The following is a 57,168-nucleotide window of genomic DNA, read 5'->3' as shown; positions in this document are numbered from 1 at the left end:
AGACACTCCTTGCAGACCGAGGAAGGAAGTTCCGGCAGCGGAAAATCTTCACTCTGCGGCCCCAGCATCTTGTGCTGACCTTTCAGACTCAGAAGCCCTGGCCCGTGAATATGAATCTCTCCCTGCGGCGAAAGCCGTATATACGCGCCGCCACAACCAATTGTGATACCGTTTTTCGCCGTAATCTGCAGGTGCCCCTGCGTTGACTGCACGGTAATGTCCTTCAGCGAGGTCAGCGATAAGGTGTCAGCGTGGGATTCAAGGGTCATCGGGCCCTTTCCAGAAACCAGCCGCATTCCCTCCTGCTGTGCCAGCATAGAAATCGCTTTTTCGGCGTTGACCGAATGACGTTGTGCTGATGCTATATTGACCTCACCCAGGCTCTGCAGGTAAAGACCTTTCCCGCTGTGCATGAGCGTGGTTTCAGGCGTAACGGCGGCTATACCATTCGGGGCAGACATCAGCAGCGCGGGATCTTTAAGCCCCTCAGCTCCGTTAACGAACTCTCTCAGTGAATCGGTATCAGGCGAAAAGTTGTGATGAGTCTGCGTGATGCTTCCCCATTCCGTGACCTGGTTCAGCGCCCCTTTCAGGAGGCTGATTGCAGGTGCCATATCCAGCACCTGCCCCTGCGCCTTCGTCTGCCCGTCAGCGCTGATAAATATCCCTTTCTGCGCCCGGATGGCGCCCCAGCTGTCCGTCCTGAGCTCAAAACCCTCGCCGCGCTGCTGTTTTTCGCCGTCGACCAGGTGGCCGAGATTAAGCTGGCTCTTGCCGCCGTACTCCGTGCTGACCTTGATATGCTCTTTCCCGCGCTCGTCGTCGAGGCGGATTTTGTTGTTCGCCGGGGTGCGCAGCACGTTGCGTTTGTAGTTCCGGATGGTGACGTGGTCGCCGTGGGCCGAGTCGTGCAGCACGCCGGCAATGTACGGACGGTCCGGGTTACCGTCCTCAAAGCCAATCGCCACTTCGGTGCCCGCCAGCAGCGGCAGGTGCAGACCGTAGGTGTCGCCTGCGTACGGGCGGGACTGGCGCACCCACAGGCTCTCGAACCCGTTCTCCCAGTTATCACGGTCAAACAGCATATTGACGCGGTAGCGGCCGTCCTTATCGATATGCCCGTAGGTGTCGTTTTCGGTGGTACTGGTGACGCGGGCCGGCAGGGTGCCCGCCATCACCGGGCGCGAGCCAGGCTCCGGGCGGAAGCCAAAATCGGTGCTGTCCGGGATGCCGTCGAAGTTGACGCCAAAGTCTTCATCACGGCGCGCATGGCTGTGCATCACCGTGATGACCACGCCCTGCGCAAACGCGTCGGCCACTTCGTATCCGCCGGTCACTTTCAGCACCTGACCCGGAGAGAGCGTCGGACAGCTGGTAATGCCCTGCGCCCGGGTCTGACCATTCAGGTAGCGTTCGTGACGAAGGCGGGCATAAAACGCCCCGGACTCCGGGGCCGGGTTGCGGTCTTGCGCGCTGCCCGGGATCAGGTAGTTATCCGCCCAGTGATAGGCGTCCCCGTACGTGGTGACATCCCCGCGGGTCGCATCCACCCGGGTGTTCATGTCCTGCGTGGCCTGACGGTAGTTGTAGTCCCGGGTGCTGACCTGCTTCTGCACCACGTTGTGATGGCATTCCATTCCCCAGACCGAATCCACGCCTTTTGAATGCTGGCCCGATGGCGGTACCGACGGCAGCGTCAGGCCTTTCTCGTACCCCTGCCGGCTGTCGTAAAACTCCACCACGTCAATGTTGAGGCGCGTGTCGGTGGTGAAGCGAAACCAGATGCCGACCTCGCCCAGCAGGCGGGTGATAAAGTGCAGGTCGTCCTCGCCGTACTGCATCACCTGCTCGCGGCGCGGGTACTCTCTGGTCAGCGAGAACAGAAAATCCTGGCCGCGCATGTTGTGACGCTCGCGCAGGATTTTTTCCACGATTTGCGGAACCGACATGTCCTGGTAAATGGCGTTCTGGTGCGAATGGTCGAGCAGCGCCAGGCGTGGCTGCAGCGTCAGTGCATAGCGGGTTTCATCTGCGGAGGTGCTGAGGCGTTCAAAGCCGGTCACCACGCCCTGAAGGGTGCGCACCTGCTGCTGCACTTTGATGCCGTACCCCTGGTCAACCGGAGCCTGCAGCGTCAGCGAGCCGGGCTTCATCAGCATCATCTCTTTGCTGATGGCGTGGTCACCGCTGGTGAATTCAATGCGGTAGCTGAACGGTTTACTTAAGGCCTCATCGCCCTCAAAGGCCAGTACGTCAAGTTCCGACGCACAGCCTTTTACCGACAGCAGATGGTGGTTATGGCTGAATCTTAATGGAGGATTATTACTCATGCGTTCACTCCCTGTTTCACATCAAATTCCAGCCCGATCCCCTCTTCCTCACTCCAGCTAAAGCGTAATGACTGTGGTTTCTGTTTTGCGGCCATATGGGTCAACAGTTGCTGACTGAGCACCGGCAGAATTTGTTGATTAAGCAGGCTATCGACGTTACGCGCACCGGTATCCGGCAGCAGGCAGGCTGAAGTCAGTGCGTTATAAAGGCTTTCATCAATATGTGTGCTCAGGCCGTAGTGTCGATGCAGCCGCTTGCTGACCTGTGAGAGTTTCATTTCCACGATGGTACGCATGGCCGCTTCGGCAAGCGGGCGGTAAATCACGGTCTGGAAGCGGGCAAGCAGCGCAGGCTGGAAGTGATCCCGTAAGATCGGGCGCAGCAGTTCGTGCAGGTCTGCTTCGGTAGATTCTGGCTGTTCGTCCAGCAGCTGCATCAGACGATCGCTGCCGAGATTGGAGGTCATCAGGATCACGGTATTGCGGAAGTCGATTTCTCGGCCTTCGCCATCGCGCATGAATCCGCGGTCAAATACCTGATAGAACAGGTTCATCACGTCGCGGTGAGCTTTCTCTACCTCATCCAGCAGCACTACGCTGTACGGACGCTTGCGCACCGCTTCAGTGAGGATGCCGCCCTGACCGTAACCCACGTAGCCCGGCGGAGAGCCTTTCAGCTGCGAAACGGTATGCGGCTCCTGGTACTCGGAGAGGTTGATGGTGATCAGCGACTTTTCGCCACCGTACATCACATCCGCCAGCGCCAGCGCGGTTTCGGTTTTGCCCACACCGCTGGGGCCAACCAGAAGGAACACGCCCTGCGGTCCGTTCTCTGACGTCAGTCCTGTTTTGGCTGCACGCAGACGCTGGGCGATGGCCTTGAGCGCCACATCCTGCCCGACCACGCGTTTACCGATTTCATCTTCAAGGGTCAGCAGTTCGGTCTGCTCATCTTTCATCAGCGATGACAGCGGCACGCCTGTCCAGTCCGCAATCACGTTGGCAACGGTGCGTACATCCACATCCACGGAGAGCAGCGGATTGCTGTGCTGCATGCTGTTCAGTTCCTGCTGCAGCGCGTGCGTCTCGCTCTGACGGGAGATGTCCTGACGGCTTTCCAGCAGTTGTTCGGTGAGTTTCAGTTCCAGCCCGTACTGCGTTTCAAGCTCGTCGAGAGCAACGATAAGATCGTTCTCTTCCTGCTCAATGACGGTCAGGCGTTGACCATGGTTCTGACTGCCGACAGCAATATCTTCCAGCAGCGCCTGCTTTTCCATTTCAAGAGAGGTAATCTGCGAGCGAATGCAGGTCAGCTGTTCCGGCAAGGTGTCGAGGCTCATGCTCATGCGCACGCGCGCTGCGGCGGTGTCGAGCAGGTCAACCGCCTTGTCCGGTAACTGGCGCCCCGTCAGATAGCGACGGGAAAGCGTAACGGCAGCGCGCACCGCATCGTCGGTAATATGCACATTGTGGTGCTCCGCGTAGCGGGATTTCAGGCCACGCAGCATCAGGCAGGCGGTATCGTCGTCAGGCTCGTCAACCTTCACCATCTGGAAACGGCGCTCCAGCGCCGCATCGCGCTCAAAATACTGTTTGTACTCGCTCCACGTCGTCGCGGCGATGGTGCGCAGTTCGCCCCGGGCGAGAGCCGGTTTCAGCAGGTTGGCTGCATCGGCTCCACCCGCCTGGTTGCCCGCGCCAATGATGGTATGCGCTTCATCAATAAACAGCAGAATCGGCACAGGCGACTGCTGCACCGCATCAATGACGTTTTTCAGCCGCTGTTCGAACTCCCCTTTCACGCCCGCACCGGCCTGCAGCAGGCCGAGGTCAAGGGTGCGCAGGATCACCAATTTGAGGGATTCAGGAACGTTGCCCTCGGCAATACGCAACGCCAGCCCCTCAACCAGTGCCGTTTTGCCGACACCCGGCTCGCCGACCAGAATCGGGTTATTTTTGCGGCGACGAGAGAGGATATCCACCATCTGGCGGATTTCGGTGTCACGGCCAAACACAGGATCGATCTTCCCTTCCTTCGCTTTGGCGGTGACATCAAGGGTGAATTTATCCAGCGCGTTCTGCAGCGCAGGGCTGAGTTCACCCTCTTTTACTTCTGTACCCACAGGACGCCCAACGAACTCCACTTCTCCACCATGGCTTTGCGCCAGTTCCGCTTCCTGCTGCACTTCCGGACGTTCATCTGACTGTGCATCGAGCAAAGGCCGCAAGCGCTCAAGCTGGCTCTGACCAAGCGTTAACAGCGGCCAAAGGCCATCACAACGTGCCAGTTTTGGCTTCTCCACCAGGGCCATCAGCAGGTGGACGCTGCGAATGTGCTCTTCGCCATTGAGTGAGGCAAGTAGCCAGGCCTGCTGCATCAGAGTCTGGATGTCCTCAGAGAGCTGGGGCCGTTGGCGCACCGAGCGCGGCTGTTTATCCAGCCAGGCCAGCAAATCCTGCCAGATGCCATCCATATCCCATTCATAGCGACGCGCCAGCACCGTCAGGTCACCTTCCCCCTGCTCCAAGAGCTTCAGCAGCCAGTGCTCAGGCAGAATTTCGGCATGGGCACGGGTCTGACAGAGCGAAGCTGCGCCTTCCATCGCTCGGGCACAGTAAGGGTTCAGACGACGTAACAGGATGGCTGGATTTTCCATGAGATTCTCTCTTTGTCGGTTCCTGGGCACGCTACCGCCCCTCGCTGTTCACCAAAGCGCATAAGGTCAGGCAGGCAGATTGTTTTTTTCTTTGCTGAGTACCCGCATCTCAGGCACTCAGCAAAAAACTGCGGACAGGAAAAACCTGCCCGCATGAGGATTACGCCGTGGCGCGTTCGTTCCAGGAATCGGAATGAATGATGTTGCCGTCTTTGTAGGTCCAGGTGATTTTTTCGTAACGCAGTTCAACGCGCTCGAGGTGGTTGTGCTTCTCTTTAGAAGGATCCTTGATGTCATACATTTCAGGATTCACCTTCACGACCTTCACGTTTTCCAGTTTGGTGTTGAAGTACTCCACTTCCTGACCCGCGTCGTTGATTTTGTACCACTTGAATTCAGCGGATTTCAGGGTCTGACCGGTGGTCACCGCCTTGTACAGGTAAGGGCTGGAGGAGTCGATCTCCTTGGTAAACAGGAACGGCGTGTGGATACGGGTGCCGGTCAGCTTGCCGGTGTTGTTATCGGTCGGGATGTACAGGTTATGCTCCTGAGCCACCACTTCGATGCTGCCTTCACGGTCCTGAACGTCTACAGACCCTTTAATGTCCGCACCGCCGTCGTCCTTCAGCCAAAGATAAACAGGAATTGCCATGGAATTACTCTCCATTTAATTGTGATGCGCCATCATCCTGCGATGGCGCCGGGTGTTTGCCGGGTATCTGACAGGCGTTCGCCTGCGGTACCAGACTGATTTCGACACGTCGGTTGAGCGCTCGCCCTTCCGGTGTGTCATTGGTTGCGACAGGACGGCTCTCGCCATAGCCCTGTACCGCAAAACAGCTTTCCGGCACGTCGCCGGTATCTCGCATCCAGTTGCGTACCGCTTCGGCACGTTTCAGAGACAGCGTCTGGTTTAATTGCGGATTGCCGGTGTTATCGGTGTGACCAGACACGACAATCAGCCAGCCCGGCTTGGCCTTAACCCCCACCAGGGAGTTGACCAGCATTTTGGTAGAACCGGCTTTCAGCAAGAACTTGCCGGAATCGAACAGCGACATGCTGTCGAGGCGTACAATTTTCGGTGCCGGCTTGGGTTTCAGCTGCGGTTTTGGAGGCTCCGGCACATAGGAGCGGATCGCTTCCAGTACCGGCATCCGCAGGCGTTCTCCCTGATAAAGCCCCAGGCCCAGCCGGGCCGGTACGCCATTACGCGCCAGGTCATCCAGCAGTGCCGCATCTTCGCGGAGGACCGCAACAGCGGCAGACTTCGGGCCGTAGTTATCCATGGCAATGCTGTCGTAACGGGCAATATCGAAGCTCACGCGATGAAGGAGTTGGCGATTGTTCCAGCCACTGCTGAGCAGTGCGGCGATAGCCGCGACGGTGAAAAGGCCAAGGGCACAGCGCCAGGTGCGGGCTCGGGGCGTGAGCCCGCATCCCTCCGGTAGCTGCGGCAGGATAAAATCCGGGAAGGGTGAAATCACCGTACTGTCCGTGCCCACTGGATGCCAGTCGGTCACCTGCTGAATGGCGGTATGACGCGACAACCACGCCGTCCAGGCCGATGACGCCAGGCTCCCGGCAAGAATCGGTCCCATTCCCCACAACACCGCTGCGGGTGCAATGGCGGGCATATCAGGATCCTCATCCATAAATACCGACTGGACGTGGTGATGGAACCAGTTCATCAAGCTATTCATCAGCACCTGCTGCTGCATCACAGGCGCACCGCCGGTGGTCACCCACGCGGAGATCGAACAAGGTGCGTTCGATTCACGCCAGACCCTCATCCCTTCGCCTGGTATAGCCGCCTGCCAGAGCATGTCATTCGTCATTGCGCTGCCAACCTGACCATTCAGAATCAAAGGCACAGAATGACCTGTCTCCTTACGCAGTTGGCCGATCTGCCAGCGCAGGGCCAGCAGACGGCTGGTAAGCCCCTCGCTATCAACATGCTTTTGCGGGCAAACACTGACCATCACCGACAGCTGACGGCCCCAGTCAGGTCGCAGCCACAGGATCTGCCGGACTACCTGATCGAGATCCTGATGATCCTCAACGCGGATCCAACACCCTTGCGTGACGGTGAGTACCGGTGACGACTGAGGCCAGGTTAGCGCCAGATCGCCGCAAACCAGCACCACGGGTTGACGGTAAGTTGCATCGGGAAGGTCGTCCAGATGTAAGAAGACGTCATGCTCCGCACGACGACTGGCGACATACCAGAACGCGACGATAAGCCCGAGCATCGCCAGCAGCGCGAACGCCGAAACCAGTCGGGATACCGGCAGAAACCCTAAGCAGACCACCGCACTTAACAGGGCAGCCCACAGCGCAATCCCGCGCTGTTGTGCAGGACTCATTTTACGACTCCCGGCAACAGGTTCTGCACCATCTGATCGAGCCAGCGATCCAGCCCCCACCAGAGCGCGGCAAGAATAATCACGCTTAGCCCAATGCGTACGGGCCATGATTCCAGCCACCCGCCCATTCCCCGTCCGGCACGGCTTTCGGCCAACACAGGCTGAGACGGCGGATAGCTGAACGGAGTGACCCGTTCACTCAGCGCCGTGACGAGCTTCTGACGCTCCGGATCGTTTAGCGAGCGGAAGTTCCCCATAAAACCCAGCATCATCACTCGCTGGAAGCAGGTCAGGACGGCAATATCTGGCGCTGGCTCACGCAGCACATCGCGCATCCGATCGCACAGCGTGTCACCGGCATCCATCGTGCCGAGAAAATGCCCCTGCAGCGGTATGTCGTACCACTGCACACAGGCGTCATCCTCCACACCGCGACCTTTGACCGCTTCATCAAGCAAGGCGCATTGTGCAGTGAGGATATGTTCACAGCTGGCCTCATCCAGTTCACTGGCTTTCAGCTCACGCTGAACGCGCTCCACATCAGCGATACAGCGCTCCCACAGGGCCCGACCTTCTCCTTCCTGAAACTGCGGGCCATGACGAAGGCTAATAACCTGAAGCCAGGTATCCTGCAGTAAAGCATCAATATCCACCGGCACCGCAGTGCCATGTTTACGTTCATTCATGTTCTCAGTACCGCAAAGAGTTCAAGTTCAGGCTCGCCAAGCATGCCCGGGACGTAAAACATGCATGTTCCGCTCTGGAGCATTTCTGTCGCCAATGGATGAGAGAGATCGAGACTGAAATACTGATTTTCCAGGCGCAGTGGAATGGCAGCAGGAACATGCCGCAGCGGCATTAACGGCACGCCCACACGGGACGAGTTGACGATCCCCCGCACATGGTCGGGACTGCCCACCTTACACTGGCGTGGAAACTGTTCCTGCAGTTGGGCAACAGGTATGGGTGAACGCACGGAAAGGTAGTAATCGGCCCCTTCACGCAGACGGGGGTCATGCAGACGCGCCTGCCAGAAGTGCAGCCGTGGGTCATAGTCAAGTGACAGCGCAACCACGCGGGACGGCAGGCTGGCTTCAAGCAGATCGCCAAGCAAATCAAACATCGGCGGAAACACCGCATTAAGTTGCTCATGATGCCAGGCCGGTATGGCACTCACCTGATGCTCCAGAGAGAAGGTCAGCAGGCTTCCGGCCAGGCGAGAAAGTTCCGGATACAGGCGTTCCGGCGGGCTTTGCAGGTTACGCTGGAACTGGCCAAGCACGGGTTCGGCACTGTTCAGCGCGTTAAGCAGCCAAAAAAGTGACACATCAGCCACGGCGAAGTCAGCCATGCGTTCATTGCTTTCACGACGCATTGCCATAAGCCGGCAGAGGCGAGTTCGCAACTGGGTCATCAGCTGTTCCAGCTGGGTAACCAGCCAACGGCTGCCCTGGATAGCCAGCAGAGGCGGGAGGAATGTCTCATCTATTTGCCATGAACCCTGCGAGTCTTGCTGCAGTCGGGCGACCGGACACGTCAGATAATCACTGTTGTTCTGATGGTCAAAACGCAGCGTCAGTTCAGGATGCATCACGGCAATCTGACGGGTATCCTCCCCAAAAGTATTGCGTACATCTCGCCAGTGCTGACGATATCGCACCGGACGCTCAGCGACTTCATCGGGCTTCAGGCAGTTACCGCCGTTCGCCCGCAGCAGCGGGAGTGCCAGCACTACCGTCACCGCCTGCGATTCGCTTTCAAGCGACAGGACCGGTGGCAGCAAATCAGCGTTGTCAGTGTCAATCAGCGTACCGTCCTGGAAACGAACGTGCAGATGACGCGCCTGAATACGTCCAAGCTTGAGGGCGTCCGGTTCAAAGACAGCATCAATGACTCCCCAGGGACAGGAGAGCCCCAGCCGGGCAATACATTCGGCAGACCAGGCCGCATACGCGACCTGTTGCTGAAAATGCTGGGGAGAGACCATAATGCCCCTGCCCCATAACGGTTGTTCCGTTTTCATCAGCTTCCTGCCTGTTTTACGATTTCGCTTTCGGCATCTGGGAAACCAGCGACAGGTTGACGTCCATGCCTTCAACCTGGAAGTGCGGGATCGCGTACAGCTTCACGCGGAAGAAGCCCGGGTTGTCTTCAATATCTTCAACGACCACTTTCGCATCACGCAGTGGGTGAGACGCCTGCAGTTCGTCTCCCGGATCGATCATTTCGGTGACCAGGCTGCGGACCCAGGTATTTAGCTCCAGTTCAAGCAGTCGGCGATCCTTGGTGGTACCGATGTTTTCGCGCTGAATCAGCTTCAGGTAATGGGCGATACGCGACAGCAGGAAGATGTACGGCAGACGCGCGTTGATGCGGCTGTTAGCCGTTGCATCCGCGGTGTCATAGAGCGCCGGTTTCTGAGTGGAGTTGGCCGAGAAGAAGCAGGCGTAGTCGCGGTTTTTGTAGTAGGACAACGGAATGAAGCCCAGATTCGCGAATTCGAATTCACGCGTTTCAGGGATCATCACCTCGCTCGGGATTTTTACCTGATTGCCGGTCCCCAGGTCATACAGATGAATAGGCAGATCCTGCACCGCACCGCCGGCCTGCGGCCCACGGATTTGTACGCACCAGCCATTATTGATAAAGCTGCGCACCATGTTGGAGGCGAAGGCGAACGATGCATTGGTCCACAGATATTTGTCGTGATCCGGGCCTTTGACTTCTTCGACATAGTTGAAGCTGCGAACCGGAACGGTATCCGGGCCATACGGTAAACGTCCCAGCACGCGCGGCATCACCAGACCAATGTAGCGAGCGTCGTCCGTATCGCGGAACGATTTCCACTTGATGTACTCGGCGCGGTCAAAATAGTTACCAATATCTTTAATCGCAGCAACGTCTTCCATAGATTCTTTCAGGAAGAATTTCGGACCCGCCGAGCCAATAAACGGCATGTGTGCAGCCGCAGACACTTTAGAGATGTTGCGCAGCAGCGCGACATCCTGCGCTGAAGCATCGAACTCGTAAGCGGAAATCAGTGCCGCAATCGGCTCGCCGCCTGGGGTGTCATATTCATCAATGTAGGTGTGTTTATACAGACCGCTCTGGACGATTTCCGGGCTGTCTTCAAAGTCCTGGCGCAGGTCTTCTTTAGACATACTCAGCAGCTCAATTTTCACGTTCTGACGAAAATCTGTTTTATCAACCAGCGACTTCACCCCGCGCCACAGGCTTTCAACCGCCTGAAACTCTTCATGGTGCATAACCGCGTCCAGCTGGCGGCTGATCTGGTAATCGAGCTCAGCGATGTGGTGGTCTATCAGGCTTTTATCCAGTTTTTCGACCTTTGAGCCGGCTTTGGTCAGGCATTCCAGAAAGACCTGCATACCGGCAGTCAGACGCTCATCGGCGGTCGCATCTGACATCGCCTGAGCATCTTGCCAGATGTCCAGCGCGCTCAGCTCGGAGACAGGGCTCAGATTAATTTTCTCAAAAAGAGAGGCGTAAACCCCACCCGCAGCGGGACGTTCCAGCACCACGCTTTCACCGCCAGTAATATTATTTTGTACAGACATGAGCATTCCTTGATGAATCCGTTAAAACAGCCTGATGATTAAGGTTTTTTTTGTGCCAGTGCTGAGAGCTCATTTCGCAGTTCAGCACTAAGCGACTGGTCCAGAACGATTTTTTCCAGCTCTTTTCGGAAAGTCTGGTTATCCAACAGGTTAGCCTTAAGATCGCGAAGCAAGTTGCGCATCGCCAGCATCGCTTTGAGCTGCGGTATCTGGGCCGCTACCTGCTCTGGCGTGAAATCTTTCATGCTCTGGAAAGTGAGCTGAATGTTGTCCTCACCACCATCGTCAGACAGCGTATTTTTAACAGCCAGATTAACTTTTGGGGAATATTCGGAAAGAACGCTATCAAAATTATTTTTGGTGATGCTAATCTTTTCGCGCTCAGATATTGCCGCAGAGTCCTGTCCATTGCTGAAATCACCCGCAACCAGTAATTTCAGCGGTAATTCCATTTTCTTGCTTGCCCCGCCTGTATGCAGGTCAAGCTTGAGGTTAATACGTGCCTTCGGCACTTCATTCTGAAAACTGTCAGCCATCTCTTCATCCCTCATTGATTTGCTACGGCAACTTCACGGTATCGTTCTTCATGCGCAATATTAGAATAATGATCGACATAAAATCAAATACGCAGATCTTTTATCCGAGATAAGAAATTTCTTAAGAATTTTCCACTAAAAGATTATGGCAAATTACCCTGCCACCTTAGAAAAAGACACTGCTTTTGGTATGCAAACCGAGTATTTATCTCGAAAAAATGATCAAAGGCAGTTAGACCCAGAAAAAGGTATCTTATATTGATTTGCATCAAGATAATGAAACCAAAAATCATAAATGGACTGAGATTTAACATTACAGAATGAGAAAAAGAAGATACCTGCAAATAATGATGACAAGCCGAACCATTGATGGATAAAATAAAACATAAGAATATTCACACGGAATTTTCCTATCCGAGAATGTAGAATCGATAAATAACATTCTTAATGTGGAGAATAAGTTCGGAATTAACTCCCTGCTTTTTCCTATTAACGCCTTGATTAACAGATGGCCTGCCTCCCTTGCCCATGCAGAGAGAAGGCACTGACAGCCAGTGATGATAAAATCCGTTAAATCAAACACCTCCAGAGTCGCCGCTTTTTTAATCAAAAACGAGCAATAGCACATATCGTATAACGGTGCTACATTACGCCGCCCACCCAAATCAGCAGTGGACAGGCAACGCCGTAAAGTTCGGTAAAGCCTGCAACCATCACCTTGAAGAACGGTCTTATCGGCACGTCGTATCGCAAACTCTGCGCTACCTTTACAGGCTTCACATAGGTTTCACTATCTTGTCTCAATCCCAATTTCAACGTGCGTTCTTACACCCACGTTACTGGTTTACATGGTTTGGTCTTGGCGTTCTCTGGCTGCTGGTTCAACTTCCGTACCCTGTCCTGCGATTGCTGGGGTCGAAACTGGGCAGCGTTTCCCGCGTTTTCCTGAAACGTCGCGAATCCATCGCGCGTAAAAATATCGAGCTGTGTTTTCCACAGTACAATGCCGAAGAGCGCGAAAAACTCATCGCTGAAAACTTCAAGTCTATCGGCATGGCGCTGCTTGAAACCGGCATGGCCTGGTTCTGGCCAGATGAGCGTGTCCGCAAGTGGTTTGACGTCGAAGGGCTGGATAACCTTAAACGCGCGCAGTTGCAAAAACGCGGCGTGATGGTTGTCGGCGTTCACTTTATGTCGCTGGAGCTGGGCGGCCGCGTGATGGGGCTTTGCCAGCCAATGATGGCAACTTACAGACCGCACAACAGCGCGCTCATGGAGTGGGTGCAGACCCGTGGCCGCATGCGTTCCAATAAGGCGATGATCAGCCGTAATAACCTGCGCGGTATGGTCGGTGCTCTCAAGAAAGGAGAGGCCGTCTGGTTTGCTCCCGATCAGGATTATGGACGTAAAGGCAGCAGCTTTGCGCCATTCTTTGCGGTGAAAGACGTGGCGACGACGAACGGTACCTTTGTCATTTCACGTCTGTCGGGTGCCTCAATGCTGACCGTGACGATGGTGAGAAAAGCAGATAAATCAGGCTATCGTCTGCACATCTCCCCTGAGATGGCTAACTACCCGGAAAACGAATGCGAAGCCGCGGCGTTTATCAATAAGGTCATCGAAACGGAAATCATGCGTGCGCCAGAGCAGTATCTGTGGATGCATCGTCGATTCAAAACCCGCCCTCTTGGCGAAGCCTCGCTCTATATGTAGGCCCTTCATGAAGGTTAGTTTCGCTAAGAAACTAACCTTTTCAATCACCTGACAAGCCATTGAGAAACTCGCTTTCATTGCGTCGCCCAAAGTGAATTTATTGCGATGCGAAATTAAACTGTCGCCGTTCCACGACACTCGTAAGTGACGGAAATTATTTAAAAAAATCCCTCTTGTCACCCCTCATTTTTAGGCGTACATTAGCGCCGTCTGGCAACAGGAAAGCACAGAATTCTGAGCTGGTGTTAACGGCGTAACGGGAAAATTCTCATTTCCGTTTTGACCGGATTCCAGTTCTCTATAATCAGGTGGACTCTGTTTTTAAATGCGTACCACAAGATACGCGGAGCGATGAAACGTGAAATATTTCTTTATGGGCATTTCGGTGATTGTTTTAGTCTGGGCCGGAACCTTTGCCCTGATGATCTAGTGAAGAACATGCAGTCAAAAAAAGGAGCCGATGGCTCCTTTTTTTATGTCATGACGACGCGGGATTGTCAGCCACGCTTTTCGAGGAGAGGAGCCCGTCGGCGCGGAACATACTCTTGATGCCCCTGACCGCCTGACGAATACGGTCGCTGTTTTCAATCAGGGCAAACCGCACATGGGTGTCGCCATAATCACCAAAGCCAATGCCCGGCGATACGCATACCTTCGCATCCTGCAACAGCTTCTTGGCAAACTCCAGCGATCCCATCGCCGCGTACGGCTCCGGAATTTTCGCCCAGACGTACATGGACGCTTTCGGCATTTCCACCATCCAGCCCGCCTCATGCAGCCCTTTTACCAGCACGTCGCGGCGACGCTTATACTGCGCGGCAATTTCGTGAACGCACTGCTGATCGCCTTCCAGGGCAGCGATAGCCGCGACCTGCAGCGGCGTGAAGGTACCGTAGTCGTGATAACTCTTAATGCGCGCCAGTGCACTCACCAGCGTTTTGTTACCCACCATAAAGCCAATACGCCAGCCCGCCATGTTGTAGCTTTTCGACAGGGTAAAGAACTCGACCGCCACGTCACGCGCGCCCGGGACCTGCATAATGGACGGGGCTTTCCAGCCGTCGTAGACGATGTCAGCATAGGCTAAATCGTGAACCACCAGCACGTCATAACGCTTGGCCAGGGCGACGACCTTCTCGAAGAAGTCGAGCTCCACGCACTGCGCCGTTGGGTTCGACGGGAAACCGAGGATCATCATCTTGGGTTTCGGATAGCTTTCGCGAATCGCACGTTCCAGCTCGTTAAAGAAATCGACGCCTTCCACCAGCGGCACGGAGCGGACCTGCGCCCCGGCAATCACCGCACCGTAGATGTGGATCGGGTAGCTTGGATTTGGCACCAGCACCGTATCGCCATGATCCAGCGTGGCGAGCATCAGATGTGCCAGCCCCTCTTTCGAGCCGATGGTGACAATCGCTTCACTTTCCGGATCGATATCTACCTGATAGCGATCCTGATACCAGCGCGAGATCGCGCGACGTAACCTGGGAATGCCGCGAGAGGTGGAGTAGCCGTGCGTATCCGGGCGCTGGGCAACCGTACAGAGCTTCTCAACGATATGCGGTGGCGTGGGGCCGTCTGGGTTACCCATGCTGAAATCGATAATGTCTTCGCCGCGCCGACGCGCAGCCATCTTCAGTTCAGCAGTGATATTAAAAACGTAAGGGGGGAGACGATCGATACGCGTAAAACGGCGTTCAGGACTGAATTCAGCCATAGATTCCTCAGATTAACGTTAGCGCCCGGACCGTCCGAGCGACGCTGCCACCGATGTGGCATGTTTAGAAAATAACCTGAAAAAAATCATGCTGTCGAGAGGGAAGTGAAAAAAAAGCGCTCGTCTGAAAACCGGAACCCTGCCGCCCGGAAAAGCGGAAGCCCCTGTTTCGGGAGCGGCTTTATGATATCCGTTATTTAACAGGGTGATATCAACCCAGTTACCTGACGATGTGCCGCCAGGAAAAAATCGGGACGCATCAGTCGTCGCCAGATAATCCCCTTTGACAATTATGGTTTTTCCTCATTTCATAAACCTGACGGATAGCTGGTCATCACGCGCCAGGTTTTTTATCATGGTTCTTTCCCGTTTTCCCAGGTTTCCTCGTGCACGAAATATTCACTATGCTGCTGGCGGTTTTTGACCGTGCAGCATTAATGCTGATTTGCCTGTTCTTCCTTATTCGCATTCGCCTGTTTCGCGAGCTGTTGCACAAATCAGCCCACTCGCCAAAGGAGCTGCTGGCCGTTACCGCCATCTTCTCGCTGTTCGCCCTGTTCAGCACCTGGTCCGGCGTGCCGGTAGAGGGTTCGCTGGTTAACGTGCGCATTATCGCCGTTATGTCCGGCGGGATTTTGTTTGGCCCATGGGTCGGCGTTATCACCGGCCTGATTGCCGGGACGCACCGCTACCTTATTGATATCGGTGGCGTCACGGCGGTGCCGTGCTTTATCACCAGCATTATCGCCGGTGTGCTTTCAGGCTGGATCGGCCGCAAAATCCCGAAAAAACAGCGCTGGCGCGCCGGGATCGTCGCAGGCATGGCGTGCGAAACGCTGACCATGATCCTGGTCGTCGTCTGGGCGCCGACCACCGCCCTGGGGCTGGATATCGTCTCGAAAATCGGTATTCCGATGATCCTGGGCAGCGTGTGCATCGGTTTTATCGTGCTGCTGGTGCAGAGCGTTGAAGGGGAAAAAGAGGCCAGCGCCGCCCGTCAGGCCAAGCTGGCGCTGGACATCGCCAACAAAACGCTGCCGCTTTTCCGCCACGTTAACGCGGAATCGCTGCGTCAGGTTTGCGAGATCATTCGCCACGACATCCACGCAGACGCCGTCGCCATCACCAATATCGATCGCGTGCTGGCCTACGTTGGCGTTGGCGAGCACAACTATCGCGACAACGATGACACCATTAGCCCGACCACCCGACAGGCGATTAATTACGGTAAAATCATCATTAAAAACAATGATGAAGCCCACCGAACGCCGGAAATCCACTCCATGCTGGTGATCCCGCTGTGGGAGAAAGGCGTCGTGACGGGCACGCTGAAAATTTATTACTGTCACGCGCATCAGATCACCTCCTCCCTGCAGGAGATGGCGATTGGCCTGTCGCAGATCATCTCCACCCAGCTTGAGGTTTCCCGTGCAGAACAGCTGCGTGAGATGGCAAATAAGGCAGAGCTGCGCGCGCTGCAGAGCAAAATCAATCCCCATTTCCTGTTTAACGCCCTGAACGCCATCTCCTCGTCCATCCGGCTTAATCCGGACACCGCGCGCCAGCTCATTTTTAACCTGTCGCGCTATCTGCGCTACAACATCGAGCTGAAGGATGACGAGCAGATCGACATCAAAAAAGAGCTGTATCAGATCAAGGACTACATCGCCATTGAGCAGGCGCGCTTTGGCGACAAGCTCACGGTCATTTACGATATTGATGAAGAGGTTAACTGCGTGATCCCAAGCCTGCTCATTCAGCCGCTGGTCGAAAACGCGATTGTTCATGGTATTCAGCCCTGTAAAGGCAAAGGCGTTGTCACCATCAGCGTTACCGAAAGCGGCAACCGCGTGCGTATTGCCGTGCGCGATACCGGCCACGGAATTGATCCCAACGTCATTGAACGCGTGGAGTCTAACGAGATGCCGGGAAATAAAATCGGCCTGCTGAACGTGCATCATCGGGTCAAGCTGCTTTACGGCGACGGACTGCATATTCAGCGTCTTGAACCGGGCACCGAAATTGCTTTTTATGTCCCGAACGAGCGCTCTCCCATTCATTCGCCAACATCACTGTTGCCCCAGGTGGAGTAGCCCATGAAAGTTATCATCGTAGAAGATGAATTCCTGGCCCAGCAGGAGCTCACCTGGCTTATCAACACCCACAGCCAGATGGAGATTGTGGGCACCTTTGATGACGGTCTGGACGTGCTGAAGTTTTTGCAGCATAACCGGGTCGACGCCATTTTCCTGGATATTAATATCCCGTCGCTGGATGGCGTACTGCTGGCGCAAAACATCAATCAGTTCGCCCACAAGCCGTTTATTGTTTTCGTTACCGCCTGGAAAGAGCACGCCGTAGAGGCCTTCGAGCTGGAGGCGTTTGACTATATTCTTAAGCCTTACCAGGAATCGCGGATTGTCAGCATGCTGCAAAAGCTGGAGGCCGCATGGCAGCAGCAGAATGCCCCTGCCAGCGCCAGCCCAACGGTACGGGAAAACGACACCATTAATCTGGTCAAGGATGAGCGCATCATCGTGACGCCGGTTAATGATATCTACTATGCCGAAGCCCATGAAAAGATGACGTTTGTCTATACGCGGCGGGAATCTTACGTGATGGCGATGAACATCACCGAGTTTTGCAGCAAGCTGCCGACGGCACACTTTTTCCGCTGCCACCGCTCGTTCTGCGTGAATTTAAATAAGATCCGCGAGATCGAACCGTGGTTTAACAACACCTATATTTTGCGTCTGAAGGATCTGGATTTTCAGGTGCCGGTGAGCCGCAGCAAGGTGAAAGAGTTCCGTCAGCTGATGCACCTGTAAAGCAAAAGCCCTCTCCCGCGGGAGAGGGCCAGGCGTCAGAGGATTTGACCGAGAACCTGGCGCAGATGGGCGCCCGAGCCCAGCAGGCCAGGGTTGTCATGCACGATCAGATACACCGGGATGTCCTGCACGTAGCTTCTGAAACGCCCTTTATCTTCAAACCCGCCGCGGAAGCCCGAGGCTTTAAAGAAGTCGAGGAAGCGCGGCACGATCCCGCCCGCAATATAGACCCCGCCGAAGGTGCCCAGCGTCAGCGCCAGGTTGCCGCCGAAGCGTCCCATGATCACGCAGAACAGCGACAGGGCACGACGGCAGTCAATGCAGCTGTCCGCCAGCGCGCGTTCGGTGACGTCTTTCGGCTGCAGATTTTCCGGCAGACGACCGTCTGATTTCACAATCGCCCGGTACAGGTTCACCAGCCCCGGACCAGAAAGGACGCGCTCGGCGGAGACGTGGCCGATCTCAGCGCGTAACTCTTCGAGGATAATGCCCTCTTCTTCGCTGTTTGGCGCAAAGTCAACGTGGCCGCCCTCGCCCGGCAGGCTCACCCAGCGCTGCGCGACATGCACCAGATGCGAAACGCCCAGACCGGTGCCGGCCCCGTAAACCGCAATCGGCTTGCCTTCAACCGGTTCAGCGCCGCCAAACTGGATCAGATGCTCCGGCTTCAGCATCGGGATCGCCATGGACACCGCGGTGAAGTCGTTGATGATTTCGAGATGCGCAAAGCCGAGGTTTTTTTTCATCTCGGCGATGGAGAATGCCCAGGTATGGTTGGTCATGGCGACCCAGTCGCCGGTTATCGGGCAGGCAATGGCGATGCAGCCATCTTCGACGCTGACCTGATGCTCGTCCAGATAGACGCGGACAACGGCCTCAAGGCTCGGATAATCCAGCCCGGAGTAGGTTTTCGCCCGGGAAATTTCACCGCTATTTACATCGCATAGTGCGAGGCGCGCGTTCGTGCCGCCCACATCGCCTACCAAAGCATACTTTGTCATTCTTCTACTGCTCCGCTAAAGTCAGAATAAATCTTTGGGACACTGTAAATTCAAGGCGTGATAACAACAACGACCGGAAGGTGAATGCCCATGGATTATCGATCTTCGTCACAGAATAACTTTACCGTTTCAGCACCTTTTGCACTATTGCCATAAAGCTTAATGTGCAAAGTAACGTAATACCGTTTTGTACAAGGAAATCATCATGCTCCACCCGCGAGCCAGAACCATGCTGTTGCTGGCGATTCCGGCGCTCATCATTGGCGTGGCCTCAAGCCTGGCGCTTATCGTCGTGATGAAAGTCGCGTCGGTGCTACAAAGCCTGTTATGGACAGCGCTACCGGCCAGACTGGGCGCCACCGCTGACTCGCCTGCCTGGATTGTTATGATGCTGACGCTGACCGGGATTGCGGTGGGCCTGGCGATCCGTTTCAGTCCCGGCCATGCTGGCCCCGATCCGGCACAGGAACCGCTGATTGGCGCCCCGGTTGCCCCCTCGGCACTGCCAGGGCTTATCATCGCGTTGATTCTGGGCCTGGCCGGCGGCGTTAGTCTGGGGCCCGAGCATCCGATTATGGCGGTGAATATTGGCCTGGCGGTTTTCCTCGGTTCGCGCATATTGCCGCGGGTCAGCGCGCTGGACTGGACCATTCTCGCCTCCGCAGGCACCATCGGGGCGCTTTTCGGCACGCCCGTTGCGGCGGCACTGATCTTCTCTCAGACGCTCAGCAGCAATAATGACGTCCCGCTGTGGGATAAACTCTTTGCGCCGCTGATGGCCGCAGCCGCTGGCGCGTTGACGACCAGCCTGTTTTTTCATCCTCATTTTTCACTCTCGCTCCCCCACTACGGCCAGATGCAAATCGCCGATATTTTCAGCGGCGCCATCGTCGTCGCGATCGCCATCGCGCTGGGGATGGTGGCGGTATGGTGCCTTCCACGCCTGCACCGGCTGGTGCATAAACTCAGGCACCCGGTGCTGATTTTGGGGGCCGGCGGTTTGACCCTCGGCATTTTAGGAGCGATCGGCGGGACGGTGACGCTGTTCAAAGGTCTGGACGAGATGCAGCAGCTGGCCTTCAGCCAGGTGTTTAGCGTCTCTGACTATCTGCTGTTTGCCGTAATTAAGCTGGCCGCGCTGGTGGTGGCGGCAGCCTGCGGGTTCCGCGGTGGGCGCATCTTCCCGGCGGTGTTTGTCGGCGTGGCGCTGGGCCTGATGCTGCACGAGCATGTCGATGCGGTTCCGGCGGCAATTACCGTCTCCTGCTCGATTCTCGGGCTGGTGCTGGTGGTCACGCGCGACGCGTGGCTCAGCCTGTTTATGGCCGCCGTGGTGGTTCCGGATACCACCCTCATCCCGTTACTTTGCATCGTGATGTTGCCCGCCTGGCTCCTGCTGGCGGGCAAACCGATGATGATGGCCTGGCGAAACGACAAATAATCAGGCGTTATTGCGCGCTTCCAGCGCTTTGGTGAGCGCGCCCAGCAGCGGCGGGATGTCGGATTTCGGCAGCATGACCTCGATCAGCGAAAGCCGCTCGTGGTGCGCCACTTTTTCAAGCACGTCCGCCAGCTGCTCCGCTTCACTGACCCGCCAGCACTGGGCCTGAGGATCAAGGCTAAGAGCCTGCGGGATTTGCGTCCAGTTCCACAGCGCGATGTCGTTATACCGCTGCTCCGGCCCGTGGATCGCCCTTTCCACCGTGTACCCTTCGTTGTTAAGGACCAGAATGATGGGGCGCTGTTTATCCCGCAGCATCGAGCCAAGCTCCTGGATGGTGAGTTGCGCCGCGCCATCACCCGTCAGCACAATCACGCGCCGGTTCGGGCAGGCGGTTTGCGCGCCAAACGCCGCCGCCAGCGTGTAGCCGATCGATCCCCACAGGGGCTGGACGATAAAATTCACGTCAGCCGGAAGACGCAGGTCGATCGCGCCGAAGGCCGAGGTGCCCTGATCCGCAAGAATAATGTCCCCCGGGCGGATAAACGTCTGCAGCGTTTTCCAGAAATTCTCCTGCGTCAGCAAGCCATCCGGCTGCGGATAGGCCATCGCACCCTGAGGGGACGGCAACGGCGTACCGTGCACGTGCTGTTTAGACAGCTCCACCAGCGTTTCAATCGCCTGAAGCATGGGGATGCCGGTAAACCAGACGTCACCGACGCGTGAGGCATGAGGCTGGACCTCTATCGTTTGCGCCGGGGTGAGCTTATGGGTGAAACCGGCCGTCAGGGTATCGGTAAATCGCGTGCCGATGCATAAGACCGTATCTGCCCCTTCAATCGCCTCTTTTACCGCGCTGGCGCTCGCCGAACCGCTGTAGGTGCCGTAAAAACCGGCGTGACGTTCGTCAAATATGCCTTTGCCCATCAGCATGGTGGCGTGCGCCATCGGCACCTCCTTGACCCATTTCTGTAGGGCATGCTTAAGGCCATGGCGAAGGACAAGGAAATCGGCCAGCAGCGCAGTTCGCTTGCTCATGGCCAGCTTGCTCTCTGCGGCATCCCGAAACGCCTTCAGGCAGGCGGTGTCGGCATGGGCGTGCCTGAGCGTGAGAGCGTTTACAGGCGGGGTGGCGGCCTTTTTCGCCACGTCGGCGGGGAGCATCAGATAGCCGGGGCGACGCTCCCGGAGCATAGTTGTTAATACCCGATCAATCTCATAGCAGGCGTTTTGCTCGGTCAGGATCGCCTGTGCAACGGTGACCGGCTCGCTCATATGGTAGAAATGACGAAACTCACCGTCTCCCAGCGTATGGTGCAGCAGCTCACCTCGTTGCTGAGCCGCCGTGCCCGGCGCGCCCACAATATGCAGTACCGGAACGTGCTCGGCATAGCTGCCCGCAATGCCGTTCATCGCGCTTAACTCTCCTACGCCAAATGTCGTCAGCAGCGCGGCGAAGCCCTTGCATCGGGCATATCCGTCCGCGGCATAAGAAGCATTTAACTCGTTGGCACAGCCCACCCAACAGATATCCGGGCTGTCTATTACATGGTCGAGAAACTGCAGGTTATAGTCGCCCGGCACGCCAAAAAGATGATCGGTTCCACAATCTCTTAGGCGGTCCAGCAGGTAATCGGCGACGCAGTATGGGGTACGCATGAACAGGTATCCTTCTAATGTTTGACCTCACCTTGAGTATTAAATAAGCGTGATGGCTGTCCAGAATTGGCGACAAGAAGGGCATGGAAAGAATGCTTTACAAAAAAGGCTGCGCTATGCTGCTTTTTTTCACGCTAATGTAAACGCATACACCGAATTTTTCTTCAGCGCCAGAGGTCATGAGAATGGGTTACCAGCCGGACAAAAATCGTTACACGACAATGGAGTATCGCCGCTGCGGGCAAAGCGGGCTCAGGTTACCTGCCATCTCGCTTGGGCTGTGGCATAATTTTGGCGACACCACGCTTATCGAAAACAGCCGTCAACTTTTACAGCGCGCGTTCGATCTGGGGATTACGCATTTCGACCTTGCCAACAACTATGGCCCGCCTCCGGGATCCGCCGAACGTAATTTTGGCCGTATTTTGCAGGAGGATTTCCTGCCCTGGCGCGATGAGCTGATCGTCTCTACCAAAGCGGGTTATACCATGTGGGAGGGCCCGTACGGCGACTGGGGGTCACGTAAATATCTGCTGGCAAGCCTCGATCAAAGCCTGAAGCGTATGGGGCTGGAGTATGTGGATATCTTTTATCATCACCGTCCAGACCCGCATACGCCGCTGCTGGAAACCATGAAAGCGCTTGACCATGTGGTGCGCCAGGGGAAAGCGCTGTACGTCGGGTTATCCAACTACCCGGCTGTTCTGGCCCGCCAGGCGATTGATATCCTTAACGACCTCGGTACGCCCTGCCTTATCCACCAGCCGAAGTACTCCCTCTTTGAACGTGCGCCGGAAGCGGGGCTGCTGGAGGTGTTGCAGGAAAAAGGGGTTGGCTGCATTCCCTTCTCGCCGCTAGCCGGCGGGCAACTGACCAACCGCTATCTGAACGGCATTCCCGCAGACTCCCGCGCGGCTAGCGGCAGTCAATTCCTTAACCCTGACCAGATCACCGAAGAGAAGCTGGAGAAGGTAAGAAAGCTGAACGCCATGGCCGAAGCGCGCGGCCAGAAGCTGTCGCAGATGGCGCTGGCCTGGGTATTACGCCATGAGAACGTGACGTCTGTGCTGATTGGGGCAAGTAAAGCGGCACAGATTGATGACGCCGTGGGCATGCTGGAAAACCGCCATTTCTCTGCGGAAGAACTGGAGCGTATAGAAGAAATTCTGGGCAGCTCAAAATAAAAACACTTTTAGCAAAAAGTGCTCTCATTCAGGAATTCGGAGTTGAGGCGATGATACGAGCCTTTACCAACTCGTAATATTGCGTTAACAGGCCCCACAAAGGCCCCGATCGTGAAGGAGAAAGAGTATGTTCAGGTCACTGATTCTTGCAGCGGTATTACTGGCTTCATCAGCCCCGCTGATCGCCACTGCGGGCGAAATCACCCTGTTGCCATCAGTAAAATTACAAATTGGCGATCGTGACGACTACGGCAGATACTGGGACGGCGGCTACTGGCGCGACCGTGACTACTGGCATCGTCACTACGAGTGGCGCGGCGATCGCTGGTGGAAGCATGATAACGGCAGACACCGTGGATGGTACAAAGACAAAGCGTACGAGCGCGGCTACCGTGAAGGCTGGAACGACCGTGACGACCGCCGAGGCGGCTGGGGTCGCGGCAGAGGTCACGGACATGGCCACCACGGTCATGATGACTAACAGAAAAAAGGAGCCTCACGGCTCCTTTTTCTTTTAAAGCCCCAACGCGGTGCCAATCAGCAGCCACAGGTTCAGCGCCACGACCACCACCACGATGGCCCACCCGGCCCGTTTCACCAGCGTTGAGTTCACCAGCTCGCCCATCAGGCTTTTATTGCTGGTAAAGATCAGCAGCGGCACCAGCGCCAGCGCGATGCCAAAACTCAGCAGCACCTGGCTCATCACCAGAATTCGCGTTGGGTCGAGCCCCATCAGAATCACAACAAATGACGGCAGCATGGTGACAGAGCGACGCACCCACAGCGGAATATGGAACCGGACAAATCCCTGCATCACCACCTGGCCTGCCAGCGTCCCCACCACAGTAGAGGAGAGACCGGCAGCCACCAGGCTGAGGCCAAATATCGTAGCTGCCGCATGGCTCAGCAGCGGCTCCAGCGTGAGATACGCCTGGTCGAGATCGGCAATACCGGTATGACCGTTAAAGTGGAAAGCCGCGGCTGCCGTCGCCATCATCGCCAGATTCACAAATCCCGCGATGGTCATGGCGATCGCCACATCCCACTTGGTGGCGGAGTAACGCTCTTTACGCGTCCCGCCGTGGAGATGCTGAGTGAGAGAGGAGTGGAGGTAAATCACATGCGGCATGATGGTCGCCCCCAGCACCCCGGCGGCCAGGAACACCGCTTCAGAGGTTGGCAGGCTTGGGATCACCATCCCTTTACCGAGCTGCGCCAGGTTCGGCTGGGAGAAAATCAGCTCGACGATATAGGCCGCCGCGACAAACAGCAGCAGGCCGCCAATGACCTTCTCCAGCGGCTTTTGACCCCGACGCTGCAGCATCAGGATAAGGAACGTGGCAATCCCGGTCAGTACCGCCCCCTGCAGCAGCGACACGCCCAGAATCAGCTTAAATCCGATCGCTGCGCCGATAAACTCAGCGAGATCGGTGGCCATGGCGATGATTTCCGCCTGAACCCAGTAGAGCCAGACGGCCGGACGCGGATAATGGTCGCGAATTTGCTCCGCCAGGTTTTTACCCGTGGCAATCCCCAGCTTCGCGGAGAGCATCTGAATCAGCATCGCCATCAGGTTCGCCCAGACGACCACCCACAGCAGCTTATAGCCGAAGCTGGCTCCGGCCTGAATATTGGTCGCAAAGTTACCGGGATCGATATAGCCAATGGCAGCGATGAACGCAGGTCCCATTAATGCGAACCGCAACTTGCGCGCGGCTCTGCCACTGCTACCCTCTACGCGACTGTTTGTCATTTCTGCCTCTGAAATATAGCCTTTGCTATGTTTAATGCTATCAAAATGAGAATGATTATCAAGATCATTTGTAATGTTTGCAGTGATTTCTCTGATAGCTTTGAACGATAGACGGGCGGGTAAGTGGGGCGATCTAACAGAAACTGAAATCGCGCGCGCTTTTGTGAAGATTAGCACACAAACTTAACTTTTCACTCATTTACCTAACATAACAAAAATGTATTGTGGATCACTATTTTTGAGACTCGTCACAGGATGTAACTATAGTGTGTCCTCGATCTCGTTTTCTTTTCGCTTGTTACATAGAATGTGCACGAAAATTAAACCTGCCTCATATTTGGAGCAAATATGGACCGCGTCCTTCATTTTGTCCTGGCACTTGTTGTCGTTACTGCACTTGCATTGCTGGTCAGCACAGACCGCAAAAAAATTCGTATCCGTTATGTTGTCCAGCTGCTGGTCATTGAAGTTTTACTTGCGTGGTTCTTCCTGAACTCCAACGTAGGCCTCGGCTTCGTGAAAGGCTTCTCCGAAATGTTCGAAAAACTGCTCGGATTCGCCAACGAAGGGACCAACTTTGTCTTCGGTAAAATGAACGACGAAGGCCTGGCGTTCTTCTTCCTGAAGGTTCTGTGCCCTATCGTCTTCATCTCCGCGCTGATCGGTATTCTGCAGCACATCCGCGTTCTGCCGTTCGTTATTCGTGGAATTGGCTTCCTGTTATCGAAAGTGAACGGCATGGGTAAGCTGGAATCTTTCAACGCCGTCAGTTCCCTGATCCTCGGTCAGTCTGAGAACTTCATCGCGTATAAAGATATTCTCGGCAAAATGTCCCGTAACCGCATGTACACCATGGCGGCAACCGCGATGTCTACCGTTTCCATGTCTATCGTGGGCGCGTATATGACCATGCTGGAGCCGAAGTATGTGGTTGCCGCGCTGGTTCTGAACATGTTCAGCACCTTTATCGTGCTGTCGCTGATCAACCCGTACCGCGTTGACGCCAGCGAAGAGAACATCCAGATGTCAAACCTGCACGAAGGCCAGAGCTTCTTCGAAATGCTGGGTGAATACATTCTGGCCGGTTTCAAGGTAGCGGTTATTGTTGCCGCCATGCTGATCGGCTTCATTGCGCTGATTTCTGCGCTGAACGCCCTGTTCGCCGCGGTGCTGGGTATCTCCTTCCAGGGTATTCTGGGCTACATCTTCTACCCGGTTGCATGGGTGATGGGCGTGCCGGCTCACGAAGCGCTGCAGGTCGGCAGTATTATGGCAACCAAACTGGTTTCTAACGAATTCGTTGCGATGATGGATCTGCAGAAAATTGCCAGCACGCTTTCTCCGCGCGCGGAAGGCATTCTGTCCGTGTTCCTGGTCTCCTTTGCGAACTTCTCGTCCATCGGGATTATCGCGGGGGCGATTAAAGGCCTGAACGAAGAGCAGGGTAACGTGGTTTCTCGCTTCGGCCTGAAGCTGGTTTACGGCTCTACGCTGGTAAGCGTCCTGTCTGCTTCCATCGCGGCACTGGTTCTGTAACGTTTAGCGTTAAACAAAAACCGGGAGCCTGCTCCCGGTTTTTTTATGCCCGTAATTCTTCCAGCGGTTGGGGTTTGCCTATCAGATAGCCCTGCAGGTAATCCACGCCGAAGCGGAGCAGCATCTCCCGCTGGGCCGGTGTTTCTACGTATTCCGCGACGACGCACAGCGATTTCGTCTTCGCCAGATTACACATGGACTGCACGATCATCGCATCCATATCATCGGTACAGATGTCTTTCACAAAGCAGCCGTCAATTTTAATGATGTCTGCCTGCAGGCGTCTGAGGCGCTCATAGTTAGCGTAGCCAGTACCAAAATCATCAATAGCAATCCGGAAACCATAATCCCGCAGCTGCTGAATATTGTGGATGCTGCAGCCTGAATTTGAGAAGGCCTGCTCCTCGGTAATCTCAATCACGACGGCCTGAGGCGCCACGCCGTAGCGTTCAAACAGCGCGCAAATCTCGGTCCCCACCTCTTTTTGCATCAGCGTGAGCGGCATAAGATTGACAGAGAAACGAACGCCGGCCTGCGTTGCGGGGTGTTCGCGCAGCCACACCAGTAATTTTTCCATAACGCACATATCAAACCGGTGGCTGAGGTTAAACTGCGCTATCAGCGGAATAAAGCGGTCAGGAGTAATGATCTCCCCCTCGCTCTCCATACGCGTCAGAATTTCGTAATACCCGTTCCCGTCCGCCTTCTGGATGGGCTGTGCGTATAAATGGAATTGATCCGCCTCCAGGGCATGCTTAATCCGCGCCAGCATCAGGACGCGCTCTGTCGTTTGTCCTGATGCCGCCTCAAGGCTATTGGTAAGTGCGAGAACGTTGTGCTCTCCGCAGGCCTGCTCTGCCAGCCAGCTCAGCTGCCCCAGCGTGTGGTGCAGCTTTTCGCCGTTTTCGACCATTCCCCAGGACGCACCAAATTCAATGTCCAGCCCGGTGTTGTTCCAGAAAATCTTACGGCTGTTCAGCCGATCAACCATGTGCTGGAGGCGTTCGGCGATCCCCGGGCCCAGTAGTACCAGCACCAGCTCGCTTCCCGGTAGCTGGAAGAGCGTCTCATCTTTCTGCAAAAGTGGCTGCAGCGACGAGGCGATCGTTCGTTTGCAATGGACCCGCATCAGGATCCCATAGTGACGGCTCAAAAATTCCAGGTTGTCCATACGCAGAATGCACACTTTGGCATCCGGATGAACCTCAAGATGCTCCTCCAGCGCACGAATATTGGGCAAACCGGTCAGCGGATCGGTCAGCGCCCTGCCCTGCCAGCCCCGCTTCAGCCACTCGCTGCGCTGGTAAATCCGCGACATGTAAAGCAGGCAGATGGCAAAAGAGATCAGCACGGAGAGAATAAAGGAGAGTGAATGGCCCGATTCCACCCCATTCAGGAAGTTATAGTTGTAGGTCAACAGCAGAAGCGCAGAAACTGCCCAAAGCAGAGAGATAAGCGCATAGGTCAGACGGCTTATCGCCAGGGTAAAAAGAATAAAAATCAGCGGCATTAAATAGCCCGCAATCACGGGGGATTCAAAAGGCCCACATAAAATGGCGAGAATGAAGCCTAAAAGCATCAGCCAAACAGATATATACAATGAATTTTTATGGGTAAAAATGGGCGCCACGCTTCGCCGCCAGAAGGTGATGGCATAGCGAGGATTAATTATCATTCTTAATGGGTAATAGAACATCATGGTAAAAATCAACGCCGCACATATCAGGCTTTGTATATCCACAACGTTATAAATTACCGTACCTTCGCCGAAAAAGGTTGAAATAGTCACCGGAAAATCAAAGAAATAGCCTGCCAAATACATCGACAGCTTAATACCTAACGGCACGATAAAACCGAGCCAGAATATCCGTAGCCCGATGTGCCTATTAGGGATGCTGTAGCGCCAGCGCTTGCCCAGCATGAGGCGTAGCAGGCCGCACGCCGCGAACAGCGCAAAGGTCTGACAGAACAGTAAAACTGAATATTGTAGCGGCGCTAAATTAACATAAAATAAATTAGTGACAGTAAAACCTAACACAATTGGAAGAATTGCCCGGCGCCCAAATAGCAGAATTATCGCCAGCATAACGCTGAGAGGTAACCATGCTAAATAAACGTCGTGACCATTCACAATTGCGCGGGGAGAAAGATAACGGGATACAGGTACCGCAATCAGGCAAAGTGCCAGGGCAATTATAAATATCTTTACATTATTGTACGTTTTTCTATTCATTAAGTTGAGGGGTATATTATCCGTTCGAATCATTGACCGGATGGATAATAGGTTTATTAATTGCACGAATCAAGTTCAAGTCTATTTATAGACTGGTTTATTGACGTCGATTGAGGTGAGGTATGGGAATACCTTCTTTTTGATAACAAAATACGGTGGCAGGCGTAACATACAGATAAAAAAAACCCCCGTCATTCGACGAGGGTTTACAATTTTGGTGGAGCTAAGCGGGATCGAACCGCTGACCTCTTGCATGCCATGCAAGCGCTCTCCCAGCTGAGCTATAGCCCCACATGTGACTTTACTGACCGCACTCTGTTGGGTTCAGAGTTTGGTGGAGCTAAGCGGGATCGAACCGCTGACCTCTTGCATGCCATGCAAGCGCTCTCCCAGCTGAGCTATAGCCCCATCGTAAAGCTGTCATGTTGACGGGCGGCATAATATGAATTCCGCTGCGGAGTGTCAACGGCAAAATCAACGACCGCCGTTCGATCGCCGAAAAATCATGCAAATGAAACACTTTGCGAGCCTGCTCGCAGTCAGGAGTTAAGCCTGTCACGTTTTCACGTAAAACGGTGCTATAAAATGAGCCGTTAATTAACCCCACTGATATTCAGGAAATTGCATGATCAAGGAACGAATGACGCCGGAAGAGTTAGCCCTCCTCACTGGCTATAGCCGACAGACCATCAATAAATGGGTACGCAAAGAGGGTTGGATTACGTCACCAAAACCAGGCGTCCAGGGCGGGAAAGCGCGCCTGGTACATGTGAATGAAAAAGTTCGTGATTTTATTCGCAGCGCACGTCGCGCAAGCGAAACGTCCGAACTGCCGGAAGGCACCAGCCATGACGGGTCGCTTCACGCCCTGCTCCTGACGCTGGCCAATGAAATGACGCCGGAAGAACAGAAGCAGATGACATCGCTGTTAATGCGGGAAGGGATTACCGGATTGTTGCAACGTTTAGGGATTCGCGATCAGAACTGATATGAAAAAATTACGGAGCAAAATGACCACGGAAGAGCTGGCGGAGAGTTTGGGCGTTGCCAGACAAACGGTTAATCGCTGGATACGCCAGCAGGGTTGGAAAACGGAAGGACTCAACGGCGTGAAAGGCGGCCGTGCACGGCTAATTCATGTCGATGCGCGGGTGAAGGAACATATTATGAGCCTCCCGGCGGTTCGCAACCGTCAGGCGGTTTACCATCTCGCGGAGGCCACGTCATCCTACAATGACCCCTCTTCAAATCTTTCTCCGGGTATTATTGAGACGCTGGAGAGTATGACTCCGTCAGAGCAGAAGCGGCTGGACACCTTATTGAAACGCGAAGGCATCCACGGTTTTCTTATGCGTCTGGGTATCGCGGAAGAAGAGGCATAAAAAAACGGCAGGTTACCCTGCCGTTTGCTTTATCTGAGACGTGATTACTGCTGACTTTCACGTTCAGCGATAAAGTCCAGCGCCTTGTTGATGCGCGCCACGCTGCGTGATTTGCCGATCGCGTGAACCGTTACATCCAGCGCCGGAGACTGTCCCGCACCGGTTACCGCTACGCGCAGCGGCATACCGACTTTACCCATGCCGACTTCCAGCTCGTCTGCCGTCGCCTGAATGGCGTGATGCACATTCTCAGCGGTCCACTCGGTAAGGGCGGCCAGCTTGTCACGCACCACTTCCAGCGGCTGACGCGCAACCGGGCGGAGGTGTTTCTTCGCGGCGTCCGCGTCAAACGCGTCAAACTCTTCATAGAAGTAGCGGCAGCTTTCGGCAATCTCTTTCAGCGTTTTGCAGCGCTCGCCGAGCAGTTTCACCAGGTCCGCCAGCTCTGGGCCCGTGCGGGTATCAATATTTGCCTGCTCAATGTGCCACTGCAGATACGTCGCCACATATTCTGGCGGCATGGTATTGATGTAGTGATGGTTCAGCCACAGCAGCTTGTCGGTATTAAATGCGCTCGCGGATTTACTGACAGAACTCAGAGAGAACAGTTCGATCATCTCTTCACGGCTGAAGATCTCCTGGTCACCGTGGGCCCAGCCCAGACGCACCAGATAGTTCAGCAGCGCTTCCGGCAGATAGCCGTCGTCGCGGTACTGCATCACGCTTACCGCACCGTGACGCTTAGAGAGTTTTTTCCCGTCATCACCGTTGATCATGGAGACGTGGGCATAAACAGGCACAGGGGCGTTCAGCGCCTTCAGGATGTTAATCTGACGCGGCGTGTTGTTGATATGGTCCTCACCACGAACAACGTGGGTAATTTCCATATCCCAGTCGTCAACGACCACGCAGAAGTTGTAGGTTGGGGAACCGTCGGTGCGGCGGATGATCAGATCGTCCAGCTCCTGGTTGCTGAATTCAATTGGGCCGCGGATCTGGTCGTCAAAGATCACCGAGCCCTCTTGCGGGTTAGCAAAACGCACTACGCAAGGCTCATCAGCAGCATGCTCGCTGTGGTCGTGGCGGCAGCGGCCGTCGTAACGCGGTTTTTCACCGTTCGCCATCTGCGCTTCACGCAGCGCGTCCAGACGCTCTTTCGAGCAGTAGCATTTATACGCCGTGCCCGCCACCAGCATTTCATCAATGACGGCGTTATAGCGGTCAAAGCGTTTGGTCTGGAAGTAAGGGCCTTCATCCCATTCCAGATTCAGCCAGTTCATCCCATCCATAATGGCTTCAATTGCTTCCGGGGTGGAGCGCTCGAGATCGGTGTCTTCAATACGCAGCACGAACTCACCTTTGTTGTGGCGTGCGAAAAGCCAGGAATAGAGAGCGGTACGTGCACCACCGACGTGCAGATAGCCTGTCGGGCTCGGCGCGAAGCGAGTTTTGATTTTCATGAAATGGCCTTACGTTATAAAGATGCCGGCAATCGGCAAATCCTGGGGAAAAAACGATGGGCAATATTCTATCACTGTGGGGGGATTCCTCAATGTCGATCCCTTTATCATGGCCGAGTTTGCGATTTTTGTTTAGAAATCATGCTCCATAGCCCGTTTCGCGATCGTTTTGTTTAATTTTACGACGAACGAATAAAAACTTTAGAAAATGCGTTGACTCATTTTCAACTCTCCCTATAATGCGACTCCACACAGCGGGGGTGATTAGCTCAGTTGGTAGAGCATCTCCTTTACACGGAGGGGGTCGGCGGTTCGAGCCCGTCATCACCCACCATCTACTTCGGTAGACTCGCAGTGTAGATAAGTATTGAGATTGGGCGATTAGCTCAGTTGGTAGAGCATCTCCTTTACACGGAGGGGGTCGGCGGTTCGAGCCCGTCATCGCCCACCAATCTCACCTTATCGCAGCAGTTCCGAAATGGGCGATTAGCTCAGTTGGTAGAGCATCTCCTTTACACGGAGGGGGTCGGCGGTTCGAGCCCGTCATCGCCCACCATTTCGGGTCGTTAGCTCAGTTGGTAGAGCAGTTGACTTTTAATCAATTGGTCGCAGGTTCGAATCCTGCACGACCCACCAATGTAAAAAAGCGCCCTAAAGGCGCTTTTTTGCTATCTGCGATACAGAGCCTACACAACCCTTACGCCCCTGTTAACGTCTTTATCAACGTCTTCACCGCTGGCGTCGCCTGCTTCTCGTCATACACCACATATAAATCTGCCGGAATACGCTCTTTCAGCGGGCGGAACACCACGCCCGGCCACTGCATTTGCGCGTAGCTGTCTGCGGCGAGCGTAATCCCCATCCCCATGCTGATCATCGCCAGCACCGTTTGCGGCTCAACGGCTTCGCGTACAATCAACGGTGAAAATCCGGCCTGCTGGCAAACGCGATGTAAAAATGCCCAGTCTGAATGTGCGGCAGGCATCGTGACAAAATACTCGTCCTGTAACTCCGCGAGCGCAATCGATGATTCGCTCACCAGCCGGTGATCCTCCGGCATCGCCACAAGAAAAGCCGCCTCCCGCAACCGCAGGCTGGTAAACCCTGCTGTAGGTTCCGTTGCCATTCGCCAGATACCGACATCCAGCTCCCGGCGCTCAAGCAGCGCCATCTGCATAACCGGCGATTTTTCGCGAAATACGACATCAACGTTCGGATGCCCTTTCAAAAAAGCGCGCATGACCGTGCGCACCTCACTCCACATGGCGGTACCGACAATTCCCAGCTCAATGCGCCCTGCTTCCCCCCGGCCAATCTGCTCGACGCGAGCCAGCGCCTGGTTTGCGCTGGCAAGCAGCCGACGAGACTCTTCCATCAGCACTTTACCGGCATGCGTCAGGGCGACGCTTCGCGAGTGGCGAATGAACAGTAACGTGCCCAACTGACTTTCCAGCTCTTTAATATGCAGGCTTAACGGCGGCTGAGACATATTGAGGCGGGCCGCAGCCCGTCCAAAATGCAGCTCTTCAGCCACCGCCAGAAAATAGCGCAGCAGCTTAAGATCGGTCCGATAGACGCGTTCCATCAAAACATATCCCGGCGAAAACACTTATGTGCCTACCATAAAGCCTTTCTGCTTCAAGGGGGGAAATTTAGTGCGCAACTGTGCGCATCTCGCTGTTTTTACAGGAATGACGGTAGTTAAAGCTGAAGTAAAAGACCACCGCGAGCGCCAGGGCATAGGCCGCAAATACCAGCCAGATTGTCTGCCAGTCCTTGACTCCGTCCACCGAGAAATAATCGACCGCCATACCGCTCAATACCGATCCGAAATATGCCCCGATGCCGTTAACGGTCGTCATAAACAGCCCTTGCGCGCTGGCGCGGATATCGGCGCTTACCTCCTGTTCAACAAATACCGATCCTGAAATATTAAAGAAGTCGAACGCGCAGCCGTACACAATCATGGAAAACATGAGCAGCACAAAGCCTGTCGCGGACGGATCGCCAAAGGCAAACAGACCAAACCGCAACATCCAGGCCACCATGCTCATCAGCATGACGGCTTTAATACCAAACCGTCCGAGGAAATACGGAATGGTCAGAATGAAGAACACTTCAGACATTTGCGAAACGGAGAGCAAAATGGACGGGTATTTGACGATAAAGCTCTCGGCATATGCCGGATTACGGGCAAAATCATGCAAAAAGGGGCTGCCAAAGGTATTGGTTATCTGCAGCACGGCGCCCAGCAGCATCGCGAATAAAAAGAATACCGCCATGCGGGGCTGTTTAAACAGGATAAACGCATTAAGGCCCAGCTTGCTTGCCAGAGACGTAGCCGTTTTCTGCTTCGCCACCGGAATAGCCGGCAACGTCAGAGAATAAAGCGCCAGCAGCAGGGACGCGGCAGCTGCAATATAGAGCTGCACGCTGCTTAACTCTGCCCCCATCAGGCTTATTGCCCACATCGCGGCAATAAAGCCCACGGTGCCATACACCCGCACTCGCGGAAAATGGCTCACCGTATCCAGCCCCGCCTGCTCAAGACAGGAGTAGGAAATGGTGTTCGACAGCGCAATCGTGGGCATGAAGGCCATCGCGTTCACCAGCATGACCCAGAACATCAGACTGGGCTCATTCACCTGGGCTGCATAACAGAGCGCGATAGCGCAGACGAGGTGGCAAATGACGTAGGTGCGGTCGGCCCGCAGCCACTTGTCGGCAATAATCCCCACCAGCGAAGGCATAACGATCGCGGCAAGGCCTTTGGAACTGTACACCATGCCCACGTCGGAGCCGGTGAAGTGTAGGGTGTTAATCATGTAAGCACCGAGGGTAACCAGCCAACTCCCCCAGATAAAATATTGCATAAAGGACAGCATCTTTAAGCGAGTCGTGATGTTCATAGCCCATTCCTTATCGCAGTGTGGCCCTGGCGGGCCACTTTATTGTTTTACTCAGGCAATATGGCGGAGAAAACCGCAGATAAGATTGATAAAGTTCTGTCGGGAGAGCTCAGCGGCAGCGAGGGTTTGTTCATGCGAGAGTTTTACCTCCCCCAGACCTTCGGCGAGATTGGTAATTGCAGAAACGGCCACGGCCTTCAGGCCGCAGTGACGCGCGGAGATGACTTCCGGCACCACGGACATCCCCACCACATCGCCGCCGATAATTTGCATCATGCGGATCTCGGCCGCCGTCTCGAAGTTCGGGCCAGGATAAGAGACAAACACCCCTTCATGCAGCGGGAAGCCTTCTTTTGTTGCCACGGCTTGCAGAACGGCACGGTAATCCGCGTCGTAAGCATTAGCCAGCGAGAAGAAGCGCTCGCCAAAGCGATCATCGTTCAGCCCCACCATCGGCGTGCCCGGCATGGTGTTGATATGGTCGCTCAGGGCAACCAGGCTGCCTGGCTGAACCTCCGGGCGCAGTGAACCCGCCGCATTGGTGCTAAACAGCAGCTCGCACCCCAGCAGCTTAAAGGTGCGGATCGCATCCGTCATGATGGTCATTCCCCGCCCTTCATAGAAATGGCCGCGCCCCTTCATGCAGGCCACCGGCACGCCGGCCAGATGCCCGAGCACCAGCTCGCCTGCGTGACCGTGGACGGTGCTCACCGGGAAGCCCGGCAGCCTTTCATAGCTCAGGGAAACGGCGTCATCAATCTGGTCGGCAAGTGCGCCCAGGCCAGAGCCGAGAATAAACGCCACGCGAGGCGTGAAGTTCGGCTTAGCGGCGCGAATGATGTCGGCGCAGTACCACGGGTTATTCGAGAGGGTCATAGAGGCTCCTTGAGGATGAAGTTCGCGATGTCGCCATCGCATGACTTACGTCTTATATCCGCAGCCTGCAGGTGACCTCCAATACACTTTCACCGTACCATCCATACCGATCGTGTATTGATGTAACTCCCTGCCAGATATGACAGTTTCTCTCAAGCTAATCCCAACGGTGCCGATATCTCTGTTTTATCACGCGAGGAAAAAGTATGACCACCATTCAGGCTTCAACCCAACCCATTCAAACCAGCAGTGCCGGGAGCGGGGCTTCAGGCGGTAACGATATCGCTGCGCAAATCAGCCGCATTCTCAACAAGATCCAGAAGCTGACTCAGCAGTTGAACGACCTGGCGAACAGCCCCATCAGCGTGGATGAGAAGAAGAAGCAGCAGGAGCTTATTCAGAACCAGATCAAAATGCTGCAGGCGCAGCTCGCCGCGCTGCAGCGCCAGCAGGCCGAAGAGGCACAGAAGAAACAGGATCAAGCGCTCGGCAAAGTGGAAGGGGTTAACAGCCCGTCAGACGATCGTCAGATCGATATCTATATCTGATCGTCTGACGGATTAAACAGTGGGTCGCGTATGCGGGCTTCGGTTAAGCGTTGTGCCTGAATACGCACCACTTCCCAGATAGCCTGCGCCGCCCCTGAGAGTGAGCGATTTTTCCGCCGCACCAGCATCAGCCTTCGCTCGACAACGGGCGTTAAGCGCCTGACGGCCAGTCGGCTTCCCTGCGGCAGGGGAAGCGCCAGGGCGGGCAACACGCTGATGCCAATGCCGGCTTCCACCATGGGAAACAGCGTCGCCGGGTGACCGATTTCCTGCACGATCGTTGCCCTTACGCCCTGATTCGCCAGCGCGGAATCGATCAGCGGGCGGCTGCCCGAGGCATAATCCTGCAAAACCAGGTTCGCACCCTGCAGGCGCTGCCAGCTGACTTCCGGCAGCGATGCCAGCGGATCGTCATCCCGACAGAGCAGCAAAAAGGGCTCAGAAAGCACGCTTTCGCAGGCCAGATCGCTTACCTGACCGGGATCGATAACAATACCAAAATCGACATCCCCCTGGCGGATGCTCTCCAGCACCCACTGCTGCGGCCGGTCATGCAGGACAAAATCAATATCCGGATAGCGGTGGCTTCCCTCGGCAATGCACTGCGGAATCAGGTGCGCGGATATCGTCTGGCTGGCCGCGACCCGCACGGTACCCGAAAGCTGCTGCCCGAGTCTCCCCACGTCTCTGAGCGTGCTGTTCAGCTCATCCAGCAGGCGTTCAAGGCGCAGAGCCAGCTGCTGTCCCGCTTCGGTCAACACCACCTCACGCGTGGTGCGATCAAGCAATCTGACCCCCGTTTGATTCTCCAGCTCTTTTACGCTGTGGCTGACCGCCGACTGGCTCAGGCCAATCATCTCCCCTGCCCGGCTGAAGCTGCGGGCATGGGCGACGTTGACAAAAATGCGAAGCTGGCGTAGGGAATAATTCATCTGTTTAATTCATGAATGGATGCAATAAATCAATTTTATTTCTCAAATGGAAAAAAGCACAATAGCGACATCTGTTTTCAGGAGTCATTATGAAACTATTTCGTATTGTTGATCCGTTTACGCTAACCCTCGTCGTCACCGTTTTACTGGCCTCGTTCTTTCCCGCCCGCGGCGGCTTCGTCCCGTTCTTTGAAGGGCTGACGACGGCCGCCATCGCGCTGCTGTTTTTTATGCACGGCGCAAAGCTCTCCCGAGAAGCGATTATCGCGGGCGGTAGCCACTGGCGACTGCACCTCTGGGTGATGTGCAGCACGTTCATTCTGTTCCCGATCCTCGGGGTGCTGTTTGCCTGGTGGGCACCGGTAAACGTTGACCCGGCGCTCTACACCGGCTTCCTGTATCTGTGCATTCTGCCCGCTACCGTGCAGTCCGCCATTGCCTTTACCTCTCTCGCCGGTGGCAACGTCGCGGCCGCGGTCTGCTCGGCGTCGGCCTCCAGCCTGCTAGGGATTTTCGTCTCCCCGCTGCTGGTGGGCCTGCTGATGAACATGCACGGCGCGGAGGGTAACCTCGAGCAGGTGGGCAAAATTTGCCTGCAGCTGCTGCTGCCGTTTGTGCTGGGCCATCTCTCCCGACCGTGGACGGGCGCGTTTGTGGCGAAGCACAAAAAGTGGATCTCAAAAACCGACCAGACCTCGATCCTGCTGGTGGTTTACTCCGCCTTTAGCGAAGCGGTCGTGAACGGGATCTGGCACAAGGTGGGCGCAGGCTCGCTGCTGTTTATCGTGGTGGTCAGCATTGTCCTGCTGGCGATTGTGATTGCGGTAAACGTTTTTGTGGCGCGCAGGTGCGGCTTCAACAAGGCGGATGAGATTACGATTGTGTTCTGCGGTTCGAAAAAGAGCCTGGCGAACGGTATCCCGATGGCCAACATTCTGTTCCCGACCTCGGTGATTGGAATGATGGTGCTGCCGCTGATGATATTCCACCAGATCCAGCTGATGGTCTGCGCGGTGCTGGCGCGTCGCTACAAGCGCCAGACCGAAAAGCTAGCGCAGGAAGAGACCCGCGCCGCGAAGGCTTAAGGACGCTTCAGGGGCTGAACCAGCTGGGTCAGCCCCTCGGTTTTGATCAGTAACGTGATGGCCATCAGCTCGCCCAGCCGGCCTGCCGGGAATTCATCCTTGCGGGCAAACCACAGCAGATACTCCTCCGGCAAATCAATCAGCCGGCGGCCCTTGTATTTACCGAACGGCATTTCCGTATTGGCAATCTCAACGAGCTGTTCTTTCTCCACGCTACTCTCCTAACAGGCGCATCATTTCCGCTTCGTCAATCACCGCAATGCCGAGCTCCTGCGCTTTCGCCAGCTTCGAGCCCGCCGCTTCCCCGGCGATCACCAGGTCGGTTTTCTTCGACACGCTGCCCGCCACTTTTGCCCCCAGCGCCACCAGGCGCGCTTTCGCATCGTCGCGCGAAAGCTGGCTCAGGCTGCCGGTCAGGACCACCGTTTTACCGGCGAACGGGCTGTCGATCTCGTCGGCGTTGACCACTACGGGTGCGGGCCACCTGATGCCCTCATCCAGCAGTTGGCCGATAACTTCACGGTTGCTCTCTTCCGCAAAGAAGTTAAAGACGTGCGTGGCGACAACGATGCCGACATCCGGGACTTTCTGCAGCTCCTCGATGCTGGCCTTTTCCAGCGCCTCCAGCGTGCCAAAGTAGGCCGCCAGACCTGCTGCGGTTGCTTCACCCACTTCACGAATGCCCAGCGCGTACAGGAAACGGGCGAAGGTGGTCTCTTTTGCGGCTTCGAGCGCGTTAACCACATTCTGGGCTGACTTTGGCCCCATGCGATCGAGGCCGGTCAGTTTACCTGCCGTCAGCCGGAAGAGATCCGCCGGGGTGTGGACATACTCTTTTTCAACCAGCTGATCGATAATCTTGTCGCCCATGCCGTCGACGTCCATCGCGCGGCGGGAGACAAAGTGCTTCAGGGACTCTTTACGCTGCGCGCCACAGATTAAGCCGCCCGTACAGCGGGCTACGGCCTCACCCTCAACGCGCTCAACGTCGGAGCCGCACACCGGGCAATGGGTCGGGAAGATCACTTCACGCGTGTCATCAGGACGTTCTGACTCTACGACGTTAACCACCTGCGGGATAACATCGCCCGCGCGGCGAATCACCACTTTGTCACCAATGCGCAGGCCCAGGCGCTCGATTTCGTCGGCGTTATGCAGCGTGGCGTTACTCACCAGCACGCCCGCCACCTGCACCGGCTCCAGACGGGCGACCGGAGTAATGGCGCCCGTACGACCGACCTGGAACTCCACGTCGCGGACGAAGGTCATCTGCTCCTGAGCGGGGAACTTGAACGCCACCGCCCAGCGCGGCGCGCGCGCCACAAAGCCCAGCTGCTCCTGCAGCGCCAGCGAGTTCACCTTAATGACGACGCCATCAATATCGAAACCGAGCGTTGGACGATCCGCCTCCACCTTGCGGTAGAACGCAAGCACCGCCTCAGGCGAGTCGCAGAGCTGAACGCGGTTGCTCACCGGCAGCCCCCACGCCTTGAACTGCATCAGACGCCCGAGGTGCGTATCCGGCAGCTCGCCGCCCTCCAGAATGCCAACGCCGTAGCAGAAGAAAGTGAGCGGTCGCTTCGCGGTGATACGCGGATCGAGCTGGCGCAGAGAGCCTGCCGCCGCGTTACGCGGGTTAGCAAACACTTTCCCGCCGGTGCGGCGCGCTTCCTCGTTGATTTTCTCGAAGCCCGCCTGCGGCAGGAATACCTCGCCGCGCACTTCCAGACGCGCAGGAATGTTGTCCCCCTGCAGCTTGAGCGGGATCGCGCGGATGGTACGCACGTTGGTGGTGATGTCTTCCCCCGTCGTGCCGTCGCCACGCGTCGCGGCACGGACCAGCACGCCGTTTTCGTAGAGAAGGCTGACCGCCAGGCCATCAAGCTTGAGCTCGCAGCACCAGGTGAGGGCGTCGCTGCTTTTCAGGCGATCCTGCACGCGCTTGTTAAACGCAAGAAAGCTCTCTTCGTCAAAGACGTTATCCAGCGACAGCATCGGCACTTCATGACGCACCTGGCTGAATGCTCCCAGCGGCTCAGCGCCAACGCGCTGGGTGGGAGAATCCGGCGTGATGAGTTCCGGATGCTGCGCCTCGAGTTCGCGCAGCTCGCGCATCAGGCGGTCATATTCCGCGTCCGGGACTTCCGGCGCGTCCATAACATGATAGAGATATTCATGATGGCGAAGCGTGGTTCGCAGTTCAGTGAGTTGTTGTTCGATAGAGTCCATATCGCACCATCAATGAGAAAAAACCCCCGACATGCGGGGGTTGAGGAGGAGTTGAAGTCAGCGCGGCAATTACGCGTTAGCTTCCTTAACTTCGCGGATGCGGTCCTGATACTCCCGCAGCTTCTGCGGGGTCATCATACGACGCTGATCGTCGAGCACCACGCCGCCGACTTCGTCAGCGATGTGCTGAGCGGACTGCAGCATCAGCTTGAAGTTTTGCAGTTCGTCGCCGTAGGACGGCACCTGCATAAAGATAGTGACGCCCGGGGTCACGAAATCACCGGTCATTTCCGGATCGAAGGTGCCAGGGTTAACCATGTTGGCCAGGCTGAACAGCGCCGGACCGCTACCGTCAGGGCTCAGGTGGCGATGGAAGATGTTCATATCACCAAACTTGAAGCCTGCCTGTTGAATACTGTTAAGCAGCACGTCACCGTTGAGATGGCTACCGTGATGCGCCGCCACGTTCATGATGATCACCGCTTCTTTACGCTGCGGTTTTTCAACAACCGGCTCTGGCTCTGCAACGGGTTCTGGCTCTACGTGCGGGGCCGGAGCGGGCTGTGGCGCAGGCTGAACGTGAACAGGCTGCTGCGGTTGTTGTTGTACCGGCTGAGCAGGCTGCTGTTGCGCAGGTTGTTGCACAGGTTGATGAACGGGCTGCTGATGAACCGGCTGTGGCGCAGCAGGCTGCTGATAGACAGGCTGTTGCGGCGGCTGGCGCACCGGCTCTTCCGCAGGCTGCGGCGCTGGCTGGCGCGGCTGTGCAGAAGCATACGGCGGTTGATACTGGTGCTGCGAAGGACGAGGCGCTTCATGCTCCCCATGGCCAGCGCCGGGCGCAGTATTGACACGATGAACACGAACTTCACCCACGCCGTCATCGTCGCTGCCGTCGATGTCATCTTCACCGTCATCGTCGTCACGACTGGACTTCATGCGCTTCAGTGGGCGATCGCGGAACATCGAAGAGCGCTCTTTACGGCTGGTCCAGAAACCATGTACCAGTAAAGCGATTATGGCGATCGCGCCAACAATGATTAATATCAGACGCAAATCCTGCATCATTATATTCTCTGTTGTTCTAACACCTTGCCACCACGGCAAACATTTACTCACTAAGAGTATTTGCCGTTTACGTCAAGTGCAAGTGTGTGCAGAGCATTCACAGCATAAAGATGAAGGAAATCGTGCTTTTTGCTGGTTTTTCGAACATTTCCGAACTGGTCATTGCTCTGTAAGTGGATAATATAGGCGGGCAATTCCACTGGTTGTGTAAAAAGGAGTACAGCCTGGCTATGGTTTCAACATCTTCTTCTCCCCCACGCAGCGGCGTCTGGTATTTTTCTCAGGGCTGGAAACTGGTCTCTCTGCCGGGTATTCGACGCTTCGTCATTCTGCCGCTGTTGATCAACATTATTCTGATGGGCGGCGCGTTCTGGTGGCTTTTTACAAAGCTCGAAAGCTGGATCCCGTCGCTGATGAGCCATGTGCCTGACTGGCTGCAGTGGCTAAACTACCTGCTCTGGCCGGTAGCGGTGATTTCCGTGCTGCTGGTGTTTGGCTACTTCTTCTCAACCATTGCGAACTGGATAGCCGCCCCGTTTAACGGCCTGCTGGCGGAACAGCTGGAAGCGCGGCTTACCGGTGCCACGCCGCCGGACACGGGCGTGCTGGGGATCATGAAAGATCTGCCGCGCATCATGAAGCGCGAGTGGCAGAAGTTTGCCTGGTACCTGCCACGCGCAATTGTGCTGCTTATCCTCTATTTTGTGCCCGGCATTGGCCAGACGGTCGCCCCGGTGCTGTGGTTCCTGTTCAGCGCCTGGATGCTCGCCATTCAGTACTGCGACTATCCGTTTGATAACCACAAGGTGCCGTTTAAAGAGATGCGCACCGCCCTGCGCAGCCAGAAGATCGCCAACATGCAGTTTGGCGCGCTGACCAGCCTGTTCACCATGATTCCCTTCCTGAACCTGTTTATTATGCCCGTCGCCGTTTGCGGCGCGACGGCCATGTGGGTCGACTGCTATCGTGCTAAGCACGCGTTATGGAAGTAATGCAAAAATGTGTAAAACAGGGGTGGCTTATGCCGCCCCTTATTCCATACTGATCCCCATTATTTCCTTGCAGCATATAGATATGCGAATTCCTTACTTCCCCCTACCTGCTTAGCAGGTATGCTGGGCTGGTATCCCAATTTCATACAGTTAAGGACAGGCCATGAGTAAGATTTATGAAGACAACTCGCTGACTATCGGTCATACGCCCCTGGTTCGACTGAACCGTATCGGTAATGGACGCATTCTGGCGAAGGTCGAATCACGCAACCCGAGCTTCAGCGTAAAATGCCGTATCGGTGCAAACATGATTTGGGATGCTGAAAAACGTGGCGTGCTGAAGCCGGGCGTAGAGCTGGTAGAACCGACCAGCGGCAATACCGGTATCGCACTGGCCTATGTGGCTGCCGCGCGTGGCTACAAGCTGACGCTGACCATGCCGGAAACCATGAGCATCGAGCGCCGCAAACTGCTCAAAGCGCTGGGCGCGAACCTGGTGCTGACCGAAGGCGCGAAGGGCATGAAAGGCGCCATCCAGAAAGCCGAAGAAATTGTCGCCAGCGATCCGGCGAAATATCTGCTGCTGCAGCAGTTTAGCAACCCGGCTAACCCGGAAATTCACGAGAAGACCACCGGCCCGGAAATCTGGGAAGATACCGACGGCCAGGTTGACGTCTTTATCTCCGGCGTGGGTACCGGCGGTACGCTGACCGGCGTGTCACGCTACATTAAGGGCACGAAGGGCAAAAAAGACCTCATCACCGTTGCCGTTGAGCCGACTGACTCGCCGGTTATCACCCAGGCGCTGGCGGGTGAAGAGCTCAAGCCAGGCCCGCATAAAATTCAGGGCATTGGCGCAGGCTTCATTCCGGGCAACCTGGATCTGAAGCTGATCGATAAAGTCATCACCATTACGAACGAAGACGCCATCTCTACCGCGCGTCGCCTGATGGATGAAGAGGGCATTCTGGCGGGTATCTCTTCCGGTGCAGCCGTCGCGGCCGCGCTCAAGCTTCAGGAAGATGAAGCCTTTACCAATAAGAATATTGTGGTTATCCTTCCATCCTCGGGTGAGCGTTACTTGAGCACCGCGCTGTTTGCCGATCTCTTCACTGAAAAAGAGCTGCAACAGTAGTGCCAGCATGTTAATAACGCGTAAAAAAGCACCTTTTCAGGTGCTTTTTTGTGGCCTGCATCAAACTTTTGCCCCTCCTGGCATTGCTTCACCCCGTTGTGTCTGGTATTTAAACCAGCAATTATTTTGATGCGTGAAATTAATCAGCGAACGAAATAGCCTTGCTGAATCGATTTTATGATTTGGTTCAAGTCTTGCTTTCGCTGCATAATGTTTAATGACGATCGAAACGTCAGCGCTAACAATACAGGCTAAAGTTCAGTCGCCAGGCTAGACTTTAGTTCCACAACACTAAACCTATAAGTTGGGGAAATACAATGTTCCAGCAAGAAGTTACCATTACCGCTCCGAACGGTCTGCACACCCGCCCTGCTGCTCAGTTTGTTAAAGAAGCAAAAGGCTTCACTTCTGAAATCACTGTGACTTCCAACGGCAAAAGCGCGAGCGCAAAAAGCCTGTTCAAACTGCAGACTCTGGGCCTGACTCAGGGCACCGTTGTCACCATCTCTGCAGAAGGTGAAGACGAGCAGAAAGCAGTTGAGCATCTGGTAAAACTGATGGCTGAGCTCGAGTAAGTTTCCGGGTTCTTTTAAATATCAGTCACAAGTAAGGTAGGGTTATGATTTCAGGCATTTTAGCATCCCCGGGTATCGCTTTCGGCAAAGCACTGCTGCTGAAAGAAGACGAGATCGTCATCGACCGGAAAAAAATTTCTGCCGACAAGGTTGATCAGGAAGTTGAACGTTTTCTGAGCGGTCGTGCCAAGGCATCTGCGCAACTGGAAGCAATCAAAACTAAAGCTGGCGAAACTTTCGGTGAAGAAAAAGAAGCCATCTTCGAAGGGCACATCATGCTGCTTGAAGATGAGGAGCTGGAGCAGGAAATCATAGCCCTGATTAAAGATAAAGGCATGACGGCCGACGCGGCTGCGCATGAAGTTATCGAAGGTCAGGCAACTGCCCTGGAAGAACTGGATGATGAATACCTGAAAGAGCGTGCGGCTGACGTACGTGACATCGGTAAGCGCCTGCTGCGCAACATCCTGGGTCTGGCCATCATTGACCTGAGCGCGATTCAGGACGAAGTGATCCTGGTTGCCGCTGACCTCACCCCGTCTGAAACCGCACAGCTGAACCTGAAAAAGGTCCTCGGTTTCATCACCGACGCGGGCGGCCGTACCTCCCACACCTCTATCATGGCGCGTTCTCTGGAACTGCCTGCCATCGTGGGTACCGGCAGCGTCACCGCTCAGGTGAAAAACGGCGACTATCTGATTCTGGATGCCGTAAACAATCTGGTTTACGTCAACCCAACCAATGAAGAGATCGATAAACTGCGCGCGGTTCAGGAGCAGGTTGCGACTGAAAAAGCGGAACTCGCTAAGCTGAAAGACCTGCCAGCCATCACCCTGGACGGCCATCAGGTTGAAGTGTGCGCAAACATCGGTACCGTCCGCGACGTTGATGGCGCTGAGCGCAACGGTGCGGAAGGCGTCGGTCTCTATCGTACAGAATTCCTGTTCATGGACCGCGACGCGCTGCCAACGGAAGAAGAGCAGTTTGCTGCTTACAAAGCCGTGGCTGAAGCGTGTGGCTCTCAGGCGGTTATCGTCCGTACCATGGACATCGGTGGCGACAAAGAGCTGCCGTACATGAACTTCCCGAAAGAAGAGAACCCGTTCCTGGGCTGGCGTGCAATCCGTATCGCGATGGATCGTAAAGAGATCCTCCGTGACCAGGTTCGCGCAATCCTGCGTGCCTCTGCTTTTGGTAAACTGCGCATCATGTTCCCGATGATCATCTCTGTAGAAGAAGTGCGTGCACTGAAGAAAGAGATTGAAATCTACAAGCAGGAACTGCGCGACGAAGGTAAAGCGTTTGACGAGTCAATCGAGATCGGCGTGATGGTGGAAACACCTGCGGCGGCGACCATTGCGCGTCATTTAGCCAAGGAAGTTGATTTCTTTAGTATCGGTACCAATGATTTAACGCAGTACACCCTGGCAGTTGACCGTGGTAATGATATGATTTCACATCTCTACCAGCCAATGTCACCGTCCGTGCTGAACTTGATTAAGCAAGTTATTGATGCTTCTCATGCAGAAGGTAAATGGACTGGCATGTGTGGTGAGCTTGCAGGCGACGAACGTGCTACACTTCTGTTGCTGGGTATGGGTCTGGACGAATTCTCTATGAGCGCCATTTCCATCCCGCGCATTAAGAAGATTATCCGTAACACGAACTTCGAAGATGCGAAGGTGTTAGCAGAGCAGGCTCTTGCTCAACCGACAACGGACGAGTTAATGACGCTGGTTAACAAGTTCATTGAAGAAAAAACAATCTGCTAATCCACGAGATGCGGCCCAAATTACTGCTTAGGAGAAGATCATGGGTTTGTTCGATAAACTGAAATCTCTGGTTTCTGATGATAAGAAAGACTCCGGAACTATTGAGATTGTTGCTCCGCTCTCCGGCGAGATCGTCAACATCGAAGACGTGCCGGATGTAGTGTTTGCTGAGAAAATCGTTGGTGATGGCATTGCTATCAAACCAACTGGCAACAAAATGGTTGCTCCAGTTGACGGCACCATCGGTAAAATTTTTGAAACCAACCATGCGTTCTCTATCGAATCTGATAGCGGTATCGAACTGTTCGTTCACTTCGGTATCGACACCGTTGAACTGAAAGGCGAAGGCTTCAAACGTATCGCGGAAGAAGGCCAGCGTGTCAAAGTTGGCGACCCGGTAATTGAATTCGATCTGCCACTGCTGGAAGAAAAAGCCAAGTCTACCCTGACGCCGGTTGTTATCTCCAACATGGACGAAATCAAAGAACTGATCAAACTGTCTGGCAGCGTCACCGTGGGTGAAACCCCGGTTATCCGCATCAAGAAGTAATTCTTGCCGCACAGAAAAATGGCGCCTTCGGGCGCCATTTTTGTTTATGCAGGGAGGATAAGCTCGTCGTAGCCTTTCGACTGAGTATAGAGCATGACGTCCGTCACCCGATCGCCCGCCATACGAATGGCATCGGCAACGGTTTTCCCCTCTACAATGCCGCTCACCAGCTCTGAACAGAACAGATCGCCCGTCCCTTTCAGGTCGGTTTCTACGCGCGGATGCGCGCTGACGGTCACGCCTTCATGCGTCACCAGCACCACGTGGATGTTTTGCGGGTCGTCTGCAACCGGCGCGCTGGTGATCGCCACCCATCTCAGGCTGTCAGAGAGCAATCCCTGAGCCGCCGCGATGGCGCTTTCCGGCGTACGGCACGGTTTGCCGCTTAACACTTCCAGCTCGTAGACGTTTGGCGTAATCCCCTGCGCCAGCGGCAGCAGGTGCTCCCGATACGCTTGCGGGATCTCGGGCTTCACGTACGTTCCGCTGTCGATATCGCCGATAACCGGGTCGACCAGCACCAGCAGGTCAGGATGCTGCGCTTTCACCGCCTTCAGCCACTGCGCCAGTAGAGCAATCTGACTGGCGCTGCCCATATAGCCGGTAGTGACCGCCTTAAGCTCGCGCAGGATCTCGCGCTCTTCCAGCGCCTTCAGGTAGCCGCTGAACCACTCATCGGGGATCACGCCGCCGTAGAACGTGTCGTAGTGCGGCGTGTTGCTGAACAGCACCGTCGGCACCGCCGTTACGTTAAGCCGATGAGTACGAATATTCGGTACCGCAATACTGTTTCCCACGCTGCCGTACACCACCTGCGACTGCACTGCGACAATGTCGGTTTGCTGCGCCCGGGTATTGTCCCGGAATAGAATCATTTCCATGACGCTTAAATTCCCGCCCCCTGCGAATAACTCTCTTCACCAAAGACGCCGGTAGACAAATAGCGATCGCCGCGATCGCAAATAATCGCCACCACCACTGCCCCCGGGTTGGCCTTTGCCACCCGAATCGCACCCGCTACCGCGCCGCCCGAGCTGACCCCGCAGAAGATGCCTTCGCGCACGGCCAGCTCACGCATGGTATTTTCCGCCTCGCGCTGGTGAAGATCCAGCACCTGGTCCACAAGCTGCGCATTAAAGATGCCGGGCATATACTCCGCTGGCCAGCGGCGAATGCCCGGAATGCTGCTCCCCTCTTCCGGCTGCAGGCCCACAATGGTGACGGCTTTGTCCTGCTCGCGCAGAAAACGCGACACGCCGGTAATGGTGCCGGTGGTGCCCATGCTGGAGACAAAGTGGGTGATGCGCCCGTCGGTTTGCTGCCAGATTTCCGGGCCGGTGGTGGTGTAGTGCGCGTACGGGTTGTCCGGGTTGTTGAACTGATCGAGCAGCTTACCTTCGCCGCGCTCGGCCATTTCCAAGGCCAGGTCGCGCGCGCCTTCCATCCCCTGCTCTTTGGTCACCAGAATCAGCTCGGCTCCGTAGGCACGCATCGCGGCGCGGCGCTCCTGGCTCATGTTATCCGGCATCAGCAGCTTCATGCGGTAGCCTTTCAGCGCCGCAATCATCGCCAGGGCGATACCGGTGTTGCCGCTGGTCGCCTCAATCAGCACGTCGCCCGGCTTAATCTCGCCGCGCTTTTCGGCCTGAACGATCATTGACAGCGCCGCGCGGTCTTTCACCGACCCCGCCGGGTTGTTGCCTTCGAGTTTGACCCAAATCTCGCTGCCGTTGTCGGGCCCCATGCGCTGAAGCTTGACCAGAGGGGTGTTGCCGATGGTGTGTTCGAGTGTATTCACGATTTTTACTCAATAAAAAAGCCGGGGGCGCGCAGCGATCCCGGCCTACAAGACACAGTGATAGCAGTAGGCCCGGTCAGCGCAGCGCCACCGGGCGATAAACATTCTAATAACCTATCAGGCTGACTCCGCCAGAGCAATATCCTCGCGCGTCTCAATGCGCTCCTTGCCGTGGTAAATACGGGCATGCTGAAGCCCGACAAACAGGCGCTCGCCCCGGTGCGGCGGGACGTCGTCGCGCATGACCACGGTCAGCGGCTCGGTATACCAGCCCAGCGGCTGTACCACCAGTTGGGTGTAGTGCCCTTTAGGGCTTGCTTCCAGCACCTGCACCGGCAGCGGTGAGTCCAGGCTGGTTCGGCGGCTGACGTCCACTTCCCACGGGCGCAGGAACAGATCGACCGGCCCCTGATGCGCAGAGGTATAGCCCAGCGGCCAGCGGTGCGCGCCAACGTGGAACTGACCACCGCGAATGGTGCCCTGCAGACGATTTACCTCGCCCATAAACTCCAGCACGAAGCGGGTCGCCGGTTCACGCCAGAGCTGCTCCGGCTCGTCAACCTGCTCGATGTTGCCCTGGCTCATGACCACCACGCGATCCGCAACTTCCATCGCCTCTTCCTGGTCGTGGGTCACGAAGACGCTGGTAAATTTCAGCTCTTCATGCAGCTGACGCAGCCAGCGACGCAGCTCTTTACGCACCTGCGCATCCAGCGCGCCGAACGGTTCATCTAACAGCAGAATTTGCGGCTCAACGGCCAGGGCTCGCGCCAGCGCCACGCGCTGCTTCTGGCCGCCGGAAAGCTGCGCCGGGAAACGATCGGCCAGATGCGCCAGCTGCACTATCTCCAGCAGCTTCGTCACTTTCGCCTTGATGGCGGCGGCATTCGGACGCTCGCGACGCGGCAGCACGGTCAGGCCAAACGCGATGTTGTCGAACACGGTCATGTGGCGGAACAGCGCGTAGTGCTGGAATACAAAGCCCACTTTACGATCGCGGGCATGCAGGCGGCTCACGTCGGTGCCGTGGAAGCGGATATGCCCGCTGGTCTGGTGCTCCAGCCCGGCGATAATACGCAGCAGCGTGGTTTTACCCGAGCCAGAAGGCCCCAGCAGCGCCACCATTTGTCCGGAAGGGATATCCAGCGAGATATCATTCAGCACCTGGGTGCGACCAAAAGACTTCTTAATATTGGCAATCTCAATGCTCATGATTTCCCTCCTGATGCTGACGTTTTTCCTGATTTTCTAAACGCCACTGCACCACACTCTTTAAAAACAGGGTCAAAATGGCCATCAGCGTCAGCAACGCTGCGGCAGTAAACGAGCCGATGGTGTTGTAATCCTGCTGCAGCAGTTCAATCTGCAACGGCAGCGACAGGGTTTCACCGCGAATCGAGCCGGAGACCACCGACACCGCGCCGAACTCGCCAATCGCGCGGGCGTTGGTCAGCACCACGCCGTAAAGCAGCGCCCAGCGGATGTTCGGCAGCGTCACGCGGCGGAACATTTGCCACCCCGACGCGCCCAGCAGCACCGCCGCTTCGTCTTCGTTGCTGCCCTGGCTTAACATCACCGGCACCAGCTCGCGCACCACAAACGGACAGGTCACGAAGATGGTGACCAGCACCATGCCCGGCCAGGCAAACATGATCTGCAGGTTATGCGCATCCAGCCAGCCGCCCAGCGGACCGTTGGAGCCGTAAAAGAGCAGGTACACCAGACCCGCCACCACCGGCGACACCGCAAAAGGAATGTCCAGCAGGGTCAGCAGCAGCTGACGTCCCGGGAAGTTAAAGCGCGTCACCAGCCACGCCAGCAGGGTACCGAACACGAGGTTTACCGGCACGGTGATTAACGCAATCAGTACGGTCAGCCAGATGGCGTGCAGCATATCCGGGTTCGCCAGGTTCTCCAGCGCGGGCATCAGCCCCTTGCTGAACGCCTGAACGAAGATATAAATCGTCGGCACGACGAGAATGAGGGCAGACACCAGAACGCCCGCCCCAATCAGAAACCATTTACCCCAGTTAATGCGGGGTGCATCGTATCGCTTCAATTGCGTAACTTCCGCCATCAGTGACCTACCACACGTCGACCAAAGCGACTTTGCAGAGTGTTAATTGAGTACAGCAGCAGCAGCGAGGCCGCCAGGATCACCGAGGCGATCGCGCTCGCCGCCGGATAATCAAACTCCTGCAGGCGAATGAAAATCATCAGCGAGGTGACTTCCGTTTTCCAGGCGATGTTCCCGGCGATAAAAATTACCGCGCCGAACTCGCCGAGGCTGCGGGTAAACGACAGCGCAACGCCCGCCATCAGCGCCGGAGAGAGCTCCGGCAGAACCACCTTGCGAAAGCTCTGCCAGCGCGTGGCGCCCAGCGTTTCCGCCGCTTCTTCGTACTCTGGCCCCAACTCTTCCAGCACCGGCTGCACGGTACGCACCACAAACGGGATGCTGGTAAAAGCCATCGCCACCGCGATACCAAGCCAGGTATAGGTCACTTTGATGTCAAACTTCGCCAGCCACTCGCCGTAGAGCCCGTTAACGGAGAAAAGCGACGCGAGGGTTAAGCCCGCCACCGCCGTCGGCAGCGCAAACGGCAGATCCATCAAGGCATCGAGCAGCGTGCGGCCCGGAAAGCGATAGCGGGTTAAGATCCACGCCATCAGCAGGCCAAACACGCCGTTAAAAATAGAGGCGACAAACGCCGACAGCAGCGTCACCTTATAGGCCGCGACTACCTGCGGGTTGGTGATCACGTCCCAGTACTGCGCCCAGCTCATCTGCGCTAGCTGCATCACCAGCGCGCTGAGCGGCAGCAGCAGGATCAGGCAGACGAACAGCAGGCTGGTGCCGAGGCTTAAGGTAAAGCCCGGCAGCACGCGTTTAGTCGAGACTGCAAACATCACTTACGCCCCGCCGCCAGCAGTTTGTCTAACTCACCGCCGCTGGCAAAGTGCGTTTTCATCACCTCCGGCCAGGATCCGAAACGTTCTTCCACGCGGAACAGCGCGGTCTGCGGGAATTTGTCTTTTAGCTTGTTCATCACGTCCGGGTTGTTCACGCGGTAGTAGTAATCGGTAATGATGGTCTGCGCCTGAGGGCTGTACAGGTAGTTGAGATAGGCTTTTGCCGCTTTCTCGGTACCGTTTGCCTGCACGTTTTTATCGACCCACGCCACCGGGAACTCGGCCAGAATGTTGGTTTTCGGGATAACCACCTCGAAGCCCTGGGCTTCATACTGCTTGCGGATGTTATTCACTTCCGACTCGAAGCTGATCAGCACATCGCCCAGCCCGCGCTCTGCGAAGGTGGTGGTGGCTCCGCGTCCGCCGGTATCAAACACCTCGACGTTTTTCAGGAACTGGGTCATGAACTGCTCGGTTTTGGCCTTGTCGTTACCGTCAGCCTTGTCCGCTGCGCCCCATGCGGCTAAATAAGTATAACGCGCGTTACCGGACGTTTTTGGGTTCGGGAAAATCAGCTTCACGTCGGAACGCACCAGGTCGCTCCAGTCGTGGATATTCTTCGGGTTGCCCTTACGCACCAGGAAGCCCATGGTGGAGTAGAACGGCGAGCTGTTGTTAGGCAGACGGCTCTGCCAGTCCGCCGGGATCAGCTTGCCTTTGTCGTGCAGGATCTGCACGTCGGTCACCTGATTGTAGGTCACCACGTCCGCTTTCAGGCCCTGCAAAATCGCCAGCGCCTGCTTAGACGACCCGGCGTGGGACTGCTTGATGGTCAGCTTGTCGCCGTTGTTGTCTTTCGCCCACTGCTGTTCAAACGGGGGATTAAGGGCGGCAAACAGCTCGCGGGAGACGTCATACGAACTATTCAACAGTTCAGTCGCCTGCGCCTGTGCCGCCAGCAGTAAACCTGCCAGCGCCAGAGTTCCTTTTTTCAGTACAGTAACGGCCATTGCGCACCCTTATAAATGTGATGACTATCTTATAGTCATAATATTTATAACGGAGATGAAAGGAGTAACGGTTTTATATACCGTTTGGTGATTTAGAAGCAGAAAAGGGAATAAGGGGGCGGGGAACATTGCCGGGTGGCGCTAGCGCTTACCCGGCCTACGTATGGAGAGCGGTTTTACAGCGCCAGCAGGCGCTCAACGGACGGCGCGAAGTAGTAGCCGCCGGTCACCGGTTTGGTGAAGCGCAGCATCGCGTCGCGCTTGCCGTCGGTATCGCCGAACATGCTCAGCAGCTGCTGCTCGATGTTGTGCAGGCGCGCGCAGTAGGCGCAGAAGTAAAGACCGTGGGTACCGCTTGCGGTGCCGTAGGGCAGGCTCTGGCGGACAATCTTCAGCCCTTTGCCGTCTTCTTTGAGGTCAACGCGGGTCAGGTGCGAGGTTACCGGACGGTCGTCGCCATCGATCTCTTCGTTGGCCTCTTTGGTACGACCAATCATCATCTCCTGGTCCTGCACGCTCATGCGGTTAAGCTGCTTGAGGTTGTGCTCCCAGCGCTGCACGAACACGTAGCTGCCGCCCGCGTCCACGCCGTCTTTAATCACCGCCACGTCGCGACGCACTTCTTCACCCGCCGGGTTTTCCGTTCCGTCGACGAAGCCGCTCAGATCGCGCTCCTCCACCCAGCGGAAGCCGTGCACTTCTTCCTGCACCTCAATGCTGTCGCCGAACGCTTCCACCGCCGCCTGGGCAACGGAAAAGTTCACGTCGTGACGCAGAGAGAGAATATGAATGAGCAGATCGTACTGGGTGGCCGGAGCCAGACCTTTACCGTAAGGGATAAAGTCCTTCAGCTCTTCCGCCCCTTCACCACCGCTCAGCTGACGCCAGACGGTATTGCCAAAGGCGACAACGGCGCCGAGGTGCGCTTCCGGAAATTTGGCCTGGAAGGTCGCCAGCTTATCAACAAACGCTTTACTGGCCGCACGCAGGGCATCCACGTCCCCTTTAACATTGGCTTCAATCCAAATCGCCGCGCGGCAATGTTCTGGCAAAATGCCACTCTGAACCTGAGACATCGCTCCTCCTGAAATAAAGATGCCACGTCAGCGTGGCATTGATGGCGGCTATTATACCCGGATTTCAGCGAGGCGGTTTGTTCAGGCGCAAATTACTGCTGCCAGAGTATTTTGCTCACTTTCCAGTTCTTGAGCGTGTCGTCAGACGGCATTAATCCCTCCGGGCCGCTCCAGGTACCGGTGAAGACATAGCTGATGTGCTGGCTACCTTCCGCTTTACATGCCACCGCGACGCCCTCATCCGAAGGCGCGCTGGTGCAGTTGCCAAAGGCTTGTTTATACAGATCGCTAAACGGCGTTCCCACCTTCACGCCGCTGGCGGTCGGGATGGTATCGTCCAGCACCGCAATACGGTTCACCGTGCCTTTATCGCCATTAATCACCAGCGCCAGTTTGTCCCCCTTCAGCGCTTCGTAATAGCGCACAATGTTGCCATTCTCGGTTTTCATGCCGCTGCGCAGGCGGTAGTCGCTGCCGAGCGCATCCTGGATAGCATTCTGATCCAGCGCCGTCGCGGCGGTAATTTTTCCTACGCCCTGCTCGGTCACCTCCGTGGATGAGCCAAACCAGTTCCACGGATACGCAGCGGACCAGTTAATGGAGGAGAGCGTCGAACAGCCGGTCAACGCCAGCGGGAGCGCGCATAAAAGTAAACGCAGCGATTTCATTGAAACGTCCTTTCTTGTTAAATCAACGCTTGTTGGAGTGCGACATCGGCAAAAAGTGCCGGATTAATCATCCTGATGCCTAAAACAGGCGCGAAGACGGGGATTCGTGAGCAGCCAGAGCAGCGCCACGATATCCGCCACCACCAGCGCGATACCGATGCCCGTTAGCGGTTCACCGTACCACCAAAGCACAGGCTGCCAGAAGAGTAGCGCAATCTGGGCAAGGATGAGCAGCCAGCGAAGCGCCCCCCAAAAGCGTGGAATCAGATGCCGCCGTCCGCTGACCAAAAAAGCCAGTACGGCGGGAATGCCCGGCAGCAAACCGATCCAGAAAGCATCGCGATCGGGATAGAAGAGATTCAGCAGCGTGTCGCCCTGCCCGCGCGACGCGCCGGCCATCACAAACAGCACCCAGGTCCGCGCCTGCAGCAGCAGAACGCACCAGAATAAAAAAGGCAACCTGACGCGGCCCTGCGCGTCATAGTCGGCCGGATGGATCTCAGTACTCTTCATCTTCGATTAGACGCTTTCCTAAACTCAGCACGTCAGCGTGCTCGTAGCCCAGGCGCTCATACATGCCCAGCACCACGTCGTTATCTTCCCGCACCATGATCTGGATTTTCGGGCAGCCGCGGGCGATCAGCTTCTTCTCGAGCCGGTTGAGCAGCGCATTGGCGATGCCGCGGCCACGGTATTCCGGGTGGACGCCCAGATAATAGGCCGAGCCGCGGTGGCCGTCGTAGCCGCCCATGACCGTCCCCACCACTTCGCCATTCACTTCCGCGACCAGAAACAGACTGACGTCGTGATTCACCTTACGTTCGATATCCATTTCCGGATCGTTCCACGGACGCAGCAGATCGCAGCGCTCCCAAAGGGTGATCACCTCTTCGAAATCTTCCTGGCGAAAAACGCGTATCTCCATGGTATTAACCGCCTTTTCGGGTTTAAAAACAGTGATTATGGCGTGAACCACGCCTTTAGCCAATAACCGGGGAAAATCTCGCCAAAATTTGGCATAATGTCACTTTGTCACGTATTGAAATGAAAAGTAAAACAATTCTCAATATGGACTGTCGTAACGGGAAACACGATACGATATAACACCAGGACCCCTTTTTTTAGTATTCAGGCCGCATGAGCACATTCAAACCATTAAAAGCACTCACATCGCGTCGTCAGGTTCTCAAAGCGGGGCTGGCGGCCTTAACGTTAACGGGTATCGCAAAGCAGGCTCAGGCGAAAGACGAGAGCACGCTTAAAACCAGTAACGGACACAGCAAACCGAAAACCAAAAAGCCGGGCGCGAAGCGTCTGGTGATGCTCGACCCGGGCCACGGCGGCATTGATACCGGCGCCATTGGCAAAAACGGGTCAAAAGAAAAACACGTCGTGCTGGCGATTGCAAAAAATGTGCGGGCGATTTTACGCAGCAACGGCATTGACGCCCGCCTGACGCGCTCTGGCGACACCTTTATTCCGCTATATGACCGCGTCGAGATCGCCCACCAGCACGGGGCAGATCTGTTTATGTCGATTCACGCCGACGGCTTTACCAACCCGTCTGCGGCAGGAGCCTCGGTGTTTGCGCTCTCGAACCGCGGCGCCAGTAGCGCCATGGCTAAATACCTCTCCGACCGCGAAAACCGGGCGGATGAGGTCGCCGGGAAGAAAGCCACGGACAAAGACCACCTGCTCCAGCAGGTGCTGTTCGACCTCGTGCAGACGGATACGATCAAAAACAGCCTGACGCTCGGCTCGCACATTCTGAAGAAGATTAAGCCGGTGCATCGTCTGCACAGTAAAGGTACCGAGCAGGCGGCGTTTGTGGTGCTGAAGTCACCGTCCATCCCGTCGGTGCTGGTGGAAACCTCGTTCATTACCAACCCGGAAGAGGAGCGGCTCCTCGGCACCGCGGCGTTTCGTCAGAAAATCGCCAACGCCATCGCCTCCGGCATTATCAGTTACTTTAACTGGTTCGATAACCAAAAAGCGCACTCCAGGAAACGTTGATGAAACCCGATGCTCAACTGGTCAAAACCTTCCTGCTGCAGCTGCAGGATGAGATCTGCCAGAAACTGGCCGCCGCAGACGGCGGTGAATTTCAGGAAGATACCTGGCAGCGCGAAGCCGGCGGCGGCGGACGCAGCCGCGTGCTGCGAAACGGCGGCATCTTTGAACAGGCGGGCGTGAATTTTTCCCACGTTCACGGTGATGCGATGCCCGCGTCTGCGACGGCACATCGTCCTGAACTCGCGGGCCGCAGCTTCGAAGCGATGGGCGTTTCGCTGGTGGTGCATCCGCACAACCCGTTTGTGCCGACCAGCCACGCCAACGTGCGCTTTTTTATTGCGGAAAAGCCGGGAGCCGATCCGGTCTGGTGGTTCGGCGGCGGTTTCGACTTAACGCCCTACTACGGTTTCGAAGAGGATGCCGTACACTGGCATACCACCGCGCGGGAGATTTGCCAGCCGTTTGGCGAAGACGTCTACCCGAAATTTAAAAAGTGGTGCGACGACTACTTTTATCTGAAGCACCGCGACGAGCAGCGCGGCATCGGCGGGCTGTTCTTCGACGATCTCAACGCACCTGATTTTGATACCGCGTTCAGCTTTATGCGCGCGGTGGGAGAAGGCTATACCGACGCCTATCTGCCCATCGTCGAGCGCCGGAAAAACACCGACTACGGCGTGCGCGAGCGCGAGTTCCAGCTTTACCGCCGGGGGCGCTACGTGGAGTTCAACCTGGTGTGGGATCGCGGGACGCTGTTCGGCCTGCAGACCGGCGGGCGCACGGAGTCGATTCTGATGTCGATGCCGCCGCTGGTGCGCTGGGAGTACTGCTACGAGCCAAAAGAAGGCAGCCCGGAGGCTGCCTTGAGTGAGTTTCTGAAAGTTCGCGACTGGGTGTAACTGCCGGATGACGCTGCGCTTATCCGGCCTACAAAACCCGTAGGTCGGGTAAGCGAACGCGCCACCCGACACGCGGCGATTACAGCGGCTGCGTCTGCGCCTCTACCACCGCCAGCGCCACCATATTCACGATGCGGCGCACGGAGGCAATCGGCGTTAACACATGCACCGGTTTTGCCACGCCCATCAGCACCGGCCCCACGGTCACCCCTTCTGAACTGGAGACGCGCAGCAGGTTATAGCTGATACGCGCCGCTTCCACGTTCGGCATAATCAGAATGTTCGCCGATCCCTTCAGCGGGCTGTCCGGCATACGTTCGTTACGGATGCTCTCGACCAGCGCGGCATCGCCGTGCATTTCCCCGTCAATCATCAGCTCCGGCGCACGCTCGCGCACCAGCTCAAGCGTCTGGCGCATTTTGCACGCCGCCGCGGATTTAGACGAACCAAAGTTGGAGTGCGACAGCAGCGCCACCTTCGGCTCAATACCAAAGCGACGCACGGTTTCTGCCGCCATCACGGTGATCTCCGCCAGCTCGTCCGGGGAGGGATCGTCGTTAACGTAGGTATCGGCGATAAAGGTGTTGCCGCTTGGCAGCAGCAGGGCATTCATCGCCCCGGCGGTATGGACCCCGTCACGATAGCCGAAGATCTCCTGCACCACGCTGAAGTGCTCGTGGTAATCGCCGATGGTGCCGCAGATCAGCGCATCCGCCTCGCCGCGATGAACCATGATCGCGCCGATCACC

Annotated in this window: 52 protein-coding genes and 6 tRNA genes (2 of these 58 running past the window's edge); 23 read left to right on the top strand and 35 right to left on the bottom strand. The window is 56.0% G+C overall.

Annotated features, from left to right (window positions below):
* From ACMWKK_RS02470 to ACMWKK_RS02430, 9 genes are all read right to left on the bottom strand, one after another.
* A protein-coding gene (locus ACMWKK_RS02470) for a type VI secretion system Vgr family protein (RefSeq protein WP_112779834.1) crosses the window boundary here: on the bottom strand, positions 1–2,330 show its 5' portion. Its footprint begins 52 nt before the window's first position; the window shows 2,330 of its 2,382 coding nt (coding positions 1–2,330); the start codon lies at positions 2,328–2,330; its stop codon lies off the left edge, out of view.
* Positions 2,327–4,987, bottom strand: coding sequence for a type VI secretion system ATPase TssH (tssH, locus tag ACMWKK_RS02465; RefSeq protein ID WP_112779835.1), 2,661 nt, complete (start codon positions 4,985–4,987; stop codon positions 2,327–2,329). Before tssH ends, ACMWKK_RS02470 begins: the two co-directional genes overlap by 4 nt.
* Positions 4,988–5,147: 160 nt before the next feature.
* Positions 5,148–5,639, bottom strand: coding sequence for a type VI secretion system effector Hcp (hcp, locus tag ACMWKK_RS02460; RefSeq protein WP_023325816.1), 492 nt, complete (start codon positions 5,637–5,639; stop codon positions 5,148–5,150).
* A gap of 4 nt (positions 5,640–5,643) precedes the next feature.
* Entirely contained in the window at positions 5,644–7,350 is a 1,707-nt protein-coding gene (locus ACMWKK_RS02455) for an OmpA family protein (protein WP_112779836.1), read from the bottom strand.
* Entirely contained in the window at positions 7,347–8,036 is a 690-nt protein-coding gene (gene tssL / locus ACMWKK_RS02450; protein WP_112779837.1) for a type VI secretion system protein TssL, short form, read from the bottom strand. Before tssL ends, ACMWKK_RS02455 begins: the two co-directional genes overlap by 4 nt.
* Positions 8,033–9,376 (bottom strand): type VI secretion system baseplate subunit TssK, encoded by a 1,344-nt coding sequence (gene tssK / locus ACMWKK_RS02445; protein WP_181663635.1) that lies wholly within the window; start codon positions 9,374–9,376, stop codon positions 8,033–8,035. The genes tssL and tssK overlap by 4 nt, the downstream gene beginning before the upstream one ends.
* Before the next feature lie 13 nt (positions 9,377–9,389).
* Entirely contained in the window at positions 9,390–10,934 is a 1,545-nt protein-coding gene (gene tssC, locus ACMWKK_RS02440) for a type VI secretion system contractile sheath large subunit (protein WP_112779839.1), read from the bottom strand.
* 32 nt (positions 10,935–10,966) lie between these two features.
* Positions 10,967–11,464 carry a type VI secretion system contractile sheath small subunit gene (tssB, locus tag ACMWKK_RS02435; RefSeq protein ID WP_112779840.1) on the bottom strand — a complete coding sequence of 166 codons (498 nt, stop codon included), beginning with the start codon at positions 11,462–11,464 and terminating at the stop codon, positions 10,967–10,969.
* Positions 11,465–12,106: 642 nt separating this feature from the next.
* A complete protein-coding gene (locus ACMWKK_RS02430; protein ID WP_162531748.1) occupies positions 12,107–12,244 on the bottom strand; it encodes a hypothetical protein in 138 nt (45 codons plus the stop codon).
* Between the two features lie 12 nt (positions 12,245–12,256).
* Here ACMWKK_RS02430 and lpxP point away from each other — a divergent pair, with 12 nt between their 5' ends.
* Positions 12,257–13,177: a kdo(2)-lipid IV(A) palmitoleoyltransferase gene (gene lpxP, locus ACMWKK_RS02425; RefSeq protein WP_112779938.1), complete on the top strand. Its 921-nt coding sequence runs from the start codon at positions 12,257–12,259 to the stop codon at positions 13,175–13,177.
* Positions 13,178–13,535: 358 nt separating this feature from the next.
* Entirely contained in the window at positions 13,536–13,607 is a 72-nt protein-coding gene (gene ypdK / locus ACMWKK_RS02420) for a membrane protein YpdK (RefSeq protein ID WP_099458937.1), read from the top strand.
* A 48-nt stretch (positions 13,608–13,655) separates the two neighbouring features.
* Here the strand turns inward: ypdK and alaC are convergent, their stop codons facing one another.
* Positions 13,656–14,894, bottom strand: a complete 1,239-nt coding sequence (gene alaC, locus ACMWKK_RS02415; RefSeq protein WP_045331838.1) for an alanine transaminase — start codon at positions 14,892–14,894, stop codon at positions 13,656–13,658.
* Positions 14,895–15,280: 386 nt separating this feature from the next.
* Between alaC and ACMWKK_RS02410 the strand changes: the two genes are divergently transcribed.
* Together ACMWKK_RS02410 and ACMWKK_RS02405 are read left to right on the top strand one after the other, a co-directional pair.
* Positions 15,281–16,987, top strand: coding sequence for a sensor histidine kinase (locus tag ACMWKK_RS02410; RefSeq protein WP_112779841.1), 1,707 nt, complete (start codon positions 15,281–15,283; stop codon positions 16,985–16,987).
* A 3-nt stretch (positions 16,988–16,990) separates the two neighbouring features.
* Positions 16,991–17,722 (top strand): LytR/AlgR family response regulator transcription factor, encoded by a 732-nt coding sequence (locus ACMWKK_RS02405; RefSeq protein ID WP_045331834.1) that lies wholly within the window; start codon positions 16,991–16,993, stop codon positions 17,720–17,722.
* Between the two features lie 35 nt (positions 17,723–17,757).
* On the opposite strand, the gene glk is transcribed toward ACMWKK_RS02405, so the two are convergent.
* Positions 17,758–18,723, bottom strand: coding sequence for a glucokinase (glk, locus tag ACMWKK_RS02400; protein WP_112779842.1), 966 nt, complete (start codon positions 18,721–18,723; stop codon positions 17,758–17,760).
* 205 nt (positions 18,724–18,928) lie between these two features.
* On the opposite strand from glk, the gene ACMWKK_RS02395 reads away from it, so the two are divergent.
* Positions 18,929–20,164, top strand: coding sequence for an ion channel protein (locus tag ACMWKK_RS02395; protein WP_112779843.1), 1,236 nt, complete (start codon positions 18,929–18,931; stop codon positions 20,162–20,164).
* Here ACMWKK_RS02395 and ipdC read toward each other — a convergent pair whose 3' ends face one another.
* Complete coding sequence (gene ipdC, locus ACMWKK_RS02390; RefSeq protein ID WP_112779844.1) at positions 20,165–21,823, bottom strand: indolepyruvate decarboxylase; 1,659 nt, start codon at positions 21,821–21,823, stop codon at positions 20,165–20,167.
* 185 nt (positions 21,824–22,008) lie between these two features.
* Here ipdC and mgrA point away from each other — a divergent pair, with 185 nt between their 5' ends.
* Entirely contained in the window at positions 22,009–23,007 is a 999-nt protein-coding gene (mgrA, locus tag ACMWKK_RS02385) for an L-glyceraldehyde 3-phosphate reductase (RefSeq protein ID WP_112779845.1), read from the top strand.
* A 127-nt stretch (positions 23,008–23,134) separates the two neighbouring features.
* The gene (locus tag ACMWKK_RS02380) at positions 23,135–23,488 is read left to right on the top strand and encodes a DUF2502 domain-containing protein (protein ID WP_045331822.1); all 354 of its coding nucleotides are present in this window, start codon (positions 23,135–23,137) and stop codon (positions 23,486–23,488) included.
* A 33-nt stretch (positions 23,489–23,521) separates the two neighbouring features.
* Here ACMWKK_RS02380 and ACMWKK_RS02375 read toward each other — a convergent pair whose 3' ends face one another.
* A complete protein-coding gene (locus tag ACMWKK_RS02375; RefSeq protein ID WP_112779846.1) occupies positions 23,522–24,760 on the bottom strand; it encodes an Nramp family divalent metal transporter in 1,239 nt (412 codons plus the stop codon).
* Positions 24,761–25,108: 348 nt separating this feature from the next.
* On the opposite strand from ACMWKK_RS02375, the gene ACMWKK_RS02370 reads away from it, so the two are divergent.
* Entirely contained in the window at positions 25,109–26,296 is a 1,188-nt protein-coding gene (locus tag ACMWKK_RS02370) for a NupC/NupG family nucleoside CNT transporter (RefSeq protein WP_014884725.1), read from the top strand.
* 43 nt (positions 26,297–26,339) lie between these two features.
* On the opposite strand, the gene ACMWKK_RS02365 is transcribed toward ACMWKK_RS02370, so the two are convergent.
* The 3 genes from ACMWKK_RS02365 to ACMWKK_RS02355 all read right to left on the bottom strand — a co-directional run bounded on the left by ACMWKK_RS02365 (position 26,340) and on the right by ACMWKK_RS02355 (position 28,937).
* Complete coding sequence (locus tag ACMWKK_RS02365) at positions 26,340–28,529, bottom strand: EAL domain-containing protein (protein WP_112779847.1); 2,190 nt, start codon at positions 28,527–28,529, stop codon at positions 26,340–26,342.
* Positions 28,530–28,744: 215 nt separating this feature from the next.
* A tRNA-Ala gene (locus ACMWKK_RS02360) sits at positions 28,745–28,820 on the bottom strand.
* Between the two features lie 41 nt (positions 28,821–28,861).
* Positions 28,862–28,937 (bottom strand) — tRNA-Ala (locus ACMWKK_RS02355).
* A gap of 217 nt (positions 28,938–29,154) precedes the next feature.
* On the opposite strand from ACMWKK_RS02355, the gene ACMWKK_RS02350 reads away from it, so the two are divergent.
* On the top strand, positions 29,155–29,517 hold the full coding sequence (locus ACMWKK_RS02350) for a YfeC-like transcriptional regulator (protein ID WP_045332208.1): 363 nt from the start codon (positions 29,155–29,157) through the stop codon (positions 29,515–29,517).
* A gap of 1 nt (position 29,518) precedes the next feature.
* Complete coding sequence (locus tag ACMWKK_RS02345; RefSeq protein WP_112779849.1) at positions 29,519–29,911, top strand: YfeC-like transcriptional regulator; 393 nt, start codon at positions 29,519–29,521, stop codon at positions 29,909–29,911.
* A gap of 44 nt (positions 29,912–29,955) precedes the next feature.
* On the opposite strand, the gene gltX is transcribed toward ACMWKK_RS02345, so the two are convergent.
* Positions 29,956–31,371, bottom strand: coding sequence for a glutamate--tRNA ligase (gene gltX / locus ACMWKK_RS02340; protein WP_112779850.1), 1,416 nt, complete (start codon positions 31,369–31,371; stop codon positions 29,956–29,958).
* Between the two features lie 258 nt (positions 31,372–31,629).
* On the opposite strand from gltX, the gene ACMWKK_RS02335 reads away from it, so the two are divergent.
* The 4 genes from ACMWKK_RS02335 (at position 31,630) to ACMWKK_RS02320 (ending at position 32,007) form a co-directional block, all read left to right on the top strand.
* Positions 31,630–31,705, top strand: a tRNA-Val gene (locus ACMWKK_RS02335).
* 41 nt (positions 31,706–31,746) lie between these two features.
* Positions 31,747–31,822, top strand: a tRNA-Val gene (locus tag ACMWKK_RS02330).
* A gap of 29 nt (positions 31,823–31,851) precedes the next feature.
* Positions 31,852–31,927: transfer RNA gene (locus ACMWKK_RS02325), tRNA-Val, on the top strand.
* A gap of 4 nt (positions 31,928–31,931) precedes the next feature.
* Positions 31,932–32,007: transfer RNA gene (locus ACMWKK_RS02320), tRNA-Lys, on the top strand.
* 61 nt (positions 32,008–32,068) lie between these two features.
* Here the strand turns inward: ACMWKK_RS02320 and ACMWKK_RS02315 are convergent.
* From ACMWKK_RS02315 to xapA, 3 genes are all read right to left on the bottom strand, one after another.
* Positions 32,069–32,956 carry a LysR family transcriptional regulator gene (locus ACMWKK_RS02315; RefSeq protein ID WP_112779851.1) on the bottom strand — a complete coding sequence of 296 codons (888 nt, stop codon included), beginning with the start codon at positions 32,954–32,956 and terminating at the stop codon, positions 32,069–32,071.
* A 67-nt stretch (positions 32,957–33,023) separates the two neighbouring features.
* Positions 33,024–34,280 carry a nucleoside permease gene (locus ACMWKK_RS02310; RefSeq protein ID WP_112779852.1) on the bottom strand — a complete coding sequence of 419 codons (1,257 nt, stop codon included), beginning with the start codon at positions 34,278–34,280 and terminating at the stop codon, positions 33,024–33,026.
* Between the two features lie 51 nt (positions 34,281–34,331).
* On the bottom strand, positions 34,332–35,156 hold the full coding sequence (xapA, locus tag ACMWKK_RS02305; RefSeq protein ID WP_112779853.1) for a xanthosine phosphorylase: 825 nt from the start codon (positions 35,154–35,156) through the stop codon (positions 34,332–34,334).
* A 206-nt stretch (positions 35,157–35,362) separates the two neighbouring features.
* Here xapA and ACMWKK_RS02300 point away from each other — a divergent pair, with 206 nt between their 5' ends.
* On the top strand, positions 35,363–35,704 hold the full coding sequence (locus ACMWKK_RS02300) for a FlxA-like family protein (protein WP_112779854.1): 342 nt from the start codon (positions 35,363–35,365) through the stop codon (positions 35,702–35,704).
* On the opposite strand, the gene ACMWKK_RS02295 is transcribed toward ACMWKK_RS02300, so the two are convergent.
* Positions 35,695–36,636, bottom strand: a complete 942-nt coding sequence (locus ACMWKK_RS02295; RefSeq protein WP_112779855.1) for a LysR family transcriptional regulator — start codon at positions 36,634–36,636, stop codon at positions 35,695–35,697. The genes ACMWKK_RS02300 and ACMWKK_RS02295 overlap by 10 nt on opposite strands.
* An 89-nt stretch (positions 36,637–36,725) precedes the next feature.
* On the opposite strand from ACMWKK_RS02295, the gene ACMWKK_RS02290 reads away from it, so the two are divergent.
* Positions 36,726–37,721: a bile acid:sodium symporter family protein gene (locus ACMWKK_RS02290; protein WP_032659301.1), complete on the top strand. Its 996-nt coding sequence runs from the start codon at positions 36,726–36,728 to the stop codon at positions 37,719–37,721.
* On the opposite strand, the gene ACMWKK_RS02285 is transcribed toward ACMWKK_RS02290, so the two are convergent.
* From ACMWKK_RS02285 to zipA, 3 genes are all read right to left on the bottom strand, one after another.
* On the bottom strand, positions 37,718–37,933 hold the full coding sequence (locus ACMWKK_RS02285; RefSeq protein WP_003861328.1) for a DUF3820 family protein: 216 nt from the start codon (positions 37,931–37,933) through the stop codon (positions 37,718–37,720). The genes ACMWKK_RS02290 and ACMWKK_RS02285 overlap by 4 nt on opposite strands.
* Position 37,934: 1 nt before the next feature.
* Entirely contained in the window at positions 37,935–39,950 is a 2,016-nt protein-coding gene (gene ligA / locus ACMWKK_RS02280; protein ID WP_045325873.1) for an NAD-dependent DNA ligase LigA, read from the bottom strand.
* Between the two features lie 69 nt (positions 39,951–40,019).
* The gene (zipA, locus tag ACMWKK_RS02275; RefSeq protein ID WP_112779856.1) at positions 40,020–41,018 is read right to left on the bottom strand and encodes a cell division protein ZipA; all 999 of its coding nucleotides are present in this window, start codon (positions 41,016–41,018) and stop codon (positions 40,020–40,022) included.
* A gap of 230 nt (positions 41,019–41,248) precedes the next feature.
* On the opposite strand from zipA, the gene cysZ reads away from it, so the two are divergent.
* From cysZ to crr, 5 genes are all read left to right on the top strand, one after another.
* Positions 41,249–42,010 carry a sulfate transporter CysZ gene (gene cysZ / locus ACMWKK_RS02270; protein WP_045325877.1) on the top strand — a complete coding sequence of 254 codons (762 nt, stop codon included), beginning with the start codon at positions 41,249–41,251 and terminating at the stop codon, positions 42,008–42,010.
* Between the two features lie 163 nt (positions 42,011–42,173).
* Positions 42,174–43,145 carry a cysteine synthase A gene (cysK, locus tag ACMWKK_RS02265; protein ID WP_112779857.1) on the top strand — a complete coding sequence of 324 codons (972 nt, stop codon included), beginning with the start codon at positions 42,174–42,176 and terminating at the stop codon, positions 43,143–43,145.
* A gap of 317 nt (positions 43,146–43,462) precedes the next feature.
* Positions 43,463–43,720 (top strand): phosphocarrier protein Hpr, encoded by a 258-nt coding sequence (gene ptsH, locus ACMWKK_RS02260; RefSeq protein WP_000487600.1) that lies wholly within the window; start codon positions 43,463–43,465, stop codon positions 43,718–43,720.
* Positions 43,721–43,764: 44 nt separating this feature from the next.
* On the top strand, positions 43,765–45,492 hold the full coding sequence (gene ptsI / locus ACMWKK_RS02255) for a phosphoenolpyruvate-protein phosphotransferase PtsI (protein WP_045325882.1): 1,728 nt from the start codon (positions 43,765–43,767) through the stop codon (positions 45,490–45,492).
* Between the two features lie 40 nt (positions 45,493–45,532).
* Positions 45,533–46,042, top strand: coding sequence for a PTS glucose transporter subunit IIA (gene crr, locus ACMWKK_RS02250; protein ID WP_003861316.1), 510 nt, complete (start codon positions 45,533–45,535; stop codon positions 46,040–46,042).
* Between the two features lie 44 nt (positions 46,043–46,086).
* On the opposite strand, the gene pdxK is transcribed toward crr, so the two are convergent.
* From pdxK to ACMWKK_RS02200, 10 genes are all read right to left on the bottom strand, one after another.
* On the bottom strand, positions 46,087–46,923 hold the full coding sequence (gene pdxK, locus ACMWKK_RS02245; protein ID WP_045325884.1) for a pyridoxine/pyridoxal/pyridoxamine kinase: 837 nt from the start codon (positions 46,921–46,923) through the stop codon (positions 46,087–46,089).
* Positions 46,924–46,928: 5 nt separating this feature from the next.
* The gene (gene cysM / locus ACMWKK_RS02240) at positions 46,929–47,840 is read right to left on the bottom strand and encodes a cysteine synthase CysM (protein ID WP_112779858.1); all 912 of its coding nucleotides are present in this window, start codon (positions 47,838–47,840) and stop codon (positions 46,929–46,931) included.
* A 117-nt stretch (positions 47,841–47,957) separates the two neighbouring features.
* Entirely contained in the window at positions 47,958–49,052 is a 1,095-nt protein-coding gene (cysA, locus tag ACMWKK_RS02235; protein ID WP_112779859.1) for a sulfate/thiosulfate ABC transporter ATP-binding protein CysA, read from the bottom strand.
* Positions 49,042–49,917, bottom strand: a complete 876-nt coding sequence (gene cysW, locus ACMWKK_RS02230; RefSeq protein WP_045325891.1) for a sulfate/thiosulfate ABC transporter permease CysW — start codon at positions 49,915–49,917, stop codon at positions 49,042–49,044. The genes cysA and cysW overlap by 11 nt, the downstream gene beginning before the upstream one ends.
* Entirely contained in the window at positions 49,917–50,750 is an 834-nt protein-coding gene (gene cysT, locus ACMWKK_RS02225) for a sulfate/thiosulfate ABC transporter permease CysT (RefSeq protein WP_008501609.1), read from the bottom strand. Before cysT ends, cysW begins: the two co-directional genes overlap by 1 nt.
* Entirely contained in the window at positions 50,750–51,763 is a 1,014-nt protein-coding gene (gene cysP, locus ACMWKK_RS02220; RefSeq protein ID WP_112779860.1) for a thiosulfate/sulfate ABC transporter substrate-binding protein CysP, read from the bottom strand. The genes cysT and cysP overlap by 1 nt, the downstream gene beginning before the upstream one ends.
* Positions 51,764–51,939: 176 nt before the next feature.
* Positions 51,940–52,839, bottom strand: coding sequence for a Dyp-type peroxidase (locus tag ACMWKK_RS02215; protein WP_112779861.1), 900 nt, complete (start codon positions 52,837–52,839; stop codon positions 51,940–51,942).
* Between the two features lie 92 nt (positions 52,840–52,931).
* Positions 52,932–53,507 (bottom strand): RpoE-regulated lipoprotein, encoded by a 576-nt coding sequence (locus ACMWKK_RS02210; protein ID WP_112779862.1) that lies wholly within the window; start codon positions 53,505–53,507, stop codon positions 52,932–52,934.
* 63 nt (positions 53,508–53,570) lie between these two features.
* Entirely contained in the window at positions 53,571–54,020 is a 450-nt protein-coding gene (locus ACMWKK_RS02205) for a DUF2919 domain-containing protein (protein WP_112779863.1), read from the bottom strand.
* Positions 54,007–54,432 carry a GNAT family acetyltransferase gene (locus ACMWKK_RS02200; RefSeq protein ID WP_032643505.1) on the bottom strand — a complete coding sequence of 142 codons (426 nt, stop codon included), beginning with the start codon at positions 54,430–54,432 and terminating at the stop codon, positions 54,007–54,009. The genes ACMWKK_RS02205 and ACMWKK_RS02200 overlap by 14 nt, the downstream gene beginning before the upstream one ends.
* Before the next feature lie 212 nt (positions 54,433–54,644).
* Here ACMWKK_RS02200 and amiA point away from each other — a divergent pair, with 212 nt between their 5' ends.
* Both amiA and hemF read left to right on the top strand, forming a co-directional pair.
* Entirely contained in the window at positions 54,645–55,520 is an 876-nt protein-coding gene (gene amiA, locus ACMWKK_RS02195) for an N-acetylmuramoyl-L-alanine amidase AmiA (protein ID WP_045325904.1), read from the top strand.
* A complete protein-coding gene (gene hemF / locus ACMWKK_RS02190) occupies positions 55,520–56,419 on the top strand; it encodes an oxygen-dependent coproporphyrinogen oxidase (RefSeq protein WP_112779864.1) in 900 nt (299 codons plus the stop codon). Before amiA ends, hemF begins: the two co-directional genes overlap by 1 nt.
* Before the next feature lie 79 nt (positions 56,420–56,498).
* Here hemF and maeB read toward each other — a convergent pair whose 3' ends face one another.
* Positions 56,499–57,168: the 3' portion of an NADP-dependent oxaloacetate-decarboxylating malate dehydrogenase gene (gene maeB, locus ACMWKK_RS02185; protein WP_112779865.1), read on the bottom strand. 1,610 nt of this gene lie beyond the right edge of the window; the window shows 670 of its 2,280 coding nt (coding positions 1,611–2,280); the start codon falls outside the window, past its right edge; its stop codon occupies positions 56,499–56,501.

Source organism: Enterobacter sp. 01-M-03-SI-ECC (genome assembly GCF_047530215.1).
Taxonomy (GTDB): Bacteria; Pseudomonadota; Gammaproteobacteria; order Enterobacterales; family Enterobacteriaceae; genus Enterobacter; species Enterobacter chengduensis.
Note: the sequence above shows the minus strand (reverse complement) of the source record. Positions and strands in the feature narration are given on the sequence as shown.

Excerpts from the sequence above, each read along its gene's own strand:
- tssH (WP_112779835.1), bottom strand. The coding sequence starts at position 4,987 with ATGGAAAATCCAGCCATCCTGTTACGTCGTCTGAACCCTTACTGTGCC.
- hcp (WP_023325816.1), bottom strand. The coding sequence starts at position 5,639 with ATGGCAATTCCTGTTTATCTTTGGCTGAAGGACGACGGCGGTGCGGAC.
- ACMWKK_RS02455 (WP_112779836.1), bottom strand. The coding sequence starts at position 7,350 with ATGAGTCCTGCACAACAGCGCGGGATTGCGCTGTGGGCTGCCCTGTTA.
- tssL (WP_112779837.1), bottom strand. The coding sequence starts at position 8,036 with ATGAATGAACGTAAACATGGCACTGCGGTGCCGGTGGATATTGATGCT.
- tssC (WP_112779839.1), bottom strand. The coding sequence starts at position 10,934 with ATGCTCATGTCTGTACAAAATAATATTACTGGCGGTGAAAGCGTGGTG.
- tssB (WP_112779840.1), bottom strand. The coding sequence starts at position 11,464 with ATGGCTGACAGTTTTCAGAATGAAGTGCCGAAGGCACGTATTAACCTC.
- alaC (WP_045331838.1), bottom strand. The coding sequence starts at position 14,894 with ATGGCTGAATTCAGTCCTGAACGCCGTTTTACGCGTATCGATCGTCTC.
- ACMWKK_RS02405 (WP_045331834.1), top strand. The coding sequence starts at position 16,991 with ATGAAAGTTATCATCGTAGAAGATGAATTCCTGGCCCAGCAGGAGCTC.
- glk (WP_112779842.1), bottom strand. The coding sequence starts at position 18,723 with ATGACAAAGTATGCTTTGGTAGGCGATGTGGGCGGCACGAACGCGCGC.
- ACMWKK_RS02395 (WP_112779843.1), top strand. The coding sequence starts at position 18,929 with ATGCTCCACCCGCGAGCCAGAACCATGCTGTTGCTGGCGATTCCGGCG.
- ipdC (WP_112779844.1), bottom strand. The coding sequence starts at position 21,823 with ATGCGTACCCCATACTGCGTCGCCGATTACCTGCTGGACCGCCTAAGA.
- mgrA (WP_112779845.1), top strand. The coding sequence starts at position 22,009 with ATGGGTTACCAGCCGGACAAAAATCGTTACACGACAATGGAGTATCGC.
- ACMWKK_RS02380 (WP_045331822.1), top strand. The coding sequence starts at position 23,135 with ATGTTCAGGTCACTGATTCTTGCAGCGGTATTACTGGCTTCATCAGCC.
- ACMWKK_RS02375 (WP_112779846.1), bottom strand. The coding sequence starts at position 24,760 with ATGACAAACAGTCGCGTAGAGGGTAGCAGTGGCAGAGCCGCGCGCAAG.
- ACMWKK_RS02370 (WP_014884725.1), top strand. The coding sequence starts at position 25,109 with ATGGACCGCGTCCTTCATTTTGTCCTGGCACTTGTTGTCGTTACTGCA.
- ACMWKK_RS02365 (WP_112779847.1), bottom strand. The coding sequence starts at position 28,529 with ATGAATAGAAAAACGTACAATAATGTAAAGATATTTATAATTGCCCTG.
- ACMWKK_RS02350 (WP_045332208.1), top strand. The coding sequence starts at position 29,155 with ATGATCAAGGAACGAATGACGCCGGAAGAGTTAGCCCTCCTCACTGGC.
- ACMWKK_RS02345 (WP_112779849.1), top strand. The coding sequence starts at position 29,519 with ATGAAAAAATTACGGAGCAAAATGACCACGGAAGAGCTGGCGGAGAGT.
- gltX (WP_112779850.1), bottom strand. The coding sequence starts at position 31,371 with ATGAAAATCAAAACTCGCTTCGCGCCGAGCCCGACAGGCTATCTGCAC.
- ACMWKK_RS02315 (WP_112779851.1), bottom strand. The coding sequence starts at position 32,956 with ATGGAACGCGTCTATCGGACCGATCTTAAGCTGCTGCGCTATTTTCTG.
- ACMWKK_RS02310 (WP_112779852.1), bottom strand. The coding sequence starts at position 34,280 with ATGAACATCACGACTCGCTTAAAGATGCTGTCCTTTATGCAATATTTT.
- xapA (WP_112779853.1), bottom strand. The coding sequence starts at position 35,156 with ATGACCCTCTCGAATAACCCGTGGTACTGCGCCGACATCATTCGCGCC.
- ACMWKK_RS02300 (WP_112779854.1), top strand. The coding sequence starts at position 35,363 with ATGACCACCATTCAGGCTTCAACCCAACCCATTCAAACCAGCAGTGCC.
- ACMWKK_RS02295 (WP_112779855.1), bottom strand. The coding sequence starts at position 36,636 with ATGAATTATTCCCTACGCCAGCTTCGCATTTTTGTCAACGTCGCCCAT.
- ACMWKK_RS02290 (WP_032659301.1), top strand. The coding sequence starts at position 36,726 with ATGAAACTATTTCGTATTGTTGATCCGTTTACGCTAACCCTCGTCGTC.
- ligA (WP_045325873.1), bottom strand. The coding sequence starts at position 39,950 with ATGGACTCTATCGAACAACAACTCACTGAACTGCGAACCACGCTTCGC.
- zipA (WP_112779856.1), bottom strand. The coding sequence starts at position 41,018 with ATGATGCAGGATTTGCGTCTGATATTAATCATTGTTGGCGCGATCGCC.
- cysZ (WP_045325877.1), top strand. The coding sequence starts at position 41,249 with ATGGTTTCAACATCTTCTTCTCCCCCACGCAGCGGCGTCTGGTATTTT.
- cysK (WP_112779857.1), top strand. The coding sequence starts at position 42,174 with ATGAGTAAGATTTATGAAGACAACTCGCTGACTATCGGTCATACGCCC.
- ptsH (WP_000487600.1), top strand. The coding sequence starts at position 43,463 with ATGTTCCAGCAAGAAGTTACCATTACCGCTCCGAACGGTCTGCACACC.
- ptsI (WP_045325882.1), top strand. The coding sequence starts at position 43,765 with ATGATTTCAGGCATTTTAGCATCCCCGGGTATCGCTTTCGGCAAAGCA.
- crr (WP_003861316.1), top strand. The coding sequence starts at position 45,533 with ATGGGTTTGTTCGATAAACTGAAATCTCTGGTTTCTGATGATAAGAAA.
- pdxK (WP_045325884.1), bottom strand. The coding sequence starts at position 46,923 with ATGGAAATGATTCTATTCCGGGACAATACCCGGGCGCAGCAAACCGAC.
- cysA (WP_112779859.1), bottom strand. The coding sequence starts at position 49,052 with ATGAGCATTGAGATTGCCAATATTAAGAAGTCTTTTGGTCGCACCCAG.
- cysW (WP_045325891.1), bottom strand. The coding sequence starts at position 49,917 with ATGGCGGAAGTTACGCAATTGAAGCGATACGATGCACCCCGCATTAAC.
- cysT (WP_008501609.1), bottom strand. The coding sequence starts at position 50,750 with ATGTTTGCAGTCTCGACTAAACGCGTGCTGCCGGGCTTTACCTTAAGC.
- cysP (WP_112779860.1), bottom strand. The coding sequence starts at position 51,763 with ATGGCCGTTACTGTACTGAAAAAAGGAACTCTGGCGCTGGCAGGTTTA.
- ACMWKK_RS02215 (WP_112779861.1), bottom strand. The coding sequence starts at position 52,839 with ATGTCTCAGGTTCAGAGTGGCATTTTGCCAGAACATTGCCGCGCGGCG.
- ACMWKK_RS02210 (WP_112779862.1), bottom strand. The coding sequence starts at position 53,507 with ATGAAATCGCTGCGTTTACTTTTATGCGCGCTCCCGCTGGCGTTGACC.
- ACMWKK_RS02205 (WP_112779863.1), bottom strand. The coding sequence starts at position 54,020 with ATGAAGAGTACTGAGATCCATCCGGCCGACTATGACGCGCAGGGCCGC.
- ACMWKK_RS02200 (WP_032643505.1), bottom strand. The coding sequence starts at position 54,432 with ATGGAGATACGCGTTTTTCGCCAGGAAGATTTCGAAGAGGTGATCACC.
- amiA (WP_045325904.1), top strand. The coding sequence starts at position 54,645 with ATGAGCACATTCAAACCATTAAAAGCACTCACATCGCGTCGTCAGGTT.
- hemF (WP_112779864.1), top strand. The coding sequence starts at position 55,520 with ATGAAACCCGATGCTCAACTGGTCAAAACCTTCCTGCTGCAGCTGCAG.